Origin of the sequence: Neorhizobium sp. T25_13 (assembly GCF_002968675.1) — a bacterium.
In the GTDB taxonomy this organism is placed as follows: Bacteria; Pseudomonadota; Alphaproteobacteria; order Rhizobiales; family Rhizobiaceae; genus Neorhizobium; species Neorhizobium tomejilense.
Genome location: NZ_PVBI01000001.1, coordinates 1 through 56,730, shown reverse-complemented (window position 1 = coordinate 56,730; position 56,730 = coordinate 1). Strand labels below are relative to the sequence as shown.

The following is a 56,730-nucleotide window of genomic DNA, read 5'->3' as shown; positions in this document are numbered from 1 at the left end:
GGGCGCTGGCGCGGCGCGCATTCTCTTCCATCACATCCTGCCGAATATCGCAGGCCCGGTGCTGATCGTCGCCACGGCCGAATTCGGGCTGATGATCCTGATGGAAGCGGGCCTTTCCTTCCTCGGCCTCGGCATCCAGCCGCCGGCCTCGAGCTGGGGTTCGATCATGAGCGTCGGCCGCCAATATATCGAGCGGGCCTGGTGGATCGTCGCCTTTCCGGGCGCCTGTCTCTTCCTGCTCGTCTTTTCCGTCAACGTGCTTGGCGACTGGTTGCGAGACCAGCTCGACCCGCGTTCCCGTACCCGTTGAACCTTTTGGCGCGTTGAGGTTTTAAGTCATGGAATTCGAAAACAAGACCATCGTCATCACCGGCGCCGCCGGCATTTTCGGCCGCTGGATCGCTGCCTATTTCGCCGCGCAAGGCGCCACGCTCTGCCTCAGCGACGTCCGCATGGATGGTCTGGAAAAGGCGGTCTCCGAGCTCGGCCTCGACCGCTCCAAGGTTCTCCTGCACGCGACCGAATTGACCAGCGACGCCTCGATGCTCGACCTCGTCGGTCTCGTGAAGCGCGAATGGAAGGCGCCTGACATTCTCGTCAACAATGCCGGCATCTATACTCGTTTCAGCCTGCTGGAGATGGAGTTCTCCGACTGGGACCGTGTCTTCGGCGTCAATCTGCGGGCTCCCTTCGTGCTGTCGCGCGAGTTCGCCAAGCTGATGATCGCGGAAGGCAAGGCCGGCTCGATCGTCAACATCTCCTCCGGCGCCGCCCGCAAGATGACCCAGAACGGCGTTCCCTACTGCACGTCGAAGACAGCCATCGAACGCCTGTCCAAGGGGTTTGCCATGGAGCTCGCCGAATACGGTATCCGCGTCAATGTCGTCGAGCCGGGCTTCGCGCCGGGCAGCGAAGTGAGCGAGCTTTCCGACGAATATGTCAGCAACATGCTGAAGAACATTCCGCTCGGCCGCGCCAGTGGCCCCGAGGATGCGCCGGGCGCGATCGCCTATCTCTGCTCCGACAAGGCCGCCTTCATCACCGGCGCCGTGATCAGTATCGATGGCGGTAATTCGATCGGCAATTACAAGCGCCCCGAGCGGGCGAAGACGGCAGGCTGAGGAGAAATGATGGACGCCGCCAACCCGCTGCTTTCCGTCGACAGGCTGACCATCGATATCGGTGGCGCCAACGTCGTCGACGACATCTCCTTCACCGTCGCGCCCGGCAAGGTCATGGCGCTGGTGGGGGAATCCGGTTGCGGCAAGTCGCTGACCTCCTATGCCATGCTCGGACTGCTGCCGCCGGCCGCCAGGCGCACCGCCGGCCGGATCATGCTCGAAAACACCGATCTCGCCGCCCTCTCGGAACGGCAGTTCCGCAAGGCGCGCGGAAAAGACATCTCGATCATCTTCCAGGAACCGAGTGCTTCGCTCGACCCGCTGACGACGGTCGGTTCGCAGATTGCCGAGGCCTACCGGGTCCACCATGGCGTCTCCAAAGCGCAGGCCTATGAAAAGGCGCGGCAGATGCTGGTCGATGTGGGCATTCCCGACCCGACCCGGCGGCTCGACCAATACCCGTTCGAACTCTCCGGCGGCATGTGCCAGCGCATCATGATCTCGATCGCGCTGATCTGCGGCCCGCGCGTGCTGGTCGCCGACGAGCCGACCACCGCGCTCGACGTGACCATCCAGGCGCAGATTCTCGACCTGATGAAGAAACTGGTCGCCGACCGCGGCACCGCGATCGTGCTGATCACCCACGACATGGGCGTGGTTGCCGACATCGCCGACGACGTGGCGGTCATGTATGCCGGCCGGATCGCCGAAATCGCACCCGTGCACGATCTCTTCCGGCAGCCTAAGCATCCTTACACGGCCCTGCTGCTTGCCAGCGTTCCCAAGCTCGATGATGCGCCGAAGGCGGACCTCGCGACCATCGAGGGGACGGTGCCGACGCCGAACGAATTCGGCGTCGGTTGCCGTTTCACCGAACGCTGTCCTCTCGCGACCGACAAGTGTCGCACCGAACAGCCGCCGCTTTTCGATTGCGGCGGAGGCCATCGCTCGGCCTGCTGGCATATCGATCGCATGGCGGAAATCCGCGAGGTGGCGGCATGAGCGAGCAACAGAACGTACTCGAAATCCGCGACGTCGCAGTGCATTTCGGCGGCCGCGGCGGTTTGCTCGGCAAGTCCGGCCCGATGGTCAAGGCCGTCAATGGCGTCGACCTCGATATCGCCCGCGGCGAGACGGTGGCGCTGGTCGGCGAATCCGGCTGCGGCAAGTCGACGCTTTCCAATACCATCGTCGGCCTGCAGGCTCCCATTTCGGGAAGTGTGCGGATCAGCGGCGACGAAGTGGTCGGTGCCAGCCGCCGCGAGCTCAACGACATCCGCCGCAAGGTGCAGATGATTTTTCAGGATCCGGCGCTGTCTCTCGATCCGCGCTCGACCGTCGGCGCCACGATCGGCGAGCCGCTGATCGTGCGCGGCGTCGCCAGGGGGAAGGCGCTAAAGGAACGGGTCGCGACGCTGCTGCAGCAGGTGGGCTTGCGGCCCGAACACGCGGACCGGTATCCGCACCAGTTTTCCGGCGGCCAGCGGCAGCGCGTGGTGATCGCAAGAGCATTGGCGCTGGAGCCGGATCTCCTGATCTGCGACGAGCCGGTCTCGGCGCTCGACGTTTCTGTTCGCGCCCAGATTCTCAACCTGCTGGTTGCGCTGCAGAAGCGCACCGGCGTTTCCTATCTCTTCGTCAGTCATGACCTCGGCGTGGTCCGGCATATCTGCGATCGGGTCGTGGTCATGTATCTCGGCCGTTTCGTCGAGATGGCCGACCGCGACACTTTCTTCGCCAATCCGAAACATCCCTATACCAAGGCGCTGATGTCGGCCGTGCCGGAAGCCGACCCGGAAGTGCAGCGTGCCAAGCAGCGCTTTATCCTCAGCGGCGAACTGCCAAGTCCTTCAAACATCCCGTCCGGCTGTGCATTCCACACGCGCTGCCCGCTTGCCACCGAAATCTGCTCGAAAGAGCGGCCGGAACTGACGCCGCGTGCCGATGGCGCGCGCGTCGCTTGTCACCACGCCTAAGAGCCATGACGCATAAGAGACTGACATGACGGATGCCCCGACGAACGAAACCCTCAGGCTGGCCGGCCTCGAAGCCCAGGCGGAAATCCGCATCGACCGTTGGGGCATCCCGCATATCAAGGCGGATAGCGAGAAGGACCTGTTCTTCGTCCAGGGTTTCAACGCCGCCCGCGACCGGCTGTGGCAACTCGACCTCTGGCGCAAGCGCGGTCTCGGCCTGCTCGCTGCCGATTTCGGACCCGGGTACCTGGCGCAGGACCATGCCGCCCGGCATTTTCTCTATCGCGGTGGCATGGCCCCCGAATGGACCTCCTACGCGCCGGATACTGAAGCTATCTGCACCGCGTTCGCCGCTGGCATCAATGCCTATGTCGCGCTTTGCGAGGCGGAGCCGGCCCGCCTGCCGCCAGAATTCGCCATCTTCGGCACCAGGCCGTCACGCTGGCAGCCGGCGGACGTGGTGCGGATCCGCAGCCATGCGCTGACCCGTAACGGCATTTCCGAAATCCTGCGTGCCAACATCATGGCGCTTGCGGACGCAGAGACCGACCTGCTGCGCTTCGAGCTCGATCCCCCGGTCTCGCCGACGCCGGAGGAGGGGATTTCACTCGCCGATATCCCGCTCGTCGCGACGCGTCTGTTCAAGCTCGCCACAGCCGCCGTCACCTTCGACAAGGCAAGGCTTGCCGCAACGCTCGACGATGTCTGGAAATGGACCGAGGTCACCGATCTCGGCGATATCGTCCAGGCGATCGCGGAGGAGGGGTCCAACAATTGGGCGGTCCACGGCTCCCGCACCGAGACCGGCCGGCCCATCCTTGCAACCGATCCGCACCGAGCCCATGCCGTGCCGTCGTTGCGGTATCTCGTCCATCTCGAGGCTCCCGGCCTCAACGTCATCGGCACCGGCGAACCGACCGCGCCCGGTGTCTCGCTCGGCCATAACGACCGCACCGCCTTCGGCCTCACCATCTTCGGCGCCGACCAGGAAGATGTCTATGTCTACCAGACCAAGGAAGGCGATCCGGAGCACTATCGTTACGCCAACGGCTGGGAGAAGATCACCCGCATCGAGGAGAATTTCCTCGTTCGGGATCATCCCGACCAGACGCTGACACTCTCGTTCACCTGCCACGGCCCGATCCTCCATGAGAACCCGAAGATCCGTCAGGTCATTGCCATGCGCTCCGTCTGGCTGTCGCCCGGTACGGCCGCCTATCTCGGCAGCCTGTCCTATATGCGCAGCGGTTCCGTCCAGGCATTTTCGCAGACGCTCGGATCCTGGGGCACGCCCTCGGTCAACCATGTCAGCGCCGATGTGGACGGCAATATCGGCTGGTTCACCGCCGGCTTCACGCCGGTGCGCAGAAACTGGGAAGGGCTGCTACCCGTGCCGGGCCACGGCAGCCATGAATGGGACGGTTTCCTGCCTGTCTGCGAGCTTCCGCGTATGTATAATCCCTCCGAAGGTTTCGTTGCCTCGGCCAACGAAATGAACCTGCCGGCCGACCGCGACCCAAGCGCTCCATCGATCGGCCACGAATGGGCGGAGGTCAGCCGTGCCCAGCGCATCAAGTCAATCTTGCGCGTCGATCCCAAACATACGTTGAAAGCCTCGATGGCTTTGCAGACCGATGTGTATTCCCGGCCGGCTGCGACCATCTGCGCCGTGCTTCAACAAGCTGCCAGCCGTCAAACGCTGGATGACCGGCAGGAACATGCCACAAAGCTTTTCAGCGGCTGGGATTATCGCCTCGAAGCGGGGAGTGCCGCCGCGGCGCTGTTCGAAGTCTGGTGGATGAAGCACCTGCGACCGGCACTGCTGGCCAAATTCGCACCCAATCCGACCGTCCGCCAGTTGCTGCTGCCGGGCGATGTCGACCGCATGCTGGCGCTTATCAGCGAATCCGGCACGCTCTGGGATATGGTCGAACGAGACGCCATGCTGCTATCGACGCTTTCCGACGGCTTTGCAGATTGCGAAAACCGGCTCGGTGCTGAGCCGGCAGCTTGGCGCTGGGGCGACCTGCACCGTGCGCTCTTCGAACACGCAACCAGCCGCATCAAGACCGAACACGCGACCGGCTGGGATGTCGGCCCGCTGCCCGTCGGCGGCAGCCGTTCGACGCCCATGCATGCCGGCTATCGGATGGGCGATTTCGGCGTCAACGCCGGCGCCTCGGTCCGCCTCGTCATGGATGTCGGTGACTGGGACAACAGCGTTTGCATCAACACACCCGGCCAGTCCGGCGATCCCCGTTCGTCTCATTACGGGAACCTGGCCAGTATTTGGTCGAAAGGCGAATACGTGCCGCTCCTCTACAGCGAAGCCCACATCGCCCGGGAAACAATCCACCGCATCATGCTTCTGCCGGGTTGAGCAGGCGGGGAGGGAGGGTTTGGTGAATACGCTTAGCTTTGTCGGATGTGTCTTTCAACGAGCGCTTTCAGCCTCTTCCCGTCGCGCGCCTGCAGAAGATCAACCATCTCATGATGCTCCCGAGCCGATTGCTCAATTCGCGCCCGCGTCTTCCACTGGGAAACGGGAGCGGAAGACGTGCGCTGTTCGAGTTCGGCGATAATCCCACCCAGTTCGTCGTTACCAGATGGGTGCACGAAAGCCCGATGGAAGTTCAGATCGGCTTCATACAGTTCCAGCACGGTCCCGTGCAGGATCAGGCTTTCGAACCGCTCGGCCACCTAGTGTGCTGGCGCTTGAATGTCGACGGTACTCGACGCCGAGCGGCGGTAGCTCATCCCTTACGATCTCCGTGATCGTGGCCCCCATGACCGTGAAACAGGTGCAGGAGTGGACATGCCAGGAGTAGCAGGTATGGACCCAATCCGAGGGCGTGCGCCCAGTGCTCCCGAAGGATGTAGAATATAAGGACAATGGCTAACGATGCTCCGATCAGGAGCCAAGTGCGAGATGCGGTCATAGGTTGATGCTCCTTAGTCTGAGGGAATTGCCAATCACGCTCACAGAGGACAGAGCCATGGCGGCTGCCGCAATGATGGGGGAAAGAAGGATGCCGAAGCTCGGGTACAAGATACCCGCCGCCACCGGCACGCCTGCCGCGTTGTAGATGAACGCGAAGAACAGGTTCTGCCGGATGTTGGCCATCGTTGCCCGGCTGAGCTGCCTTGCTCTCACGATGCCCTGCAGATCACCCTTCAACAGGGTCACTCCCGCGCTTTCGATGGCAACGTCGGTTCCCGTGCCCATGGCGATGCCGACGTCGGCAGCGGCAAGGGCAGGGGCATCGTTAACGCCGTCACCAGCCATGGCGACGATCTTGCCTTCGCTCCGGAGCCTGGAGACGATCTTGCTTTTGTCCTCGGGAAGTACCTCGGCTTCGACTTCCGAGATTCCGAGCCGCCGGGCCACCGCATGAGCGGTAGTCTTGTTGTCGCCCGTGAGCATAACGACCCTGATCCCTTCGGAGACAAGCGCCTTCACGGCGTCTGGCGTCGTTGCCTTGACAGGGTCGGCGATGGCGAACAGCCCAGCAACCTGACCATCGGACGCCATGAAGATCACCGTGGCTCCTTCATTCCGTAGCTCCTCGGCCTTGGCCGTCATTGCGGAGACGTCGACACGGCTTTCTTCCATGATCCGATGGCTCCCCAGGATCAGCTTCTTGCCGTTTACGATACCGGTCACGCCCTTGCCGACCGGGCTGTCGAAATCCTGGGCGTCGCCGAGTTGGAGGTTGCGTTCAACTGCAGCATTGACGATGGCCAAGGCAAGCGGATGTTCGCTGGAACGTTCCAGCGTTGCGGCCGCCTGCAACAGTTCAGTCTCCGAAAGGTCTTCAGTCGGAACAATGGCAGTGAGCTTGGGTCGCCCCTCGGTGAGGGTGCCGGTCTTGTCGACCACCAGGGTGTCGACCTTCTCGAAGCGCTCCAATGCCTCAGCGTTCTTGATCAAGACACCGAGTCTCGCGCCGCGTCCTACGCCGACCATGATCGACATGGGCGTGGCCAGTCCAAGAGCACAGGGACAGGCGATAATGAGGACAGCGACGGCGGCGACTAGTCCGTGTGCGAAACGCGGTTCCGGGCCGATGGCTAACCAGATGAAGAACGAAACGATGGCCACGGCGATGACGACGGGCACGAACCATCCTGATACTTCATCGGCGAGCCGCTGAATGGGTGCGCGGGAGCGCTGGGCTTCGGCAACCATCTTCACGATCCGCGACAGCATCGTATCCTTGCCGACCTTACTCGCTTCCATAATGAAACCGCCGGTCTGGTTCATCGTGCCGCCGATCAGTTTCGAGCCGATATCCTTGGTCACGGGCATCGATTCCCCGGTGATCATGGATTCATCGACAGAGCTGCGTCCTTCGAGGAGAGTACCGTCCACCGGGACCTTTTCCCCAGGACGCACCCGCAAGCGGTCGCCGACGGCCACGACGTCCAGACCTATGTCCTCGTCGGTACCGTCAGCCTTTACGCGTCGGGCTGTTTTGGGCGCTAGATCGAGGAGGGCTCGTATAGCGCCACCAGTCTGCTCTCTCGCCCGGAGTTCCAGTACCTGGCCCAGCAAAACGAGAACAGTGATTACAGCGGCTGCTTCGAAATAGACTGCCACTGCGCCTTCTCCGGATCGGAAGGTCTCCGGAAAGATGCCTGGGATGATCGTCGCGATCACGCTGTAAATCCAGGCAACGCCAGTGCCCATTGCGATAAGTGTGAACATGTTCAGGCGGCGGGTAACAATGGATCGCCAGCCGCGTTCGAAGAACGGCCACCCGGCCCACAACACCACAGGAGTGGCGAGTAACATCTGAAGCCAGTTCGACGTTTGCGGTCCGAGCAGCATATGGAGGTTCGTCAGGTGCCCGCCCATCTCCAGTGCCAGAACGGGCAGGGAGAGGACGAGGCTGATCCAGAAGCGCCGGGTCATATCGATCAGTTCGGCGCTTGGACCCTCCGCCACTGCGGGCGTTTCGGGCTCCAGAGTCATCCCGCATATCGGGCAGTTGCCCGGCCCCATCTGTCGGACCTGGGGATGCATCGGGCAGGTGTAGACAACACCTGCCCCGTCCAGGACAGGTGAAGCTCCCTTTAGCTTGACGACGTTCGTCGGATGATCGTGATCGCCATGGTCATAATCATGCTGATGATGAGCGTGCCCGGGGTGTTCGTTGGTCATGTCATCCTCCCGTTAGATCGCGTTGTCGTAGGTGATGAAGTCCATCATCCCCGCAGCCATATGGTAAAGGTGGTGGCAGTGCAGCGGCCAACGGCCCGGGTTTGCGGCATCGAACTCGACGGTTACTTCCGCCATGGGCGGCAGCAGGGCGGTGTCTCGAACAGCACCAGAGAATTCTCTCCCATTAATGGCAACCACCTGGAAATGATGTCCATGCAGATGCATCGGGTGGGCCATCATCGACATGTTGCGCATGGTTATCCGTACGCGCTGCCCGCGCGAGACGTTCAATGCCTCGGCCGCGTCTATCCTCCATGTGTACGTAGCCATGTCACCGGTCAGTGTCAGCTTGTACCGCCGGTCGGCCGGACGTGCTGGCGGCGGAGAGAGGCTTCTCAGCTGTTGTTCCAATGAAAGGTCGAGGATAGGCCCGTTTTCCGATCCGACGGGGCTGACTTTTGTTATCGAAGCACCGGCAACCGCCAGGATAACCCCAGTCCGCTCTCTAGCTCCTTCTCGAAGAGCCAAGATCGGAAACATCGTTGCATCGGAGGGAAGTTCCAGGCGGATGTCGAGCCGCTGTCCCATCGTGATAGGAAAGCGTCTGCCTGTGATGGGAACTACGTCGATGCCGTCAACGGCCACGAGGCTGGCAGCTAACGTCCTGGTATCAATCGTAAAGGCAGTCGCAGTGGCCCCGTTGATGATCCGCAGACGGATCCTGCCACCTTTTTCAACCGTGACAACCTCAGGATCGTCGAGCGTACGGTCGTTGGCGAGATAGGCGTCGTACTCGATATCGTTCAGGTCCATGTTCGGCATGCCCATCATCGGCATCGCCATACCGGAATTGCCGCCCATCTGCATCTGATGCTGGGCATGCATGCTCGGCATCATCGGCGGCATGCTTTGGCCGGTCATCGGCATGTTGCCATGCCCGGAGCCGCTTGCCCGGAGACCCGCCAGCAGTTCTTCGGGCGATTTGAAAGAGAAGTCGTGGAGGAGGATAGTGACCTCCTGCTCGTCGCGGGAGCGATCCTCGCTCGTTCGAACGATCAGTGGTGCCGCCAGGAGGCTCTGCTCTTGCAAAGTATGGGCGTGCATCCAGTGCGTGCCGCCTCGACCAATCGGAAAGTCGTATCTCCTGTCCTCCTTGGCCTTCAGCAAAGCAGCCGGATTCCCGGGTACACCATCCATCTGCCACGGAGGGGTTAAGCCGTGCCAGTGGATCAGGGTATCTTCGGCTGTTTCATTGATCAGGCGGACGTCGAACTGCTTTTCCGCGTCCAACACGAGCCCGGGTCTTCCGGCTCTATCGGTCAGGCCGAACACTGTGGCTGCTCTGCCTTTCACGTCAAGCGTTCGCCTGCTGATCAGGAGATCGGAAGGGGATTGGGTTGCCCTTGCAGTGGCAATGTTCAGTAGTGGCGAGACTGCTGCCGTGCCGACGGCAAGCGCCCTAAGGAATTCTCTACGGTACATGATAGGTCTCTCGATCCTGGTCGGCATGCCGACCTTGCTGATGATGGAAGTGGTTCGCCGGGCGGCGAGCCTGTCATCAGGCTGCAGGTCGAGGAGGCTCTAACCCAGGCAATGGCACCTGGCCGAACAGGTGATCATGCAATCCGCCAAAGCGGATTGGAGTAGTTTTTGCACCCGCGGGAGCTTTCGCCGGTGCTGGGACTATTGAAAGGCAGGTTGCGCAGACGGATGTGCAACACGCCTGACGATCCAGAGCCATTTTATAGGTAGAAGGATGATCGCCATCATCGTTTGACGCGGAAGCGCTGTGGCTGGTTGGGCACGAGTGGGTGGCGGCATGGGAGGCAGGTGTGCTGAATAGGAAAACGACGGCAAAAAGAACCGCTGCCACCATCCAGATCACGCTTCTCTGCTTGCGCAAGTACATCATCGGTCTGCCTCTTCATGAGGAGAGATACCGCATGCAGGTCTGCCGACCTTGATCTCCGTCAACCCCACAAGGCTGCCAACGACCTATTCAATTTGTGCACCTACAGAGGCGACCGGAACCGTCGCTTGGCGAGTTCGCGGTAAAGGGCTTCTGCCGAAACGCCGATCTCGGCCGCGACATTCTTCCAGTCACCCTTCGAAGGTTCTCGGTCGTTCCATGCTGTCCAAGCGCTTAGCCTAGCGGTGACCGTCTTCAGCGCCGTGATCTCTGACCGCTTTCGACTGTTCTGCAGTTCTGAAGACAGATGAATAATCCAGGCTCTCGCAAAGTTTGGGTCATTTTCTATGAGGTTGCGGATGCTGCTCACTGGAACACCGGCCACCTTGGCAGGAGTCAGCGCCACCGCGTCGCAATGATGCTGGTCCGCAAAGACGGAGGCTTCCGCAAGAATGCTGCCAGCATTGGCTCGTTGGAGGACGGCGACGTTACCATCGTCCTGGAACCGAACCAGATTTATCGAGCCTTCCAAAATCACGAAGAGAAGTTGGACGACGTCCCCACGATGGAACACGTGTCCGTCTTTCGGGACTTGCTTGTGTGCCGACGACTTCGCAAGCAGCTGTTCGAGTAAAGGCTGTGACATGATAGCGATCATGTCGCCAGAGCATCCTTCATGGCAAGGTTTTTATCGTCAACCACTTGAGGTTCCGATGAGATTTCATATTCTGGCAATTCACCTTATCATCCTGCCACTGACCGCTTACGCACAGCAGGCTCACCATGGCCATGCATCCGCATATGCGGGCGAGGAAATACGGGAGATCAAAAGCCTTTCTGCCGAAGATATCGCGGAGCTGAAACGAGGTGGTGGTTGGGGTTTCGCTAAGGCGGCCGAGTTGAACGGAATGCCGGGGCCCAGTCATGTTCTGGCAATGAGGCAGGAGCTTGCTCTGACACCGTCGCAACTGGAACTCGCGCAGGTGCTGTTCGAAAAAATGCAGCGGACCGCAATTCAAGAGGGGGAGCGGCTGATCGCAGCGGAGCGGGACCTGGAATCTGGCTTTCAATCAGGTTTGATAAACGAGAGCGGGTTACACCAGAAACTTGGGCAGATCGAACGGAGCAGGGCGACCCTCAGGTTCATTCACCTGTCTGCGCATCTGGAAATGAAAAAGCTGCTGGATCGTCATCAGGTCGAAAAGTACAACGAGCTGCGCGGGTACACAGCTCGTTGATCGACGTCACTTTGACAGCGAGGGTGTATATCCCGCATCGGCAATCGAAGCGCTGATCACCTCCGGCGCGAGCGCTGTTTCGACCGAAACGGTTTTGCTGCCGAGGTCGATCTCTGCTGAGGCGCTGGGAGCAGCTGCCTTGATGGCTTTTTCTACCGTGCTCACACAGTGACCACAGGTCATATCGGGGATTTCAAACTTAATCATAGGGGCTCCACTTAGGTTCACTTTCCTTATGTGGGGCTTCCAGCGATGGGAGGGTCAAGAGGCACTAAGAAAAATCTGCGATACTCCGTCGCGGCAGCGGAAGAAATAGTCCTCTTCACAGTTTGCTCGCTCTGTGCGAACATCTACGCATGGTCGCAATCAACGCGTTCCGGCGCTTCCTTCTGCTGTTTTCTGTCCTGGGACTACTCGTCGCCCCGGCCGGCATCGGCACGGCCACGGCGGCAATGACGGCTTCTGTATCGCAAGTTGAGATGGTTATGGACGGCGACATGCCGTGCTGCCCCGAAGAGCAACCAGTACAGAAGGCGGATTGCGGAAAGCCGTGCCCGCTTGCATTGATCTGCTCGACCAATCTGCTGGGTAATTTCGGCGCAACCGCGAGTTGGTCTGTCTCCTTGCGCCTCAGCAGCCTTTCTTTCCCGCCTCCGAGAGAAAACCAGCATCGTTCGGCGACACCCGAACCGCCTGCGCGTCCCCCGAAGGCCTGATCTCACCCCAATCTCTTTGAACCGGCGCTCCTGAACGGAGCTGCTTGTTTTCCGTATTGAGGAGCGGCGCTCAGCGTACGCTCTGGTGAGACATCAATGGTTCATTCCCATCAAACGACGTTTCGAGTCGCCATGGCGCTCGCTCTCAGCTTTCCCGTGGCCGCGTACGCCGGCGCGGCAGACTACGAACTTCAGCTTGTCGAGGCCGCTGTTGGCCAGGGACCTGATGCCGTCATCGCCGTGCGGTTAACCGACAAACGCACAGACAAGCCAGTTTCCAACGCCGTCATCTTCGCAACGCGACTGGATATGGCTCCAGAGGGTATGGAGGCCATGACCACCCGCGTAGAGCCACTGTCTTTAGAAGAGCCCGGCATCTACCGCTTCAAGGCAAACCTTTCCATGGAAGGCGGCTGGCGGTTCAAGCTCGCGATGAAGGTTCAAGGCGAGCCCGAGACTGTTCAGGGCGAACTCGTCGTGCAGGCACAGCCATGAAGCGAGGCACGTTCATTCTCGTCACAACGGTGATTGCTGCCGTTGGGGCAGGAAGCTATGCGGCCGGGGATCGCGGAGTGGGACGGGATTATCTGGCTCAGTTCTTTCCGATACCCACAGCGTCCTTGCCACAACACAAAGCGCCAACCGGCAAAGTGATCTACTATCGGCATCCGGATGGTGTGCCGGAATACTCTCCTGGTCCAAAGCAGACGTCGGACGGCCGACCGTTTCTGGAAGTCCGGGCAAGCGAGGACATCACCTTCGATCCCGTTCGACCCGAACCAGAAAAAGCTGAGGCGGTGGGTGAACGGAAGGTCTTGTACTACCGAAACCCGATGGGGCTGCCCGACACATCGCCGGTCCCCAAGAAGGATTCGATGGGAATGGATTACCTTCCGGTCTACGCAGGCGAGCAACCGGAACCGGGTGAATTGCGCGTGCCGCTCGGGAAGCTCCAACGATCCGGCGTCAGGACCGCCAAGGTTGAACGGCAAGCGATTGAGCGGAAGATCAGGGTCCCAGGCGTTGTTCAGTTCGATGAAAGGCGCATCCAGGTCGTCTCCATGCGGACTGATGCGTTCATCGATGAAGTTGCCAATGTAACGACCGGCGACCAGATCAAAAAAGGCGACCGGCTATTTTCCTTTTACTCAGGCGAAATCGCGCGCGCAGCAGCCGAGTTTGCCGTATCCATCAGGAACGGGACCGAAGGCGATCTCGGTAATGGGGTTGGGCTTCAGCTCCGCAACCTCGGTGTGCCGGACGAGACGATCAAGGGCATCGCGAGGGAGCGGTCTGTTCCAAGGTCGCTACAATATGTCTCGCCCATTGATGGGGTTGTTCTCGAACGTCCTGCGCTCCCAGGCATGATGGCCGAAGCCGGAGACGCGCTGTTCAGGATCGTTGATAACTCGTCAATCTGGGTCATTGCCGACGTGCCTGAGTATGATCTTTCGGCAATCAAGGCCGGTCAGCCTGCTAGAGTCAGCTTTCCAAATTTTCCCGGGCGGGAGGTTCAAGGGAAAGTCGGTCTGGTTTATCCCGGCCTTCAAGCACAGACCAGAACGGCGAAGATTCGAATAGAAGTGCCCAACTCCGACGGTAGTCTGCTTGCCGACATGTTCGCGGAGGTGGAGATCGACGTCGGCGGGGCGGCTCCGGTCGTCGCGGTACCCAGCTCTTCCATTATTGATACCGGCAGCCGCCAGATCGTCTTCCTCGACAAAGGCGAGGGGCGTTTCGAAGCGCGGGACGTGAAACTTGGTGCTCGGGGTGCCGAATTAACAGAAGTCAAGGAAGGGATAGCGCCCGGGGATACGGTCGTCAGCTCCGGGAATTTTCTGCTCGATGCGGAGAGCAACCTCACGTCAGCCCTTAACGCGGTTACTCCACAGGAGATCAAGCCATGATCGCCGGAGTGATTGCATGGTCCTCCAGGAACCTGGTGTTGATCTTCGTTGGTGCCGCCTTGGCAGTGGCAGCGGGTATCTATTCGATCCGAACCCTTCCGCTGGACGCGATACCCGATCTGTCGGATGTTCAGGTCATCGTTTACACCGATTACCCTGGACAAGCTCCGCAGGTCGTTGAGGATCAGGTTACCTATCCTCTTACCACGTCGATGTTGACCGTCCCGCGCTCAAAGGTGGTGCGCGGTTTCTCGTTCTTCGGCGTATCGTTCGTCTACGTCATCTTCGAAGATGGTACTGATCCTTACTGGGCTCGAAGCCGTGTCCTGGAATACCTGAATACCGCCGCCAGTCGTCTGCCGGACGGAGTCGCACCGAGCCTTGGTCCTGACGCAACCGGTGTTGGCTGGGTCTATCAGTATGCGCTGGTAGCAAAGGAGCTTTCGCTTGCGGAACTGCGGTCGCTTCAGGATTGGGTCGTTCGTTTTGGTGTCGCGAGGGCCGATGGCGTTTCCGAGGTTGCCAGCGTCGGCGGGTTCGTGAAGCAATATTCGGTGGTTGTCGATCCCATCCGGCTTCGGGCTCAGAACATCACGCTCAAACAGATTACGGACGCGGTTCGCGCCAGCAACCGAGATGTTGGTGGACGTACCGTCGAACTGTCCGAGTTCGAGTTCATGGTCCGAGGCAAGGGTTATTTGAAGGGCATCGCTGATATCGAGAACATCGTCCTGATATCGGAGGGAGGCGCTCCACTTCGGCTCAGAGACATTGCGAGGGTCGAGGCGGTTCCGGACGAGCGAAGGGGCATCACCGAACTGAACGGCGAAGGCGAAGTCGCGAGTGGGATCGTCCTCCAGCGTTTCGGGTCGAATGCTTTGACGGTCATCGAGGGCGTCAAAGAAAGCCTGGCGAACGTGAGAAAAAGCCTCCCTGAGGGTACACAGATCATACCGGTCTACGACCGATCACAGCTGATCGAGGCGGCTATCGAAACCTTGAAAGGAACGCTTGTCGAGGAGTCCATCGTCGTTGCCCTGGTAACGGTCGCTTTCCTGCTTCACGTCAGGAGCGCGCTTGTTGCGATCATCATGCTGCCGGTCGGAATCCTGATGGCTTTCGTGGCGATGCGGGCACTCGACATCGGAGCCAACATCATGAGCCTGGGCGGGATCGCCATCGCCATCGGCGCGATGATCGATGCAGCCATCGTCATGATCGAGAATGCACAAAAGCATCTCGAACGCGCGCCACCTGACAAGAAGAGATCGCAGGTCATTATCGAGGCGGCAAGCGAGGTTGGCCCGGCCCTGTTCTTTAGCTTGCTGATCATCACGGTGTCGTTTCTGCCGATCTTCACCCTCGAATCTCAGGAAGGACGCTTGTTCGGGCCACTTGCCTTCACAAAGACTTTCGCAATGGCGGCGGCCGCGCTGCTTTCGGTGACGCTTGTACCAGCTCTCATGGTCATATTCGTTCGGGGGAGGATCATCCCTGAACATCGTAACCCGCTCAATCGCTTCCTGATCTGGGCCTACCGCCCGGTCATAAAGGGGGTACTGCGAGCGAAGGTTCTGACCATCCTCTTGGCTATTGCGGCACTTGCAGCAACAGTTTGGCCCGCCCGACAGGTTGGAACCGAGTTTATGCCCACCTTGAACGAGGGCACGCTGATGTACATGCCGACGACATTGCCCGGCCTGTCTGTCACCAAGGCAGCGGAACTGATGCAAACCCAGGACAGGATCATCAAGTCCTTTCCCGAGGTCGAGACGGTTTTCGGCAAAGCCGGGCGGGCGCTGACCGCAACCGATCCCGCGCCCACGGAAATGTTCGAGACAATCATCACGCTGAAGCCGAAATCGGAATGGCGGCCGGGAGTGACGATTGACAGCCTGAAGCTGGAAATGGATGCAGCACTGCAGTTTCCTGGAGTCTCAAATGCCTGGACGATGCCGATCCGTGCCCGGATCGACATGCTCTCGACGGGCATCAGGACGCCCGTGGGAGTTAAAGTTTTCGGGACAGACCTGAAGGAGATGGAGCGGGTCGCCCGCGACATCGAGACGGTCCTGAAGACGGTCCCGGGAACGTCCAGTGCCTACGCGGAAAGGGTCATCGGCGGCTACTACCTGGATATCGTCCCGGACCGGATCGCGCTTGGACGGTACGGGCTGACGGTAGACGACGTGCAGGACGTCGTCGGCATGGCGCTCGGTTCAGAAGTGGTGACGTCCACGGTGGAAGGTCGCGAACGATACGGAGTGGCGGTGCGCTACCCCCGTGCCTTTAGGAGCGATCCGCAGGCGATTGCGCGTGAGGTGCAAGTCGCCATCCCGGGAGGAGGATCGGTCCCCCTCGGGCAGGTCGCCCAGATCGGCCTGAGCCGGGGCGCGACGAGCATCCGCACGGAGAACGGTCAACTGGCCGTCTACATCTTCGTCGATATCGCCGGAAGGGACCTCGGCGGCTACGTCGCGGAGGCACGCGAGGCAGTCGATAAAAGCGTGGAAATGCCCCCCGGCTATTCGGTAGCCTGGAGTGGCCAATTCGAATATCTGGAACGCGCCAAAGCAAGACTATCCGTGGTCGTTCCGCTGACCTTGGCGCTTATCTTCCTGCTTCTCTACTTGAATTTCCGGGCTCTGACCGAGACATTCATCGTCATGCTCTCCCTGCCATTCGCGTTGGTTGGCGGCATATGGCTGATGTGGTGGCTTGGTTTCAATGCATCTGTTGCAGTCGCGGTCGGATTCATTGCCCTCGCGGGCGTCGCCGCCGAAACAGGGGTGATCATGCTCATCTACCTCGATCACGCCCTCAAGGAGAGACGTGAGGTCTGCCTGACTGAGGGGAGGCCTCTGACGAAAGCAGACCTCCGAGACGCAATCATGGTCGGCGCGGTCGAACGGGTGAGGCCAAAGATGATGACGGTTGTCGCCATCATGGCCGGTTTGATCCCGATCCTCTGGAGCACCGGGACCGGCTCGGAAATCATGCAGCGAATTGCTGTCCCAATGATCGGCGGAATGGTTTCGTCGACCATCCTAACGCTCGTCGTCATTCCCGCAATCTATGCCCTGGTCAAGGGTTGGCGTCTTCCGGAAGCCCGGGTTGAACAGCCTCAACATCCCCAAGGACCACAAATAGAAGGAGTTACCGCATGAACAGGAGACAATTCATATGCTCTGCAATCGCGACCATCGCAGTTGCCAGCACGGCCCCAGCGCGGGCGTCGCAAACGAGAATGGCGGTCTATAAAGACCCGACCTGCGGCTGTTGCGGCGCGTGGGCTAACGCCATAGCGCAGGCCGATATCGCCATCGACGTTCAGCAGGTCGCCGATCTTGACTCGGTAAAACGGAGATACCGAGTGCCGAAAAATCTGGAAGGCTGCCATACGGCGATCATCGGCAAATACTTCATCGAGGGGCATGTCCCGCTGGAAGCCGTTGAGAGACTGCTCAACGATGCGCCGGATATCCTTGGCCTGGCGGTGCCGGGTATGCCCGTGGGCTCACTTGGAATGGGGGATAATCCGGCAGTAGCGTCATTCGATGTGTGGAGTGTCGACAAGCAAGGTGGAGCGTCAATCTTCATGAGCGTTCGGCCGACGAAGCTTTGAGCCTGCTTGCGGTTGCCTGTTCACCCATTCCATGCCGGCTTGGCAGCCCGGGAGAGTCGATATCATCGATCGGGGTGTTCTTTTCCGAAGTGCTGGCATGGCAAAGCGTTTGCTTCTTCGATCGTCACCTCCGATCGCGGGCCCTGCGCGGCAAGCTTCTCTGTTTACAATCTCTTGGAATGCGGCTCCACATTTAGGCACGCATGGACATGCCCGGGTTCGATTTCTCGCAACTCGGGCCGGACCCGATGGCAATGGTCGGTCACCATCGGACAACGCGGATGGAAGTGACAACCGGATGGCGGATTGAGCGGAGAGGGTATCTCGCCCTGGATCGGCATGAACCGCCGGCGTTGCGCCGAGATTTTCGGCATCCCGTCCAGCAGCATGCGCGTGTAGGGATGCGTCGGCGATGCGAAAAGTTCCGACGTTTTGGCAAGCTCCACTACGCGACCAAGATACATGACGGCCACGCGGTCGCAGAGATGGCGGATGACGCCGAGGTCATGGCTGATGAAGATCATCGCCAGGCCGCTATCACGCCTAATGTCCAGCAGAAGATTGATGATCTGCGCCTGAACAGACACGTCGAGCGCGGCCACCGCCTCATCACAGATCAGCATGTCGGGCTTCACAGCCAGCGCCCGGGCGATGCCGACGCGCTGACGCTGGCCGCCGGAAAATTGATGAGGGTAGCGGCCGACGCTGTCCGCCGGGAGGCCGACGCGCGCAAGGATGTCGACCACATAATCCTTCACCCCCGAGCGCGGCACCAGTCCGTGCAGGACCGCCGCTTCGCCGACGATCTCCCCGACGCGCAGGCGCGGATTGAGCGAGGACATCGGGTCCTGGAAAACCATCTGGACTTTCAGCGCGTCCCGCTTGCGCCTCAGGAAGCTGTCGTAATCTTCGCCGCGAAAGCGCCGCTCACCCGAAGAGGCTGGAAGAATTCCGGCGATCATCCGGGCGAGCGTCGACTTGCCGCAGCCGGACTCGCCGACGATGCCCAGCGTCTCGCCCTCGTTCAACGTCATCGAAACATTGTCCACCGCGCGCAGGACGGCCGGCTGCCGGTTGCGCAGGAAATGGTCCGTGAAGTCCTGCAACGGTGAGCTTCCGACGGCAAAGCTGCGCGACAGGTCTTTTGCTTCGAAAATCATCTCGTTCACGGCATCAATCCTCGAATGGGTGATAGCACCAGATGCGGTGCGTCTCAGACAATTGCCTCGCCTGCACCGGCTGGCGGCAGATGTCCGTCATGCGCTCGCAGCGGTTCGCGAACGGACAGCCTTCGCCGAGCGTCAGAAGGGATGGCATGTTGCCGGGGATCTGCTTCAGTTTTTCTCCCGGCGCGTTGCGGGAGGGAACTGACTCGAGCAGCTTACGGGTATAGGGATGGCGGGCGGCGCCGATGATCTCCTCGGTCGTGCCGATCTCCATCATGGCGCCGGCATACATGACCATGATCCGATCGGCGAGTTCGGAAAGCGTCGAAAGATCGTGAGTTATCCAGATCATGCCGAGCCCTCGCTCGTCGATCTGGCGGCGGATCTGGTAGATGATCTGCGCCTGGATCGTCACGTCGAGCGCCGTGGTCGGTTCGTCGGCGATGATCAGGTCCGGCCCGAGAAGAAGCGCAATGGCGATCACCACACGCTGGCGCATGCCGCCCGACATCTCGTGCGGATAGGCGTTGAGCCGTTCTTCGGGCGATGGGATGCCGACTGATCGCAGCGCCTCAATGCAGCGATTGTACATTTCCTTGCGGGGTACGCTTTCATGGGCGCTGATCGCCTCGTACATCTGGTCGCGCACCCGCATCAGCGGGTTCAGCGTCATCAGCGGGTTCTGGAAGACCATGGCGATGCGGTTGCCGCGATAATGGCGCATCTCCTCGAAATCGAGGCCGGTCAGTTCCTGGCCGTCGAGGCTGATCGAACCCGATACGATGCGACCGGGCTCGTCGATCTGGCCCATGATCGACATCCCCGTCACCGATTTGCCAGACCCGGATTCGCCAACGATGCCGAGAACCTCGCCGCGGGCGACTCCGAAGGAAATGTCACGTACCGACTTGATTGTGCCCTTGCGGGTGAAGAACCAGGTATTGAGGCCATCGACCTGGAAGAAAAACGTGTCGCTCACTGTCCGGCCTTCCTCTAGCGGTCGAGCCGCGGATTGTTGAGATCGCGCAGACGGTCGCCGAGCAGGTTCATGGCAACGATCATCACCAGGAGCACGACGCCGGGATAGATGCTGATCCAGTATTTCTGCGAAAAGATGAACTCATAGCCGCTGGCGATCAGCATGCCGAGCGAGGGCCGCGTCAGGGGCAGGCCGACGCCGAGGAAGCTCAGCGAGGACTCCATCGATATCGCCGCGGCAATGTTCAAGGTAAACAGCACGATGATCTGCGGCATACAGTTCGGCAGGACATGGCGCAGCATGATGCGCACCGGCGAAAGACGCAGGCAGCGGGCCGCCTCGACATATTCCTTGCCGAGTTCGCTCATGGCGAAGGAGCGCGCCGTGCGGGCATAATAGGACCATTGCACGATGACGATGGCGAGCACGACCTTGCTGACGCCATTGCCGAGAATGGCGAGGATCGCGAGGCCGATGAGCAGCGCCGGCAGGCCGAGCATGAAGTCCACGGCGCGCATGATGATGGCGTCGGTCACCCCGCGCTGCCAGGCGGCGAACAAGCCGAGTGCGGTCCCGAGCACCATGGCCGCACCCGCGGCCACCAGCCCGACTACGACGCTGATGCGGATGCCGTAAAGGATGGCCGAGAGCATGTCGCGGCCGAAATTGTCCGTGCCGAGCCGAAAGACGAAATCGGTTTCCTGATCGAGCGATTTGGCGATCGCGAGCAGCGTGAAGCTTGCAGGCAAGGAGGTCGCGGAGGTGATCCTGACCTCACTGCTCTTGGGATTGTCGATCGTCCACCAAGGCTGGATCGGATGTTTCTTCGCACCCTCGATCGTCGCACCGTTCGGCAGGTTGCGGACCTGCAGGCTCCCGAGCCTGGCGGCCGTGGGTTCGACGCTGACAGTCAGACAGTTCGGACCGCACGAAGAGGCCGCCAGAGAAAGCCGGGTCTTCGTCGGTGAGGCAGGCTGGACGGTGATCGCGCCATTGTTGACGCGGATATTGACGCGGACCTCCTCTCCCGGAAGCATCCGCTTCGAGCCGGTCGGCTTCAATGCGTCGGAAAGCTGCAGATGCGTCAGGTCATACGGGTCGGTCGGCGCAAGTAACGGCGCGAAGATGGCGCAGAACACGAAGACGAGGCTCACCGTCAGACTGATGACAGCGGAACGGCTTTCGGCAAAGCGCCGCGCGAAATCCTGAAAACTCGTGATACTCATGCCGCACGCCGCCTCAGAACGGATTTGACGCGGGGATCGATGATCATGTGCAGGATATCGACGATGAAGTTGATGGCGATAAAGAGCAGCGCCGTATAGGTAAGCTGGGCTACGATCATCGGCCGGTCGAGCACTTTGATGGAATTGATGAGCAGCTTGCCCAAGCCCGGCCAGGAGAACACCGTCTCGGTGATGACGCCATAGGCGAGCAGATTGCCGAGTTCGATGCCGGTCACAGTAACGAGCGGCACCAGCGCGTTGCGGAGAATGTGGCCGACCACCACCGACCGGCTTCGCACGCCCTTGGCATAGGCGAACTTGACGAAGTCGAGCCGACAGATCTCCATGGTCGCGGCCCGCGTCACGCGCATCAGCAGGGACATTTTCAGGAGCGCCAGGCTGAAGGCCGGCATGATGACATGCGACCAGCCGTCGAGCGTCCAGAGGCTGGAGGTGATGCCGAAATGGGTTGCCAGTTCACCGCGATCGCCCACGGGCAGGATCGGCAGGGCGATGCCGAATGCGACAATCAGCAGCATGCCCTGCCAGAAGGTCGGGATGCTGACCCCGATCAAAGAGAAGGCCATGATACCGCGCCCGGGCAGCGATTGCGGCCGCAACCCGGCATAAAGGCCGGCAGGAATGGAAATGCCGACGGCAAGAATGAAGGCGACGAGGCCGAGTTCCAGGCTGGCTGGCAGGCGCTGCAACAGGATGCCGACGACCGGCTCCTTATAGACAAAGGATGCGCCCCAGTCGCCTTGCACGGCATTGCCGAGGAAGATTGCGTATTGTTCCCAGAGCGGTTTGTCGAGGCCAAGCGCTGTGATGGCCGCCACCCGGTCGGCCTCGGAAGCCTCCGACGAGATCAGGATATCCACTGGATTACCGATCAGGCGGACGCCGACGAACAAGACGATCGACATGATCAGGACGACGATGACGCTCTGGAACAGCCGCTGCAGCACGAAGGACAGCATCAGCTTTCGGCCTTCAGATAGACGTTGATATGGCGCTGCTCGGGTGTCGGGAGGGTACCGCTGCCGATATCCCGGACAAGCGCACCGAAATGCAAGGCGTATTCGACGCAGATCCCTCCCGCGCTGCCGGCCGCCAGACGGTCTTCTATGGCGGCGCGCACCGTTTCGCCGCCCGGCAGGCGCGCCAGTTCTTCCATGAACGGCGCAGCGCCGCTCGCAGCTGCCATGGCTGCCTCATGCACGAGTTCATGGCCCCTGTGCTTGCCGATGAGGCCGCCCAGCTGCATCATGGCAAATTCGCCGAAGATGGCGCCACCGGACAGGTCCAGGTTCACCCGCATTCGCTCCTTATCGATGATCAGGTCACGCACCAAAAGCTCCGTACGCACGACTATCTCGGAGACGGCCGCGATCACCTCGACCAGTCCGTCCTCGAACATCTGGTTAGCGCTGCCATCCGACTCGAACGGGCGATGGGCGCTCGCCATGAGCATGCCGGCACTGGAATAGAGCTTGTTGCTGTTGGCGATGATGCCGTAGCAGAGGATCGGGTTGATCTTTTGCGGCATGGTGGACGAGCCGATCGAGCCTTCCACGCGGCCCTCGCTGACCTCGCCATATTCCTCCGACGAGCTCAGATAGACCTCTTCCGCGATCTTGTGGCAGATCGACGCCATCAGCGTCAGGGCATTGACGTATTCGCAGATATGCGTGCGGATCGCCCGCGAGGGAATGGCCATTTCACTCATGCCGAGCAGAGCCGCCACCCGTGACTGGAAAACCGGCCCCTGCCTGCCGAGCGCCGAGAAGCAGCCGACCGCTCCTCCGCCCATGACTGCGAAGGCCCGCGCTTCCGCTTCTTTCAGCCGATCCATGGCCTGCAGGAATTCTTCGATCCACACGGCGACCTTGAAACCGAAGGTGATCGGCACGGCATGCCGATAATGGGTGCGCCCGGCCATGATCGTGTTGGCATGGGCGCGGGCATGGCCGCCGAGATGGCGAACGATATCGGTGAGAAACCCGTCGATGACGACCTGGGCGCGTTTGGCAAGCAAAAGCAGCCCGGTCTGGATGACGTTCTGGGTGGTGATGCCCCAATGAACGTAGCCACCGTGTTCAGGTCCGGAGATCCGGACGAGTTCGTTGATGAGCGGCATCAGCGGATGACGGGTGGTTCGATAACCCGCGTCGAGGCGCTGCAAGTCGAGCAGCTCGCGCCGGCAATTGTCGGCGATCGCCTTGGCCGACGCCGCCGGGATCATCAGTAGTTCCCCCTGTGCCAGCGCGACCGCGCGTTCGACATCGAGAAATGCCTGGTACATCGCCGTGGATGCGAATGCGTCCCGCAGCCCCCGATAGTCGTATTGCGACGTCAGAGCGTCATTGAATTCAGCACCCATCTTACGCCTTGCTTTCATGAAATTGGCGGCAAGGCCGGTTTGGGATCCGGCCTTGCCGATATCGCGCCTCATTCCGGACGGGCGGTATAGAAGATGTTGGTCAGGTTGGTATTGGCCTCGTAGCGGACGCCATTGCGGACACCCCAGACGCCGAACTCGTGATAGAGCGGCACGTAACCGTCATCCTTCTGGACCTGCGCCACGGCCGAACGCAGCAGTTCCTCCCGCTTGGCATCGTCCAGCGTCGATTGGGCGTCTTCGAGCGCCTTGTCGGTGATCTTGCTGGAATAACGCCCGCGGTTCGCGCCGCCCCAGCCCTTTTCCGGATTGCGTGAGCCGGCGAGATTGATCATCTGGCTCAGGCCTTCTCCCGTATCGGCGGCCGCGCCGGCAAGATAGAGGCTGTATTCATAGGCGCTCGCCTTGGTGAAGTAGATGCTGAAGGGGAAGGTCTCCAGCGTCACGTTCAGGCCGATCTGAGAAAGCATGGCGGTTATGGCCTGGGCGACCTGCGCGCCGTTGACATAACGGTCGCTCGGGGCGTTCAGCGTCAGCGAGAAGCCATTCGGATAGCCCGCTTCCGCCAGCAGCCGCTTGGCCTCGGCAGGGTTGTAGGCATAGGGTTGCAGGTTTGGATCGTGACCGAATACGCCGTCGACGACAATCTGGCTTGCAGGCTGAGCCATGCCGCCCATCACGGTTTCGGCAATCTGCTCGCGGTTGATCGCCAGGTTCAGCGCCTTTCGGACCCGTGGATCGAGGAAAGGGTTCTTGCCATCCGTGCCGGAGACCTTCGGCGTCTTTTCCTGGCCCTGGTCGGGCAGAAGGAAAATCAGAAGCGTCGACGGCATTGAGGCGAGATGATACTTGCCGGAGGTCTGGATGCTGTCGACGCTGTTGATCGGGACGGCATTGATGACGTCGACAGAACCGCCGAGCAGCGCCGCAATACGGGCACTGTTGTCCGGCAAGGACTTGACCAGAACCGTTTCATAGCCTGCAGCCGCGCCGTAATATTGCGGGTTGCGCTCAAGCTCGATCTCGACATCCGGGGTGAACTTCTTCACCCGGTAATGACCTATGCCCGCAGAGGTCTTGCCGCCGTTGAAATCACCCGTCGCCAGCCAGTTGTCGTTGCCGCAGTTCTTTTCGTCATAGGTCAGCATTCGGCCGGTCGGATTTTCGACGATACCGATATAGCTCAGGTTGCGCAGAAGGTTCGGATCCGGCTTCTTGGTCTCGATCTCGATCTTTCCGCCGCCGGCATCTCTGATGTTTTTGACGGTTGAGATGAAGCTGCTGAAAAGGCCAGGACTGTTCGGTACGTTGCGCACCCGGCAGAGCGAATAGACGACGTCATCGGCACTCAGCGTCTTGCCGCCGTCGAACTTGGCCTTGGGCTCCAGCGTCACGACCCATTTGATATCCGCCTGAATTTCCCAGGATTTCGCCAGCCGCGGCTCCACCTCGCCGTTAACCCCGTTGGCGTAGACCAAGGCGTCGGAAATGTTTTCGCGCAGATCGAAATTGTAGCCGGCGCGATGGAAATGCGGATCGACGGACGTTGCCAGCGCCGAAAGCCCCACGCGCAATTGCTTCGCAGATGCCGGAAGAGACGAAAGCACGGTTCCGCCGGCGAGTGTCAGGCACATCAATGCCAATGATGAACTTTTCATGGTCCTCCCCCACTTTGTTCAGGTTCTAGACCCTACCGCCGCAGCCGCCGCCGAAAAATCGAATTTTTCTCCGCTCGATTGAGTATTTCTCAATCAATTCGTATAACGATGCAGGAGGAGCATATGACGGGAAAACGCAGACGCGATCTGCCGCCCATGACCTCGCTTCCTGTATTCGAAGCGGTCGGCCGGCATGCGAGCATCGCCAAGGCGGCGCAGGAGCTTTGTCTGACACCCGGTGCAGTCAGCCGGCAGATCCAGAACCTCGAAGCCTTCCTGGGATGTGAACTGTTTGAACGCATGCATCGCAAGATCGCCCTCACTCCGGCCGGAGAAGTCTACTGGGCCAGGATCCATGCCTCTCTCGGCGATATTCGTACGGTCACCAGCGATATTTCCGTCCGTATCGAGCAACGGCCGCTGGTGATCGGAAGCCCGCGCGTTTTCCTGCAGAAATGCATCATGCCGGCACTCGGCAGCCTTTATGCACGGCATCCCGACATCCATGTGCGCTTCGTGACCGGCAATCAGGACACGGAGGTTCTGGACGGCATGATCTATGTGGGCAAGCCGATGAACCGCGCGGGTTTCCTCTGCGAAGTGCTGGCCGACGCCAACCTCATGCCCATCTGCAGTCCAGCCTATCTGCGCCGCGCCCCGCCGCTTGAAACACCGGATGACCTCGAGCGGCACGTGCTGCTGCGCTCCGCAGAATTTACGCGCAACTGGGAACTGTGGCTCGGAATTCGCGCCGCGCGGGTATTCGCGAACGCTCGCTTCATCGATCTGGAGAGTTCAGGCCTCGAGCTGACGGCTGCGATTGAAGGGCTGGGTATTGCCATAGTGCGCGAGAAACTTGTCAAACAGGAACTGGCGGAGGAGCAGCTCATTCCTCTCTTCGCTGACCACACGGTGCGGGAACACTACGCCTTCGTGTTCGCCGAACCGAAACTAAGGTCGGAGAGTTTTCGTGCGCTCCGGAGCTGGCTGAAGAATGCAGTGTGAGTAGGACTCAAGCAATCCGGCTGGACGCCGCACCCCGAACCCCGTCGCTGATCCGGTTGTTCGAAGGTCGTCCGATCGCCTTGTGTCGGATCGACGCCGCGCCGCCAGTCCGGATCCGATCCAGCAGACGACGGACCTGGCGCTCGCTGAGATCAAGCACATGGGCCGCCGTCACCAGCGTCATCCGATCGGCCATAACCTTCGTCAAAACTTCGATCCGCTGCAGATCGCACTCGCTCATCGCAATCAGTCCCATCGGCAATCTCCCAGGTCATCAAAACGCGGGGAGAGTGACATTCCAACTTTGCAGAACCAGGACAGGACACTTCAACTTTGCGGCTACACACATTTATCGCATAACATACATTATGGAACAGAAAGAGAGGAGAGCAAAGGCTAATGAGCTGTGCTTGACGCCGCCTGGCATGATTTCGTCGCCAAGGGCCGCGACCTCGTCGTTACCAGCGGCATGGTCTCAACCGATCAGCAGAAGCATGCCCTCTCCCGCATTCCCGACAGCGTCGAGTTCAGCCTCGACGTTCGCAGCCAGGACCGCAATATGCTGGAGGCAATGCACGCACTCGTCCTCCAGCACGTGACGCGTATCGAGAACGAACGCGCCGTGCGTTCGATCTCGGCCAGACGCTGCGGACCAGTCCGGCGCTCTGCAGCCAGCCGCCGATCGCCAGGCTGACCGAGGCGGCAGAAACCGTCCGCGTGCAGCCGGCGTTGATCCCGTGAGGCCGGCATTCCGTCGGGCATGATCTTCATCCGCAACCGCAACGGATCACATAATCCGCAGGAGGCTATGGAGATCGGCGATTTCGAAATCGCCACAGCCATCCTCGCAGCCTGGCAATTGATCGCCAGCGGTCGACAATTCGCGCTGCCGGCTTCTAGTGCAGCGACGATTTCGGCTGCCTGTTATTGTTGGCAGCGTCCCGGGTGAAAACATTTCGCTCACGACCAGCCGGCAATGCTCTGCAGGAACAGGCCGGCGGCCCGTGACAGCGGATATTTTTCGCCGCTGAGCAGGCAATATGTGACCGGCAGGTCCGGTTCAAGCGCGACGAAGCGCAAGGGCAGCGCCGCGTATTCGCGGGCGATCAGTTCACTGACCAACGCAATGCCAAGACCCTCGGCGGCCAGTGCGCAGGCGCTTGCGACGGAATGCGCCTCCAGCAACGGCCGCTGTCGCAAGCCGTGCTGATAGAACAGCGCCTCAAGCTGATGGCGGACGGGCCGTTCACGATTGAGGACGATGAGATCGTGGCCCTTCAGCTCGGCGATCGTCAGCGACGACCGCTCGGCGAGCGGATGATCCCGATGCATTACGCAGACGATCCGCGACGGCAGCAGCTTTTCCTGCCGCAGTCCGGGAGTTGCCAGCGGCAGGCGCGCGAAACCGATATCGGCTTCGCCATCGGCAACCATGCGTTCGAGTGCCAGATAATTGCCGGAGGCCAGTTCCACGCGCATCGGGCCGTTGGCGGCAAGAAAATCTCGGATCATCTTAGGTATCCGGTTCGACGACAGACTGGCCGGAAAAGCAAGTCTCAGCAGCATGTCGCGGGAACGCCCGCTCTCCAATTCGATGGCCGCCGTCTTAAGCACACGCAGGCGGTCGGCGATGGCGCGGATTTCCGGTCCGAGCTGCAGGCCTTCACGCGTCGGCGCCAGGCGGTTCTTGTCACGCTCGAACAGGCGAACGCCGAGATAATCCTCCAGCTGCTGCAGTAGCCGGCTTGCATTCGATTGCGAAATGCCGAGCTCCAATGCTGCGGCAACCGTCGAGCCGGTGGCGGCGATCGCGTCATAGGCCTCGATATGCTTCAGGCTGATCGCCGCCTTCACCATGGAGAACCCCTTCCTTCGATAGACTTATTCGAAAACCGCATAAGATTGCGGCCTTCGTCGAAGTCGAACACTTTTGCCCGTGTACCAAGCGCAGCGAAAGGCATTCGTCAATGACCACGATCCTACTCGATATCGCACGACAGCTTTCAGCGCGGACGGTGTTTTCGTCTCTTGCCATGGAGCGCGCCCGCGATGCGGTTATCGACACGCTCGGATGCATGATGGCGGGCACCAAGGATCCAAGCGTAGCGGCGGTTACCGCGGCTTTCGGCGGTGAGATATCCGGCGGCGGTTCCGGATGGCTTGTCACAGGCGGATACGCGCCACCCTCGGTGGCGGCACTTGTGAACGGCACAGCGGCCCATGTGCTCGATTTCGATGATAATTTTCATCCCGGCCGGGCTCATGCGTCCGCAGTTCTGGTGCCGGCCCTGCTCGCCACCCTACATCCGCAGCGCCCGATCAGCGGCAAGCAGTTTCTGGAAGCCTATCTCACTGGGCTCGAGGCCCAGGCGGCGGTCGGCTTCGGGGTCAACCCCTCCCATTACAACAGAGGCTGGCATGGCACCTCCACGGTCGGCGCGATCGGAACGACCGCCGGCGTCGCGCGCCTCCTCGGCGCCAACATCGAGGAGACGGCGCAGGCCATGAGCCTGGCCACCTCGATGGCATCCGGCCCCAAGGGCCAGTTCGGCACCCCGGCCAAACCGCTGCATGCCGGAATTGCGGCGCGCAATGCAGTCGAAGCCGCCTTGCTGGCAATGTCAGGCAGCGGCGGCCGGCTCGACATCCTCGAGCGACCGCAGGGTTTTTTGGATCTCTTTGGCGGCGGTGAAGCCCGAGGTTGGGCGGACTGGCGGCTGGATGAAGCCCATGTCATTGAAACCCGCGGTCTCGTCACCAAGCGCCATCCCTGCTGCGCCTCGACGCATCGGGCAATCGACGCACTTTTCGACCTGAAACAAGAATATCGGCTGAGTGCCGGTGAGATCGATCGTATCGACGTCAAAGTCGGGATTTCAGCCGCCCGCAATCTTGCTTATCCGCGGCCCGAGAACGAGATGCAGGCCCGCTTCTCGATGCCGTATTGCCTTGCGAGGGCGATGCTGCAGGACACGCTCAGCCTGTCAGACTTTGCCCCGGCCGCCCTTCGACAGGCCGACGTCCTCGCGCTGATGCCGCGGATCGAGATGCATTCCTACACATCAGGCGAGGAGTACGGTCATGATCGTCTTCCGCATGTGCTGACTGTGACACTGCGGGACGGTACGGGCCTGTCCAGCCAACGGCTTCATGCCAAGGGATCGATCGAGGCCCCCCTCGCTGCCGGCCAGCGACGAAGCAAATTCTTCGAATGCGTTCATTGGGGCTCCGGAAATGCGACCGATGATCTCTACGACAATCTCCTGGATCTCTCTCAGTCGACGTCGGTATCAAATCTCCTGAATTTGCTTGCGGCGTCGTCTTGAACGGGGGCGTACATACGAAGGGCGACATGATGAGTCCGCACCGTTTCAACGAATGCTTGCACCACATCCGGTGGACGCCAATCAACCTTGCGGCTACCTTCCAGTGCGACCGCTCGTGGATCGAAGCGTGGGAGACGGGTAGCGAGGAGGTTCCCGCCGGCCTTTCGGTCGGTCGCATCGACGCCTTGAAACCACCATACCGTGCTATATGCGCCTGCCCGTTTCGATCATCGGAACGAGCCGTCTTTATCTTTGTATAGCCGCCCTCTTCTAGGCTAGCCATCTGTCTCGGCGGATATCTTCAGATCATTGCGAAGGGGATGGGAGCAACTTGGGATTTGGTCGGCCGCCAACAGATCTCCAGCGCAGATCGGGCACGCCAGCATAGCTTGAACATAGGCCTGGGCACCGGCCTCGAACATTGGGATCGATCATGACATTTCATGCAGACCATGCGGTGGGTATCCTGTTCGCCGCAACTGGCGGCATCGCCGTCTATCTCGGCCTGGACTACGGCTTCGGCGAGCTTTCGGAAATGGGGCCGGGCGCCCTGCCCGTGCTGCTTGGCACGACACTCTTCGTCTTCGGCATAACGCTCCTGATGAAAGCCACACTGGCGAATGCGGGCGCGGCAGCCATTGCGCTCATACCGCGCGAGGAAATCCGGCCCTTCCTGGCGATCCTCGCGGCGCTCTTTGCCTTCAGCCTGCTTATCGATCGTGTGGGACTGCTGCCAAGCGTCGCCGCAGTGATCGGCCTCGGCTGGCTTGCGGATAAACGCGGCCGGCTGAAGGAATTGCCCGCCCTGACCCTCGCGATCGTCGCCATCATCCTGGGCATCTTTCATTTCGGTCTCGGCATTCCATTCCACCTGTTCGACTGGAGCATCTAGCGTGCTGGACTTCGTTTCTTCCATTGCGCTGGGGTTGCAAGTCGCCGCCAGCATCGACAACCTCTTCTATTGCTTTCTCGGCGTCACGCTCGGAACCGCAATCGGCGTCCTACCGGGCGTAGGCCCGATCATCACCATCTCGCTGCTCCTGCCGCTGACTTTCGGTCTACCGCCAGAAGGTTCGGTGATCCTGCTTGCCGGCATCTATTATGGCGCCGCCTATGGCGGATCGACGACCTCGATCTTGCTCAATCTCCCCGGCGAAGCGTCGTCGGCGGTCACCTGCCTGGATGGCTACCAGATGGCACGTCAGGGCCGGGCAGGCTCGGCGCTCGCCATTGCCGCGCTTGGTTCCTTCTTTGCCGGCACCGTCGGGACGCTGCTGATCGCGCTTGCGGCACCCGCCATGGCCTCGGTGGCCGCGAAATTCGGTTCGGCGGAATACGCCGCCCTCGTCTTCTGCGCGCTTGTCGCCACGGCCTCGATCGCCAAGGGCGGTTTCGTCAAGGGCATCGGCTCGGCAGTTCTCGGCGTGCTTCTGGGCTTGGCGGGTGCCGATGTCGCCTCCGGCGTCTTCCGCTTCACCTTCGGGGTTGCGGAACTGCGCGACGGTATCGACTTCGCGGTGCTTGCCGTCGGCCTTTTCGCGGTATCGGAAATCATCACCACAATCGGCAGCACGGGGACGCCGGAACTGGTCACCTCAAAGGTCGGCCGCCTCTGGCCGAACCGCGAGGAATTCCGTCAGGCCTGGCCGGCCGTATTGCGCGGCACGGCGCTCGGGTCGTTCCTCGGCATGCTGCCCGGCGCAGGCCTCGCGATGAGCTCGTTCTCCGCCTACATGGTCGAGAAGAGCATTTCGAAACAGCCCGGTCGTTTCGGCAGCGGCGCGGTTCAAGGTGTTGCGGCTCCCGAGGCGGCCAACAATGCGGCATCGCAGACCGCCTTCATCCCCACTCTGATGCTCGGCGTGCCCGGCAGCCCGGTCATGGCGCTCTTCCTCGGCGCGCTGCTGATCCAGGGCGTCAATCCGGGGCCGAGCATGATTACCAACAATCCGCAGCTTTTCTGGGGACTGGTCGGATCGATGTGGATCGGCAACCTGATGCTCGTCATCCTCAATCTGCCGCTGATCGGCCTGTGGGTGAAGCTGCTGACGGTGCCTTATCACTGGCTCTATCTGTTCGTGCTCGCCTTTGCCTGCGTTGGGGTCTTTTCGATCGGCTTCTCATCCTTGCAGATCCTGACGCTCGTCATCTTCGGGGCCATCGGCTACCTCCTGAAGCGTGCCGACTGCAGCCTTGCCATGTTCATCCTCGGCTTCGTGCTCGGGCCAATGTTCGAGGAGAATTTCAGACGTGCCCTGTCACTGTCGCGCGGCGATCCAATGACCTTTATCAACCGCCCGATCAGCCTCACCTTCGTGGTCCTCGGCATCGCGATCCTGCTGGCTGCCACCACATCTTTTGTAAGGAAAGGCGCACAGGAAGCGGCCGATTGAGGCCTACGTCGTCCTCCGGGCGGCCGTAAATCCGAGGAATGTTAACGATGCACTACCCACGCAGCTTTCGGAACAGAGCGCCAATCTCCTCGGCTTCCTCCAAATTGAGCAGAGCTGTCGCCAGTTCCTGGCCCGCCGCGTCGGAAATCACGCCACGAACATTCGCCCGGAATTTCTGCAGATAGCCCTCGCGGGCGACCGGGTTGCGGCGGGTGCCCGGCATATCCTCGATCGTATGAGATAGTTCGCGTCCATCGTTCAGGCGGACGGAGACCGTCGCACGCGAACGGCTGATATCGTGTGCGGCCACCAAATCCGGCCGGTGGATGACCCTGTCGGCCATCGCGTTGATGACCGGGTTGACGAGGTTCTCCGGCGCGTAGGCATCCTTGTCCATCCGGCCAAGCACCAGTGCTTCGGCGACCGTATGTTGCAAGCTGATACGCCCGTGCCAGGAGGTCCGCGGTCGGCGCTTTTCTTCGGCTGGCTCGCAGACGGTCGCAAAGGAACGGGGCATTATGTCGCAATAGATGACGTCCACATCTTCCGGCTTGATGCCATGAGCATCGCGAAGCTCGATCGCCGCGGCGATGAACGGGATCATCGTATATGCGCAAGGATGCGCCTTCGAGGCGATGTTCAACACTTCCCAGCGCTCGCCGAGTTCGTCTGTCAGGGCCGAAAAACGGAACTCGGGCTTGGACTGAAAATAGCTCTTGAACCAGCCGAACTTGCCTTCGAAGACCGGATAGGGACCGGAAATGCCCTGGTTCGCCAGTGCGACAGCGCGGATTGCCGACGATGCCGCCATGCCGATATGCAAGGTTTTGGTCGAGGTAGCGTCTTCAAACGAGGCAATCGAGCCCGCCGAAAGGCTGGCCGCCGTACCGATCGCATGCACCGTCTGCTCCACCGAGAAGCGCCGCAGATGCGCAAGCCCCCAGACCGCGCCGAAGACGCCATAGACGGAACTGGGATGGAACCCCACCTCATGCATCCGCACCGGTGAGACGAGGCCGAGACGGCACAACAACTCGCTGCCGATCAGCGCGGCGTCCAGCAGGTTCTTACCCGAAAGACCGAGACGCTCGCATTCCGGCAGCAGGGCCGACAGCACGACGCCGGTCGGATGGATGTTAGACTGGATATGTGTGTCGTCGAATTCGAGAACGGCGGACATGACCCCGTTGATGAAGGCCGCACTCGCTGGTGTCGACGGCGCAGCGCCCATCACGGAAAAGGCGCTCCCGTGGCCGCCGTCCGATTCCGCCACGGAGCGCCGTGCGGCCGAAACTAAGTCGAGTCGGCTCGATGCGATAATCACGCCGACGACGTCCAAAATCCGCAACTTGGTATTTTCCAGGACGTCGGCCGGAACCGTATCGAGCGGAAACCCCGTCATCCATTCCGCCACCTTGGCGCTCAGGGTCGGGACGGTCGAGCGTCTCTCCTGCATATTTGGATCCTTGTTGGCCTATACTAAAACAATACGCGCCAGCAGGTCGCGCGTGTTGGTGTGGCTGTCTTATCCGGATTGCTCCGACGGGTTATTTCTTGGGGAGCTCCATGCTCTTCAGCAGCTCGCCGAAATATGCATATTCGGCCTCAAGCTCCTGCTGAAGCTGCACGCTGGTGCGGAAGCGCGGCGAGAAGCCAGCGCGGGTGAGAGTTGCGCGGAATTCCGGGCTGGCATCGGCGTCCTTCAACGCCTTCTCGATCATAGCGACAAGTTCCTTCGGCGTACCGGCTGGCACCATGACAGCCTGCCAGCCACCGGAGCGGATGTCCTTCAAGCCCACTTCCCGGAACGTCGGCACATCGGGGAAGTCAGGCAAGCGTGCCTCGCTCGGCACGGCGATGGGCACGAGCTTGCCTTCGCGCGACGGCGGAATGACCATTGCGTCGATGACGAACTGCACATCTCCGGAGAGAAGGGCCTGAACGGCCTGCGAGGCCCCACTATAGGGAATATGCCGCGCGGTGACTCCCACAGTCCGCAGAAAATCCACGCCGATAATATGCCCGGTCGAACCGACACCCACCGAGGCGTAGTTCAGGACCCCTGGATTGGCTTTTCCGTAGGCCACCAGTTCCTGGTAACTTTTCACCCCGAGCGATGCCGGCACACTCAGCATGCGCACGGATTCACTGACATTGGCGATGGCGACGAAATCCTTGAGCGGATCGAAACCGATCTTGGTGATATGCGGTGCGGTCGTGAAAATGGCGCTGCCGGCGAGAAGCAACGTCCCTCCATCCGGCTTGGCGCGAGCCGCCTTTTCGGTACCGATCGTGCCGCTGGCGCCACCGATGTTCTCGATGACCACCGTGGTCTTAAGACGCTTGCTGAGTTCCTCCGCGATCATACGGCCGGTTATGTCACCGCCACCGCCAGGGGCGTAGGGCACGATCATGCGCACCGTGGAGATGGGATACTGATCGGCTGCCCAGGCGCCCACCGTATTGAACAGCACCCCCGCCGCCGCACCCAGGCCATTCCTCATCCAATTTTTCCAGCGAACCATGATCCCCTCCCTTGATGCCCGGCGACTGCAGAGATCGCATACTGGTAGCTGGATCTCGGAATTGCAAAAGATTGCTAGGAACGTTTCGAAGCGCGGAATAGCGAGTTAGAGAGCAAGCGAGGCGACGCAGATGCTCATCGCCGTCAAGAAGCCTTGGCTACAAGACGCCGGCGGAAGTGTCCGACAGAAACTCCGCGCCCAGATCAGGCGCACTGGAAAAGCTTGGAAGGCGCGCAGGTCGTGGTTTGCCATGAATCTACATAGTGCACACCTTTGCCGGCAGGTCCCAGTTGCACGAAGTCTCCGTTTATACCACTGTGTGGCGGTGACAGAGGGTGCTGTGATGGATCAGAAGAAGCCGAACCCGATTGACGTACATGTGGGATCAAGGATCCGATTGAGGCGGGCCATGCTGAAGGTGTCTCAGGAGAAACTGGCCGACGGGCTTGGGATTACTTTCCAGCAAGTGCAGAAATACGAAAAGGGAGCCAATCGGGTTGGCGCCAGTCGTCTTCAAATGATTGCAACTATACTGGACACGCCTGTTGGCTATTTCTTTGCCGATGCGCCAATCCCGTCATCGACGACCGATAGCAAGCCTGTCGTGCAGGAGGAAGACGCGGTGACCTCCTTTCTGGCAACCCGCGAGGGGGTGGAACTCAATCTGGCATTCCAGAGGGTGGCGAATGCGAAGCTGCGCCAAAACATCGTTCAACTGGTCAAATCCTTGGGGGCCCCGTCAGGTCTGGATCGCGATCACGCGGATCCGGGCGCAACGCGTTAGCGGACCGTTCCGATGCTCCGGCTTGTGACATTCGGAGGCCTTTGGCTTGCTGACGGGGAACGAGGGACAGTGCCACTGCCACAGAAGGCACTGTTCGGCCTCGCCTATATGTTGGCCAGCGGTGAATTTGAGCTGCCGCGGGATTATCTGGCGCGGCTGCTTTGGGCAGGCGATCAAGACGCCGCCAAGATCAACTTTCGAAAAATGACCGAGCGCGTGCGCAAATGCAACGTGGACGGCTGGCCCGCTCCACTCGATTTCACGGCTTCGACCGTACAGCTGTCCGCCGAGCCCCTTGAGGCGGATTTCTCCGTCTTCTCCAGTGATCTTGAAGCGCTGCCGCGATTGAACGCGATGTCGAAATTGATGACGCGGCAGTTTTTGGACGAAGCCAATTTACCCGTCGGCCTAAAACCATGGGTCGAGAAACAACGGTCGGTCCAGTGGCAACGTTTTCGCGCGGGGCTCTTCGAGGCACAAGCCGCCGCGGCAAGTCGGTCGGAATGGGCCGATGTCAAGGATAGCGCAAAACAACTCCTCGAACACGATCCGGGCGATTCCGCCGTACGCGAGGTGCTGCTTGGGGCGCATCGTCACGACGACCAAATTGGATCCTCTAGATCATCGGTCAGTCGAGCTGAGTTCACGTTGCCCGTAGGGACAGCAGTCGTCCCCTCAATGCCCACGGAACTGCCCCGGCTGGTATTACTTCCTCCCCAGGAAGCAGAGCAAAACGCCGCTTATCCAGCCCGCGCATTGATGGAAGATATCACGATAAGTCTTTGCTCCTTGAGGACGGTGGCGGTCGTTGCTCCGTATACGGCTGCCCGCATCCGGCAGGATGCGGATAAGATGGCTCAGCTGGAGAGACATTCCATCTCCTACGTCCTCGACACGAACATCAGCAACGAAGGTCTATTCGTGCAGATGATCTTCCTTCCCTCGGACAGCGTTTTGTGGGCGGAACGCTTCCGCCTCAACGCCAGCTCACTTGCTTCACACCGCAGACAAGTGGCGCAGATGATCGTGATGGCAATCAGCGGCCACCTCCAGCGCACCGAAATTGTGCTCGCCGATTACCGTGCTCATCCGGATGTCTATAGGTCCTATCTTGCAAGCGCCCAGCATCTCAACAAGTTCACGCTCCCTGACGTGCGCCGGGCCAGAAATGCATTTCGAGAAACGCTGAGAATGCGCGGGGATTTCGCGCCGGCGTTGGCGGGTTTGTCCCGTACCTACTCCTGGGAATGGGTCTTGACGGCACGGGGAGAGACCGAACTGCTGGTTCAGGCAGAAGAAACGGCAAGAAAAGCGGTGGCCTTGGAGCCGGAACTGGCATCGGCGCACCGCGAGCTTGGGCTATCGAGGCTTTACCGCGGCGATGTCGACGGAAGCCTGGAGGCATTCGATCGCGCGGAGGGATTAAGCCCACACCTTGCCGACGCAATATGCGGCTATGCCGACGCTCTGGTTCATGCATCGAAGCCCGCCGATGGGTTGGCAAAGATCAACAAAGCGATCCGTCTCAACCCGATATGCCCAGACGACTATTTCTGGATTGCGGCCGGCGCCAGCTATTTCCTGGGCGAGTTTCATCAGGCAATCGGCTACATCGACCGAATGGACGACTCTTCGTCGGCCCGGCGATTGCTTGCGGCGAGTTATGCTATGGCTGGCGATACCGCGAAGGCACGCGTCCATCGCCGCAAGGCTCAGGAGCTCAACCCGCAATTCGATCTCGACAAATGGCTCTCCGTGCTGCCGGTCAAAGAGCAATGGCAGAAGGAACTCTACCGGGAAGGCCTGGTAAAAGCCGGTTTTTAGATTTTTAGTACCAAAAACCAAGGGGGTAACATATGGCAAGAGTTGTGATAATCGGGCTGCCCGGAGACAATCAGCTTTATCTGGCGGACATTGATGCGGGAACGGTCCTGCCGATGCAGCCGCCCGTTTCCGGGCCGCTGGCTGCGGCAAACGATCTTAGAAATGCAGGGGGAACAATTGTCAAAGACGTCAATTTGGCGGTTGCAGTCTCCTCCTCCGAACAGGCTTTCTCTGGTGTCTTCGATGGCTAAGCTGCCGACGGCGTAAGCGATGGACCGCATCTGCTCGCCCGAGGAGACCTATGAGCGGGTGCGTCCTTTTCTGAAGACGCTCGGGATAACCCGCATTGGCCGCCAGACCGGACTAGATCATATCGGTATTCCGGTCTGGTGCGCCTATACTCCAAACGCCAAATCGATCGTGGTTGCTCAAGGCAAAGGGCTTACCGATGCCGATGCGAGAACATCCGCGGTCATGGAGGCTATCGAGCGGGCTGTCGCTTGCGATCCGTTCCTGTCAATCAGGAATGTTTCCGCGTCAGCTTTTTCGGATGCAGGCGAGCGTGTCGACTTGCTTGTGCCGCTCCTTGGCCGGAACCAGTCCCCTCCCCGGGCAACTGACACTATGGCATTTGCGGCGGGTGAAGACCTCTTCAGTTTTGATCGCGTCTACGTTCCGGCCGAAGCCGTGTCACTCGACCGGAGCCTGTTGAACTGCCGGTACTGGCAATCTTCGGATGGCCTTGCATCGGGTAACACGCATGACGAGGCAATTTTCCACGGCCTTCTCGAGCGTATCGAACGCGACGCTCATGTCTTGTGGCAGGTTCTTCCCGAATCGCGCCAGCACTCCAGGTGTCTGGAACCCGACGCATTCAGCGATGAGGACGTTAGGTCCCTTATCGCGAAAATCGAGGATGCGGGCCTCCTGCTGCGTATGTTCGACATGACAAGCGATATCGGCATACCGTGTATCGGCGCCTTCCTTGCGGCTAAAACCGCGCTCGCGTCCCATGCGCCACGCTATGTCGACGTGACGTTCGGCTGTGGTGCTCACCCATCCCCCGAGCGCGCTGCAGTGCGCGCGCTGACGGAAGCCGCACAGTCCCGGGTCACCTATATCAGTGGCGCACGTGACGACGTATTCCATGAGACCTATCGGCGACCACTGCCTGAGAGGTTGCTAAAGTTGTTTTCTGCTGATCCTTCACGCGGCGTGCCCTTGCCCGGTCCAAACGACCTCGCAGGAATCTTGGGGAACTTGAAGCGGTCGGGTATCACGCAGGCAATCGCCGTCCGATTGAGCGAACCGACATCACCTTTTGCGGTCGTCAAGATATTGGTGCCGGGACTGGAAAGTCCTGAGGGAGAGCGACGGCACAGATTTGGCGACAGGGCGATGACAGCATCGTTTACCTCATGAAAGTACTCTTTGTCGGTCCAAGCCTGCCGGAGGCAAGACGTTTCGTCGCTGATGATACGGTTGTGAGGCCGCCGGCGATGCAGGGAGACGTGCGGCTGGCGGTCAACGAAGGTGCGCGGGCTATCGGATTGATCGACGGCGCCTTCGAATATGTCGCCCCCGTCTGGCATAAGGAAATTCTCTACGGTCTCTCGAAAGGCGTGGCGGTCTTCGGAGCGGCGAGCATGGGCGCCTTGCGGGCGGCAGAGTGTCACGCCTTCGGCATGACTGGCGTCGGGGAAATCTTCGCGGCCTATGCGAGCGAAACCCGTATCGACGATGCGGATGTCGCACTGCTGCATGGACCGGAAGAGCTTGGATATGTCGCCGTCACCATTCCGATGGTCAATGTCGACGCAACAGTCGTCAGCTGTTGCACGCACGGCCTGATCGACGGTCAGGAGGCGCGACATCTCAAAGAAAGCGCGCGATCTTTGTTCTTCAAGGTCCGCAGCTGGAACGCGATCGTGGCAAACTGCCCGGAAATTGCGAGTGCCCGCGCCAACGAGGTGCTGCGAATTCTTCGCCACAACTATGTGGACCAAAAAAGAGCGGACGCCATAGCCCTAATCGACGCTCTGCGCCGGGCCGACACGTATTCTCCCTCCACCCACTTTGAATTTAACCGAACGTCTCTCTGGCGTGATGGCTAGCGTCATCAGCCATGCGTTGTGTCACGGCGATGTCACGCCCGACGACCCTCAAAGAGTTTTAGATTGCCCACACAAGTTGGGGGTCGGTGCATGGCATACTCGGATTTGCAAACTGATATGGAAGTAGAACTCGTCGCTCTGGCGAGGCTGGTGATCTACGCGAGAGAGATCGCAAAAGGCCTCAAATCGATCGAGGTCGAGGCTGGACTTTCCGTGACGCTTGAAGCGATCACCAAGGAGCTTACTGGTGACCTGGATGTTACGGCGACCAAGCACTCACGCAAAACATCAAGTCAAACCTATCAATAGGCGGGAACCGCGATCGGATGATGGTCGGCGGTTGAGGTCGCTGAACGGTGCAGTGGGGGCGGCACGAAGGGCTCGACGGGCGGTATGGAAAGCACGTCGAGCCCTTGCCGCAGTGGGGTAACCGCTGGGGGCGGCCCTGCGACAGTGGAACTTCCACACAGCTGTCGCTGTCTTCCAGTTCGGTCAGGAAGTGTAGCGAATATCCGGCAAATTTCTACCACAACCGACGAGTACTGGGACAACTTTTGCAGGCGCATGATCTCGTCGGCGTACCGGATCAGCGCGCCGGCAATCAACTCCGGCGGAATACCATCAAAATTGACGAGAAGCTTCCGGAGATCGGCGGTGAGATCTTTGGTCAGCGCCACAACATTGCTTGAGACCGCCAAGCTCTCTCTCGGGTCAGCAATCGTCGCTGGCGTGTTCAGGGGCCATTGCCCTCAAGTCGAGAAATCGAATGGATTTGGTTGGACTCGGTGAAAAATCACGGACAAAATTGGATGAGACTGGCATGAACGCGAGACCATCAAAAGCATCTTCTGCTGAGGAAAGCATATCGGCCTTCGGAGTTCCGACCACGCCCAATGGCACGTCTGCTATGAGCCTGCGCGGCCCAAAGCGGTCGTGGGTTCAGGTTGACCGCAGAACGGTTGCTGTTTCTCTAGGCCTTCTGAGCGGGCTTTGGTTATTGGGAGCCGCAATCCTTGTCTATCTACTCACATAGAGCGTTGATTGATCTCATGCTGCACTGCGTGTCGGTTCCCGCGTTGAAGGTTTTCTGACAGGCGGCACGACGTGTACGCCTCGGGGCTTCCAGCCGTCACAGGTCCAGGCTTTCTTGATCGCATCCTCAAAAGGCCATTGAGCCAAATATGATCCGCGACCTCTTGTGGGGCCGGTTGACTTGCCAACCCGGAGGACTACTCTTTTAGTGATCGCAAACATATCCGCGCGAAGATGACGGCGGATGATGTGGCAATTGGGCAACCTTGAGGAGGATGAGGTTTGCCATGACCTATCGTGTTGTTTTGTTGATCGGCGCGTCCATCGTCGCCGTTTCGTCGTTTGATGCCCTAGCTCAGGAAGGTGACGCGACGGCGGGCGCCACCGTTTTCAAGAAATGCGCGACCTGTCATGTCGTCGATTCCGATACGAACAAGGTCGGTCCGTCGCTGAACAAGCTGTTCGGCCGAAAGGCCGGAACGCATCCCAATTTCGCCTATTCGACCGGGATGAAGGCGGCCGGAGACGGTGGTCTTGTCTGGGACGAGGCGACGTTGCGCGACTATCTGCACAATCCAAAAGCGAAGGTGAAGGGCACCAAGATGGCCTTCGTCGGTGTGAAGGACGAGCAGGAGATCACCAATCTCATCGCCTATCTCAAGCAATATTCCCAGTGACAGTCTGAGAGACGACCGGGTGGACATGCCTAAATTGCAGTAATTGCCCATCTTTTCCATTCGTGCGATAATAACCCGGTATTTCTGCAGAATGTGGTTTCACGGTCGACCTGCTCAGGGAGGGGCGGAAATGGCTGTTGTGCTGATTCTCGTCCTGATTGTCGTCGGCTCCGTGCTGTTCCATGTGCTGAGCCCGTGGTGGTGGACGCCGATCGCGTCCAACTGGACCTATATCGACAGCACGCTCGTCATCACCTTCTGGATCACCGGCATCGTCTTCGTGGCGGTGGTTTCGTTCATGGCCTATTGCGTCTTCCGCTTCCGGCACAAGCCAGGCAGCCAGGCGGCCTATGAGCCTGAAAACCGCAGGCTGGAATGGCTGCTGGCATCGGGAACGGCAGTCGGCGTCGCGGCAATGCTGGCGCCCGGCCTCGTGGTGTGGAACCAGTTCATCACGGTGCCTGACGATGCCGTACCGGTCGAGGTCGTCAGCCAGCAGTGGCTGTGGAGTTTCCGCCTGCCGGGCGCGGACGGAAAGCTCGGCCGTGCGGAGACGCGCGACGTCAGCCCCGAAAATCCGCTCGGCCTGAACAAGAACGACGCAAGCGGCCTCGACGACGTGATTATCGAGGGCGGCGAGCTGCATCTGCCGGTCGGCAAGCCGGTGCGCATATTGCTGCGCTCCGTCGATGTCCTCCACGATTTCTATGTGCCGGAATTCCGCGCCAAGATGGACATGATCCCCGGCATGATCACCTATTTCTGGTTCACGCCGACGCGGACGGGAAGCTTCGAGATTCTCTGTGCCGAGCTCTGCGGCATCGGCCATGCGCAAATGCGCGGGACCGTCGTCGTCGAGGAAGCGGCGGACTATCAGACCTGGCTCGGGCAGCAGCAGACATTCACCCAGCTTATGGCATCGGGAGAGCCGCGACCGGCAAACTGAACCGGTGAAACGGTTTCAGGCAGCATCGGAAGGAAAGGGAAGAGACATCATGGTCGAGATTCCATCCGGCAGCGCAGGCGCCATCCCCTCCGCCGAAGTCGAGGATGTCGAGCTTTATCATCCGAAAAGCTGGTGGACGAAATATGTATTCAGCCAGGATGCCAAGATCATTGCCGTGCAATATTCGCTGACCGCCATCGCGATCGGCCTCGTGGCGCTGGTGCTCTCCTGGCTGATGCGTCTGCAGCTTGCCTTTCCCGGCTATTTCGCCTTCATCGATGCCGATCACTATTATCAGTTCATCACCATGCACGGCATGATCATGGTGATTTATCTCCTGACTGCGCTGTTTCTCGGCGGCTTCGGCAACTACCTCATTCCTCTGATGGTCGGCGCGCGAGACATGGTGTTCCCTTATGCGAACATGCTGAGCTACTGGATCTACCTGCTGGCGGTACTGATCCTGGCCGCGGGCTTTTTCGCCCCCGGCGGCCCGACAGGTGCCGGTTGGACGCTCTATCCCCCGCAGGCCGTCCTGTCAGGTACGCCCGGCGGCAAGGACTGGGGCATCCTCCTCATGCTCTCCTCGCTGATCGTCTTCATCATCGGTTTCACCATGGGTGGCCTGAACTATGTGGTGACAGTGCTGCAGGGACGCGCGCGCGGCATGACGCTGATGCGCATGCCGCTCACCGTCTGGGGCATCTTCACCGCCACCGTGATGGCGCTGCTCGCTTTCCCTGCCCTGTTCGTCGCCTGCGTCATGATGCTGTTCGACCGCCTGCTCGGCACGAGCTTCTTCATGCCTGCCATTGTCGAAATGGGCGAGCAGCTGCAACATGGTGGCGGCAGCCCGATCCTGTTCCAGCACCTGTTCTGGTTCTTCGGGCATCCGGAGGTCTATATCGTCGCACTGCCGGCCTTCGGCATCGTTTCGGACCTGATCAGCACGCATGCGCGCAAGAACATCTTCGGCTATCGCATGATGGTCTGGGCGATCGTCGTCATCGCCGCGCTCAGCTTTATCGTCTGGGCGCACCATATGTATGTCAGCGGCATGAACCCGGCCTTCGGCTTCTTCTTCGCCACCACGACCTTGATCATCGCCGTCCCGACGGCGATCAAGGTCTACAACTGGGTGCTGACGCTATGGCGCGGCGATATCCACCTGACGCTGCCAATGCTCTTTGCGCTCGCCTTCATCGTCACCTTCGTCAATGGTGGCCTGACGGGCCTGTTCCTCGGCAATGTCGTCGTCGACGTGCCACTGTCGGATACCATGTTCGTCGTCGCGCATTTCCACATGGTCATGGGCGTGGCGCCGATCCTCGTCATCTTCGGGGCGATCTGTCACTGGTATCCGAAGGTGACGGGACGCATGCTGAACGAGACGCTCGGCCAGATCCACTTCTGGACCACCTTCCTCGGCACCTATGCGATCTTCTTCCCGATGCATTACCTCGGCCTGCTCGGCGTGCCGCGCCGCTACTTCGAGATGGGAGAGACGGCATTCGTTCCGCCTTCGGCCCATACGCTGAACATCTTCATAACGGTCATGGCACTGATCGTCGGGGCCGCGCAGATGGTTTTCCTGTTCAATCTGGTCTGGAGCCTTTTCCGCGGCAGGGAGGCAGGCGGCAATCCATGGCGGGCAACGACGCTGGAATGGCAGACGCCGCAGACGCCGCCTGCCCACGGCAACTGGGGCAAGGAGCTGCCGGTGGTCTACCGCTGGGCCTATGACTACAGCGTGCCGGGAGCGGCCGAGGACTTCATTCCGCAGACCGTGCCGGCAAGCGGCGGCATCACACGCGAGGTTCCGGCATGAGCGTCACGCTGATCTTCCTTGCCGTTATCGCCGCCATCATTGTCTGGTGGCTTTCCGGACAGCGGCTGGCCTCGAAACCCTGGCTCGAAACCGGGTCCGTGCAGCTGCCGGATCATCACGGCGCCGATCGGCAACAGCCGCCCGTACCGGCGGTGAAAATCGGCCTCTTCGTGTTTCTCGGCGTCGTCGGCGCACTCTTCAGTCTTGCCGTCAGCGCCTATTTCATGCGCATGGCATCGACGGACTGGTGGGGCACACCCGTTCCTCGGCTGCTCTGGGTCAACACCGCAGCACTGGGCTTAAGCAGTGTCGCGCTGCAATGGGCGAGACGAGAAGCGGGGCACGGCCACATGGAAAGCCTGCGGCCGGTGCTTGCTGTCGCATTTGCCCTTGCCCTCTTCTTTCTCGCTGGACAGGTCCAGGCATGGCGGGAACTGACGGCGGCCGGCTACGTGCTGGCCGACAATCCCGCCAACAGCTTCTTCTACATGCTCACCGGCCTGCACGGCCTGCATATCCTCGGCGGGCTCGCCGTGCTCGCTCAGACGACAGTCAGGGCATTCGCGAGCGACGTTCAGCCGGACAGGCTGCGCCTCAGCATCGATCTTTCCGCCATCTATTCGCATTTCATGCTCGCCGTCTGGCTCCTGCTCTTTGCGCTCTTTGCCGGCTGGGCGAATGACTTCTTCGATCTCTGCCGCACATTGCTGACCTAGGGGCCGAACCAAGGGAGCTCAACCAGGAGATTTGCAGATGGCACAGACTATCGGGACACATGGCGAGCCAGACCTCAGGCCGGCGGGCCTGCGCGGTGTCGCCGCCGATTTCGCATCGGATCAGCGCGCCTTCAAGACCGCCTCCTGGGGCAAGGCGATGATGTGGATTTTTCTGCTCAGCGACACCTTCGTCTTCGGCTGTTTCCTGATCGCCTACATGACCGCCCGCATGTCGACGCCGGTCGCATGGCCCAATCCGAGCGAGGTCTTCGCGCTGCATATCGGCGGCCAGGACGTGCCGCTGATCCTGATCGCGATCATGACCTTCGTGCTGATCTCGAGCAGCGGCACCATGGCGATGGCGGTCAATTTCGGCTATCGCCGGGAACGCCACAGGACCGCAATGCTGATGCTATTGACGGCGCTCCTCGGGGCAGGCTTCGTCGGCATGCAGGCCTTCGAATGGACGAAGCTGATCACCGAAGGCGTGCGCCCCTGGGAAAACCCCTGGGGGGCGGCACAGTTCGGATCGACCTTCTTCATGATCACCGGCTTTCACGGCACCCATGTCACGATCGGCGTCATCTTCCTCCTCATCGTCGCCCGCAAGGTCTGGCGGGGCGATTTCGACCAAGAACGGCGCGGCTTCTTCACCAGCCGGAGAGGCCGCTACGAGGCCGTCGAGATCATGGGCCTCTACTGGCACTTCGTCGATCTGGTCTGGGTCTTCATCTTCGCATTCTTCTATCTGTGGTGAGGTCGTCATGAACGAGACAACGGCGCATGCACACATCCAATCTGGACAGCAGCTCCAAACCGGGCAGCAGCATCCGATCCAGCTTTACCTCTTCGTCTGGGGCCTGCTGTTCGTACTCAGCGCCTTTTCCTATATGGTCGATTATCTCGGCCTCCAGGGCTATCTCAGATGGACACTGATCCTGCTGTTCATGATGCTGAAGGCCGGGCTGATCGTTGCGGTCTTCATGCACATGGCCTGGGAGCGGCTGGCGCTCGTCTACGCCATCCTGCTGCCGCCGCTGCTGGTGCTGGTTTTCGTCGCGCTGATGGTATCGGAAGCGGACTATACGATCTTCACCCGCCTCGCCTTCTTCGGCACTGGTCCCTGACGGGCAGTGCCGAAGCCGGTTTTCCGACCTACCGACCGGTACCGCTCCCCAAGACGGATTCCGGTTCAACGACCTTGCGATACAGATGCCAGGTCGCGTGCCCAAGTACGGGGATCACGATAGCCAGACCCGCAAAGAACATCGCAAAGCCGACGACCAGAAGCACCGCCACAACGAGACCCCAGAGCATGAATTCCATGGGATTGACCACGAAGGCTTTCATCGAAGTATAAACCGCTGTCGCCGCACCAGTGTCGCGATCAAGAAGCAGCGGAAATGCAATGACTGTGGTGCAAAGCACGGCCAGAGCGAAGAGGAAGCCGACGGCAATTCCGTAGAGGATCAGCTGCCAACCCCTGCTCGTCGCAAACACCTCATTGACGAAAATCAACAGCGATTCCGGCCGTTCCGGCCCGAACAGGCTGACATAGAGCGACTGCGCCGTCAGAAGCCACAGGATAAAAATCACCGCCAGCATAAGGCCGATGGCAAGGATTGCCGGGACCGCCGGGGAATGCCTGATTTCGAGCGCATGCTGCCAGGAGGTGTCAAGGCCAAGCTCCCGCCGGCGGCTGATCTCATAAAGACCAAGCGCCGCTATTGGACCGATCAGGGCAAAGCCTGACATCAGCGGAAACAGCAGCGGCAGCGCATTGGCACCGGATGTCCAATACGCCAGGACCACACCGGCCATAGGGTAGATCAGGCAGAGAAAGACGTAGTGCGACGGCTTGGTCCAGAAATCATCCAACCCCTGACGCAGCGAGGTGAAGACATCTGCCACATTGATGCGCCGCACGGTGGGATAGGCCGCCTTCCTGGCGCCTCCCGCGATCACGTGAAAATGTGCCATAACAATTCCTCTCCATTCTTGTCACAGACAACAACGACCACAACGGATACCCGCGTTAGGAACGGCGCCATAGGACTGAACCTGCACGCGTGAAGATTATACACCCCCGGTCGAAACTTGACCAGCGGCGCACCCTACGGCGCAGAATTGATGCGCAAGTCAGCCGGCTCCGGCCAAATGACATAAGTTTCAACCGTAACCAAATTTTCTCCCTCTGAAATCGTGGCGTAGCCCTGCGCGCCCAGATTCGCACCTGAGCAGACAGGAGCCACAGTTCGCCGAATGGATGGCCACAAGCCAGCCGGTTGCGGCTGTGACATGCTCCGAAAGAGAGGTGATCATGGCCAGTCAATTTTCGCAGGCAACACGTCCGGCCAAGCACGCGAACGTCCAGCCGATTGCTACGCCGGAGCTTCCTTCCGCCGTCCCGCTGATGGCGCTTTCGACCGGGTTCTGGGCCTTCAAGACCCTGGCCGCTGCGCACGAGCTGGACCTCTTTAGCCGCCTTGCGGGCGGCGTCGGCACTACGGTTGCCGGGCTGGCGGAAGAGCTTGGTCTGAAACCACGCCCGGCCGAGATGCTGTTGACCGGCTGCGCTGCACTCGGGCTTCTGGAGAAAACGGACGGGCGCTATCGCAATACGCCGTTAAGCGAAGCCTATCTAGTGCGCGGGACACCATATTACTTCGGTGGCTTCGTGCAGATGGCCGACAAGCGGCTCTACGCTGGCTGGGGCAAACTTACCGAAGCGCTGCGAACGAACCGGCCAACCACGTGGGACCCGGAGGTACAATCCTCGCTGTTCGACGGCGAGGACGCGACAATGCTGGCGTACTTCTGGGAAGCGATGCATTCGATGTCCGCGATGAGTGCGCGCAAGCTCGGCGAAGCCGTGGATTTCAGTCGTTTCCGCCGGCTGCTGGATATCGGCGGCGGATCTGGCGCCTACGACATCGAGCTCTGCAAGCAATATGACGAGCTTGGTGCGACCGTGTTCGACCTGCCGCATGTCGCCGGGATCGCCGCAGGCAAGATTGCCGAGGCCGGCATGGCTGACCGCGTGGATACCGTCGGCGGCAGCTTCTTCGATGGTCTTCCGGAGGGGCATGACGTACATCTTCTGTCGATGATCCTGCACGACTGGGACGAGGCGACGAACCGCGCCCTGCTGCGCCGGTCCTTCGAGGCTTTGCCGAGCGGCGGTGCCGTCGTCATCAGCGAGCTTCTTGTCGACGACGAAAAGACCGGGCCAGTGTCGGCCGCGCTGATGAGCCTCAACATGCTGATCGAGACGGAAGGAGGACGAAACTACACGCCGGCCGAATATTCGGCATGGCTCGAGGAAGCCGGATTTAGGCACGTCGAGACGGTCTGGTTCGACGCGCCCGCCGCCAGCGGCGGCGTGATCGGCCGCAAGCCGTAAGGTGTAAAACGGAGTGGAATAGGCGTTCTGCCGTCCACCCCCAAGAATATGCCCCTGATCTGGAAAAATGGGAGGCCGAAATGCCTCACAACGAAACCCGCAGCAGCCGTAAGTTGTCGAGAGTGCGCCCGCCTGGATTCGCGCTGAAAACCACAGTGGCTGTAATCCGGGTTCTCATAACCTGGCAACTGACCATCACAAGACGTCGGGCAATCGCGCATTTGTCCCCCGAACAGCTGAGAGATATCGGTTGTTCCGAGGTTCCCGCGCCAGTATTTGAAATCAAGCCATGTCTGATCACGAACCTGATGTCGATGAAGTAGCGAACCGAATTCCGACGGCCGCCGGGCATTCTTATGGACTTTCATCCGGTCCTCCGAGAACCACTGAAGCTTCGACAACCTCAGCTTCCCGGTCGAGACCGGATGGACCAACCCAATGAAAACTCACGCCTAGCTAGGAGATTGTTACCGGGGTCGTGAACAAATAGCCTGCTCCACGCTCTGTGACGATCAGCTTCGGGTCGCTGGGATCCTGCTCCAACTTGCGACGCAAACGCAGAATCTGCACGTCGATGCTGCGGTCGAAAACCTCCTCGTCGTGCACGCGGCTGGCGCTCAGCAATTGGTCACGCGTGAGCATCTGCTGCGGAGAACGCAGGAATGCCGTCAGCAGATTGAGCTCGCCCGCGGTCAGCGGAACCGGCTTTCCTTCTGGAGAAACGAGGCGGCGCATCCGCATGTCCAAATGCCAGCCGGCGAACCAGTAGCGGACCCGGCGCTCGTTGCTGCGCAGGCGCTGCTGAGCGGCGGCGGAACGGCGTAGCACCGCTCTTATGCGCGCCAGCAGTTCACGGGGGCTGAAGGGCTTCGTCAGATAGTCATCGGCTCCGAGTTCGAGACCGACGATCCTGTCCGTTTCCTCGCGGCGGTGTCCGGTGACGACGATGATCGGAGCTTCGGGAGGAGTGCCTAGGCGACGCATCAGATCGAGCCCGTCCTCGCCTCCTAGCTTCATATCGAGGATAATCAGGTCGACCGGCTTTTCCCGCAGGGCCGATTCCATCGCCTGCCCGTCGGCAACTGCGCTGACGGTGAAGTTCTCTCCTTCCAGGTACTCGGCGAGCATACTGCGCATGTCCGGATCGTCATCAACGATCAGCACATGGCTCGCTGCGGAGGAGGTCATGATGATTGCTCCGATCGCTCGCGCCGCTTTTACCATTAAAGCGCCGATTTTTGGCGGTTTCGTGTTGAAATGGTCATGCACCTCGCCTGGTTGCAGCCCGGCTCCCGAATCGACCGGGCGATGAGAACACTGGCCATCGGCGTGGCCGGTGCCGGACTCTTGCTCCTTTGCTTCACCGCTTTGATGCCATGGCCGCCGATGGTGGCGCTCGGCCAGACCGCGCAGGATGCCGGAGAACCCATTACGCCCCTACGGCCCTCGGAGGCAACGGATGCCGCCAGGGTGTCGCTGGGCGAGCTTCTCTTTCACGATGCGCGTCTGTCGGGTGACGGGACGGTCGCCTGCGCGTCTTGCCACGACCTAACCGCCGGAGGAGACGACGGCCTTGAGCGTCCCGCCGGAGCCGAGGGCAAACTGCTGGATTTCAACGCCCCCACGATCTTCAATGTCTCGCGCAATTTTCGCCTGAACTGGCGCGGCGAGTTCCGCAGGATCGAGGAGCAGAACGAGGCTGCCCTGCTCGATCCCGACGTGATGGGCGCGAGCTGGAATGAACTGCTTCGAAGACTGCAGGGCGACGCTGGCTATCTCCGGAGATTTGCGGCTGCTTACAGTTCCGCCCCCACAAGGGACAGCGTCCTCGACGCACTGGCCACCTTCCAGCGTTCCCTCATCACTGTCAACGCGCGTTTCGACCGACATCTCATGGGCCAAAAGGGTGTGCTCACCTCCGAGGAACTGCGCGGCTACGAGCTCTTCAAGGAATATGGCTGTATCGCCTGCCACCAGGGGGCGAATGTGGGCGGAAACCTGTTCCAGCGGTTCGGCATCTTTGCCGATCCTTTGACGGATCGCGCGAGCGAAGACGACAGCGATCTTGGCCGCTTTACCGTCACGGGCCTGGAGCAGGATCGTCATGTGTACCGGGTTCCCAGCCTTCGCAATGTCGCGCTCACGGCGCCCTATTTCCACAACGGCCGCACCGCTTCGCTCGAGGAAGCGATCAGCATCATGGCGCGCGCGCAGCTGGGTCGCGAATTGCCGCAAGACGACATCGCATCGATCACTCGCTTCCTGAACACGCTGACGGGCGAGTACCGTGGGCGGCGTCTTGGCGAAGGGCGAAAGCCATGAGACGACTTCCGTTCCTCGCCGCCACACTGGTGGTGTTCCTCGTTGTCCTGACCTATTTCCTCGCCAAAGGCACTTCCATCAATGCTCCGCGGTACGAACGCGCGGACGCGCTACAATCGGTCATCCTGTATGACGCCGAGCTTCAAAGGGACGTGCTGCTCGGGCGGGCGGGGCTGCTACCGAACTATGACCCACTTGTCGAGTCGATGAACAACTTGCGGGTGGCTGCGGCCGACCTACCCTCCGACGACGGTTGGATTGGAAATGCCAGCTCCGACATACGGCAAAAGACCGCCGAGGTCGCCAGAGCGGTCGCCGAGCAGGAGGCGCTCGTCGAATCCTTCAAGTCGGACAACGCACTGCTGCAGAACTCGTTGTCCTATTTCAATCACCTCAGCCAGCGCCTGACCTCTCGAAACGGACAAACGGGCGTAGCGGGCGAGATCGGCATGCTGACGGCAGCCATGCTTCGATTCATCAACGCGCCCCGGCGGGATCTTGCGGAAGAAGTCACGAGTTCGATCAATGCGTTGGCGCGTCGTGCAGTGGAGCCGCCAGCAACAAGCGACGTCCACTCGCTGATTTCCCACGCCCGCCTCATCATTGGCACACTGCCGCGCGTCGACGGTCTCGTTGCCAACATCCAGTCTGCCCCGCTGGGCGGTGCCGCACGGTTGCTCCAGGACTCCTATCTCCAAGCGCATTCCCGCGCGACCAGACGAGCCAACATTTTCATGAGCCTGCTTTACGGCGTCGCAGTCGTATTGATGGGCTATGTCGCCTACTTGTTCGTCCAGCTGCGCGCCAACAGAGATCGGCTCAAGGCGAGGCTTGAACTGGAGCGGCTAGTCGCCGAGATCTCTACCCGGTTCATCAATCTGCCACGCAGTGAAATCGAGCCTGCAGCGCAGGGGGCGCTTGCGCATCTGGCATCTCACCTGAAAATCACTGGAGCCGAACTCGTTCTGCCTGAACCGAACGATTACGACGGCGTCCAGCACGAACCTGCCGACGGCATCGCCCGGACCGAAAGCTTGGCTCGACTTATCCAGAACTGGCGCGTGGATGGCCGTGAAACGCAAGGCAGCATTCATGTTCCGGACATCGCAAGACTCCCTGACGGCTACGAGAAAGAGGCGCTGGCGCATCTTGGGATCCGGTCCCTGCTCTCGATCCCAATAGACATGGCCGCAAGAGGCCGGGGTGCGGTATTCCTTTTCCACGAGCACCCGCATGCCTGGGGGGAAGACGACGTCGCGCTCTTTCGTACTGTGGCTGAAGTGTTCGCCAATGCGACGATCCGTGAACGCAGCGAGGCCGCGCGCGAAGACCTGCAACTGCGGCTCAATCGCTCGCAGCGGCTGGAGGCGATCGGAACTCTGGCGGGCGGGATCGCCCATGAGTTCAACAACATACTGGGTGCCATCCGCGGCTACGGGGAAATGGCCCTGGCCATCCTGATTAAGGATTCGCGCGCACGCAGATATGTGCTGCAGATCATGAAGGCGGGCGAACGGGCGCAGGATATCGTCGAGCAAGTCCTGGCTTTCGGTCGCCTTCGCGAACGCGAACAAAAACTCCTTGATGCGCGAACCGTCGTGGCAGAGGCCGTCGATCTCGTGCGGGCGTCGCTGCCCGCCACCATATCCCTTCATGTCGATTTGGCCGTGCACGATGCCGCCGTCATGGGCGACGGAACGGAGCTGCAACAGGTGGTCGTGAACCTCGCGACCAATGCTGCTCAGGCCATGAACGGCAGCGGCGCGGTCCGGGTCGTTTTGAAAACCGTCTTCATGCCGCACGAACGCGAGCTGTCGCATGGCTCGATGCAGGCCGGGCGCCATGTCCTGCTACAGATCTCGGATAGCGGTCCCGGCATCGACCCCACGGCGATGGAGAGGATCTTCGAACCATTCTTCACCACCAAGCCCGCCGGTCAGGGCACTGGGCTGGGGCTTTCCACCGTTCACGGAATCGTCTCCGCGCACCACGGCGCCATCGATGTGCAAAGCAAACCCGGACAAGGCGCGACATTCTCCGTTTACCTCCCGCAAATCGAGGCGACGGTGCACCCGGAGCCTGACCACGACCGATCCGTCCCGCACGGTCACGGCGAGACGATCTTGATCGTCGAGAACGACGAGTCGCTCATGCTGCTCGGCGAAGACATGCTCGCGGCGCTCGGCTACGAGCCGGTGGGCTTCGGGCATGGCAAGGCAGCGCTGTCAGCATTCCGCGCCGATCCCGGACGCTTCGATCTCATTCTCACCGATGAGATCATGCCGGAGTTGAGAGGCACCGAGCTCGCAAGTGTCATACACACCATCCGTCCCGACCTCCCGATCGTGCTGATGACGGGATATACCAGGCCCCTCAAGCCCGAACGATTGCAGGCCGCAGGGATACGCGAAGTACTGAAGAAGCCGCTGCTCTCGAGAGATCTCGGCGATTGCCTCGCACGTCAACTGCCCGCCTGAACAACGTTCTCAGTACCGGCGACGAACCCTTTCCGCCGTTACATCCGTAACGCAACAGCCCCTGCGCTGAAATCACCAAGTAGCCGCGTCTCCGTAAGATCGCCACATGTCGGCCTGCAACACGACGTCGGCCAGCCGTAGCCTATTCAACCGAATTGAAAGGAGCCGATGATGATCCGCTACGCCACACTGGGTACAAGCCTCGTTCTGTATGGGCTTCTCGGCCTCGCGATCGTCGGCTCGGTTCAGGGCATGGCCCAATCAACCGACATCGAGCGCGGTCGCTATCTCGTGAAGATCGGCGGATGCAACGATTGCCATACCCCTGGATATCTTGCGACTGCAGGCAAGGTGCCGGAGGAAAACTGGCTTGTTGGAGATGCAATTGGATTTAGCGGTCCCTGGGGTACCACCTACCCTTCCAATCTACGCGGTTTGCTCGCGAAAATGACCGAAGACGAATGGGTGGGGTACGCCCGCTCGCTGCGGACGCGGCCACCGATGCCTTGGTTCAATCTGCAGGCCTTTGCGGAAGACGACCTGCGCGCGATGCACCGCTACGTCCGCTCGCTACCGAAAGACAATCGCAGCGTTCCCGATTTCGTGCCGCCCGGGCAGCGTCCCTCGACGCCCCACATCGTCATGGTGCCGCAGGCGCCGGGTTAATGCGGTTGGCCCGTAGGCATGAGGTTCGACATGCTTCCCGTCTCACGCGGACTTGGGCGCAGAGTGCCTCTGTTGCAGCTGTAACCTTCATTCCTCGCCGCTGAAATCGGGACGTAGCAGACATGTGCGACATTGTCTCACCGAGTTGACGGTGGTTTTCGCCAACCAAAGACGAACACGGGAGAGGACCATGCAGAAGGTTCTTCTTGATCATAGGTGGCCAAACGGCATCGGGCCTGGATCGTATGACGAGGCTTCCTATGCGCTGGGCTATTCGAAACACGAACTCAGGCGGCTTGCCTTGCAGGCCGAGTTCATTCGCGATCTCACCGAAGATTTCCTGCGGCGAGCCGGGCTTGCGCGTGGCATGCAGGTGCTCGATCTGGGCTGCGGGGTCGGCGACGTGTCGCTGATTGCAGGCCAGATTGTCGGGCCTTCTGGGGCGGTGCTGGGCATCGACCGCTCGAGGGAGGCCATCGAGACCGCCGAAAAGCGGGCGGTGGAAGGTGGGCAATGCCATTGGGTTCGGTTCGACGTCGCCAAACTTGAAGATTTCGATCCGGACAGGAAGTTCGACGCGATCATCGGCCGTCTGATCATGATGTATCTGCCGAATCCCGGGGCAACGCTGCGGCGGCTCGCCGATCGCCTTCGGCCCGGCGGAATAGTGGCATTTCAAGAAATGGCGATGCCTTCGGTGCGAAGCGTCCCGGACGGGTCGGAGTTCCGCCGCTGCAGGCGCTGGATTCTGGAAACCTTCGAGCGCGGCGGCTTTGAGGTGGACATGGGGCCAAAGCTGCATACGACCTTTCTCGAAGCAGGACTGCCGGCACCGCAGATGATCGCTGCCGGGCGCGTCGAAGGCGGTCCGCAATCCTTCGTCTACGACTATGTCGCGGAAACCTTGCGCAGTCTGCTTCCGTTCATGGAGCGGCTTGGGATTGCTTCGTCCGAGGAGGTGCAACTCGATACGCTCGCGGATCGATTGCGCGCCGAGGCCACTGAGAATTCAGCCTGCATCATGCCGCCGCCACTCGTGGGCGCGTGGACACGCCTGGACGTCCCACTCAACGAGGAGCGATGAAATGCGTGAGACTACATCGATAGAACCTGTTGCGCACGTTATCAGGCGCGAAGACATTGAGGCTTTCGAGGTCTTCGGCCCGACAGTGGAATACCTGACACAGCCGCGGGATGGAGAACCGTGCATCATGCGGGGCACGATCCCGCTGCATGTTTCGGTGCCGCTTCACTCTCATGCTGACCCGGAGACGTTCATGATGATTTTCGGTGTCGTGGAAGGACTGAGCCATTCCGCAGACGGTTTCGAATGGATTGAGGTCCGGCCGGGCGACATCTTCCACGTGCCCGGCGGAGCCATGCACGCTTTTCGCAACCAGACAGGCGAACCGGCCATCATGCTGATCGTCAGCACCGACAGGATCGGGCGCTTCTTCCAAGAAGTAGGTTCGCCGGTACGTGACGGTCCTCAGGTGCGGCCGTTCGACCCGTTCGAACGCTTTCTTCAGGCTTCGAAGCGTTACGGCTACTGGAATGCCAGCCCGGAAGAAAACGCCCGCGTGGGAATCGTCCTCACGGCGCCATGAACAGCGCGGTTTTCGCGCATGCCTCCAATCGACCAGGAGATTGATACGATGACAAAAATCTCAGTGATCGGCGCAGGCACGGCCGGTCTAATCTTCGCCTACGCATTGTTGCGCAAGGGATATGAAGTGGCGGTGTATTCCGATCGCACACCCGACCAGTGGCTCAATCATTCGAAACCAACGGGAAACGCCTTCCTCTTTGGCGAGACGATCGACGTCGAACGCGAGCTGGGCATGGACTACTGGTCACAGGACATGTTGGGCGCGAGCGGCGCGCTGGTCCACATGAAGCCGGCCATCGAAGGATCCGAACGGATGATGGTTGCCGGCTCCTTTGGATCGTACGGAGGTGCCATCGACATCCGGATGCGCATCCATCGTTGGCTCAGTGACTTGGACTGTCGCGGTGGGCGACTGATTGTCGAGTCCGTTACGGCCGAACGAATTGACGAGATTGCGACCCATTCCGATCTCACCGTACTGGCAGCCGGTCGATCCGAGCTGGCCGACCTTGTTCCGCGCGACCCGGGAAGGAGTGTCTATGACGCGCCGCAACGCCACCTCGCAATGGCGATTGTCAGCGGGGTGCGAGGCTGGGATGATTTCGTCGACTTCGTTCCGGTGAAATTCAATATATACGGTGATGCTGGGGAAGCCTTCTTCGGGCCGTACACCCACAAGACCGCCGGTCCGACCTGGTGCGTTCTGTGGGAAGCAAAGCCTGGATCCTGCCTTGACCGTTTCACCGAGGCCAAGTCCGGCGAGGAGGTGGTCAACATCTCTCGCAGCTTGCTCCAGGCGCATGCATTTTGGGATTGGGATGCAGTCAAGGACATGAGATTCCTTGATGGAGACGAACACGAACACGCTTGGCTCGTTGGGCGTGTCACGCCGACCGTGCGCCAAGCTTTCGGCCTCCTGCCGTCCGGAGGACTGCTCATGCCGCTCGGAGACACCGCAATCACCTTCGATCCTATCGCCGGACAAGGAGCAAACAACGCCAACCGCATGGCGAAGTACGTTGCTGATGCCGTTATTGCCCGGCGCGACCATTTCGACGCCGCGTGGATGACCGGAGTGTCCGAGGCCTGGTGGGAGTTCCACGGTCGGTGGGCATACGCTTTTACCAAGATGTTCCTGGAGCCGCTTACGGAACCGGCAGCCGCGGTGCTGGGAGAATGCGGCCGCAATCGGCTGTTCGCAGACCAGAAGTTCTTCGGGAATTTCTCGAGGCCGCAGAATCTCTTCCCCTGGATAGAAGACACTGAAGCTGCCAGCGGGGTCATCGAAGCCTACCAAGCGCGAAAAGCGGCTTGAAGGTCCTCCAGGCATCGAATGGTTTCCTCAACCCTTTGCCTGGGCGATTCGTTCGAGGAAGGAGCAGACAATGCGCGACATCGAAAGCAAGGAGTTCGTTCTTGCAGGCATCGTCATGAAGTGCCTGTTGTCCGGAGAACAGACCGCCGGCCAGTTTTGCCTCTTCGAGAACAAGAGTGACGGAAACACGAAGACACCGATCCATGTCCACACCAGGGACGACGAGACGGTTTACGTCATAGAAGGAGAACTGACCGCGGTGCTCGATAGCCAGCCTCGACGCCTGACTTCAGGCCAAAGCATCTTCCTGCCCCGCGGCATTCCACACCAGCTTACAAACATGAGCGGCAATCCTTGCAGATACATCTTGATCGGGACCCCCGCTCTATTTGAACGCTTTCTCGAGGAGGGTGGCCACGAACTGCAGCCGAACGAAATCGTAGGAACGCCGACGCCTGAGGAGATCGAGCGTCTCCGCGAGGCCGCGCCAAGATTCGGCATCACCTTGCTCCCGGATTGGCCGCACCCAAGTAACGCTCGGAAGGTCTTTTATGGGGCCGGTGAACGAACCCGCTGCGCGGGAGGGCGCCTGCGGTTGAGGTAGAGAGCGCAGGCCGGACGTCGCGCTCGCATTGAACGTCGTCCGGCAAGGGCAGAGCATGAGGAGCTTCTTCAACAAGGA

General features: G+C 60.4%; 54 protein-coding genes and 2 pseudogenes (1 of these 56 only partly in view). 37 read left to right on the top strand and 19 right to left on the bottom strand.

Annotated elements, in window-relative coordinates; genetic code table 11:
• The 5 genes in view from C5J22_RS00280 to C5J22_RS00260 are tightly spaced (at most 28 nt apart) and all read left to right on the top strand, a layout consistent with a single transcriptional unit that may run on beyond the window.
• A protein-coding gene (locus C5J22_RS00280; RefSeq protein WP_105436655.1) for an ABC transporter permease crosses the window boundary here: on the top strand, positions 1-310 show its final stretch. 554 nt of this gene lie to the left of the window's left edge; only the last 310 of its 864 coding nucleotides appear in the window; the start codon falls outside the window, past its left edge; it ends in the stop codon at positions 308-310.
• Positions 311-338: 28 nt separating this feature from the next.
• The gene (locus tag C5J22_RS00275; protein WP_105436654.1) at positions 339-1,121 is read left to right on the top strand and encodes an SDR family NAD(P)-dependent oxidoreductase; all 783 of its coding nucleotides are present in this window, start codon (positions 339-341) and stop codon (positions 1,119-1,121) included.
• Between the two features lie 9 nt (positions 1,122-1,130).
• Positions 1,131-2,123, top strand: coding sequence for an ABC transporter ATP-binding protein (locus C5J22_RS00270; protein ID WP_105436653.1), 993 nt, complete (start codon positions 1,131-1,133; stop codon positions 2,121-2,123).
• Positions 2,120-3,097, top strand: coding sequence for an ABC transporter ATP-binding protein (locus tag C5J22_RS00265; protein WP_105436652.1), 978 nt, complete (start codon positions 2,120-2,122; stop codon positions 3,095-3,097). The genes C5J22_RS00270 and C5J22_RS00265 overlap by 4 nt, the downstream gene beginning before the upstream one ends.
• Positions 3,098-3,122: 25 nt before the next feature.
• Positions 3,123-5,477: a penicillin acylase family protein gene (locus C5J22_RS00260; RefSeq protein WP_105436651.1), complete on the top strand. Its 2,355-nt coding sequence runs from the start codon at positions 3,123-3,125 to the stop codon at positions 5,475-5,477.
• A 32-nt stretch (positions 5,478-5,509) separates the two neighbouring features.
• Here C5J22_RS00260 and C5J22_RS00255 read toward each other — a convergent pair whose 3' ends face one another.
• The 5 genes from C5J22_RS00255 to C5J22_RS00235 all read right to left on the bottom strand — a co-directional run bounded on the left by C5J22_RS00255 (position 5,510) and on the right by C5J22_RS00235 (position 10,828).
• On the bottom strand, positions 5,510-5,797 hold the full coding sequence (locus tag C5J22_RS00255) for an FCD domain-containing protein (protein WP_105436650.1): 288 nt from the start codon (positions 5,795-5,797) through the stop codon (positions 5,510-5,512).
• Between the two features lie 53 nt (positions 5,798-5,850).
• Positions 5,851-6,036, bottom strand: a complete 186-nt coding sequence (locus C5J22_RS00250; RefSeq protein ID WP_105436649.1) for a DUF2933 domain-containing protein — start codon at positions 6,034-6,036, stop codon at positions 5,851-5,853.
• A complete protein-coding gene (locus C5J22_RS00245) occupies positions 6,033-8,261 on the bottom strand; it encodes a copper-translocating P-type ATPase (protein WP_105436648.1) in 2,229 nt (742 codons plus the stop codon). Before C5J22_RS00245 ends, C5J22_RS00250 begins: the two co-directional genes overlap by 4 nt.
• Positions 8,262-8,273: 12 nt before the next feature.
• Complete coding sequence (locus C5J22_RS00240) at positions 8,274-9,743, bottom strand: multicopper oxidase family protein (RefSeq protein WP_105437152.1); 1,470 nt, start codon at positions 9,741-9,743, stop codon at positions 8,274-8,276.
• 530 nt (positions 9,744-10,273) lie between these two features.
• Complete coding sequence (locus tag C5J22_RS00235; protein WP_105436647.1) at positions 10,274-10,828, bottom strand: Crp/Fnr family transcriptional regulator; 555 nt, start codon at positions 10,826-10,828, stop codon at positions 10,274-10,276.
• A 55-nt stretch (positions 10,829-10,883) separates the two neighbouring features.
• On the opposite strand from C5J22_RS00235, the gene C5J22_RS00230 reads away from it, so the two are divergent.
• Positions 10,884-11,408, top strand: coding sequence for a hypothetical protein (locus C5J22_RS00230; protein WP_105436646.1), 525 nt, complete (start codon positions 10,884-10,886; stop codon positions 11,406-11,408).
• Between the two features lie 6 nt (positions 11,409-11,414).
• On the opposite strand, the gene C5J22_RS00225 is transcribed toward C5J22_RS00230, so the two are convergent.
• On the bottom strand, positions 11,415-11,615 hold the full coding sequence (locus tag C5J22_RS00225) for a heavy-metal-associated domain-containing protein (protein ID WP_105436645.1): 201 nt from the start codon (positions 11,613-11,615) through the stop codon (positions 11,415-11,417).
• Positions 11,616-11,764: 149 nt separating this feature from the next.
• Here C5J22_RS00225 and C5J22_RS00220 point away from each other — a divergent pair, with 149 nt between their 5' ends.
• The 5 genes from C5J22_RS00220 (at position 11,765) to C5J22_RS00200 (ending at position 17,656) form a co-directional block, all read left to right on the top strand.
• Positions 11,765-12,124 (top strand): hypothetical protein, encoded by a 360-nt coding sequence (locus C5J22_RS00220; protein WP_245440238.1) that lies wholly within the window; start codon positions 11,765-11,767, stop codon positions 12,122-12,124.
• Between the two features lie 132 nt (positions 12,125-12,256).
• Positions 12,257-12,619, top strand: coding sequence for a FixH family protein (locus tag C5J22_RS00215; RefSeq protein WP_245440237.1), 363 nt, complete (start codon positions 12,257-12,259; stop codon positions 12,617-12,619).
• Positions 12,616-14,031, top strand: coding sequence for an efflux RND transporter periplasmic adaptor subunit (locus tag C5J22_RS00210; protein WP_105436643.1), 1,416 nt, complete (start codon positions 12,616-12,618; stop codon positions 14,029-14,031). Before C5J22_RS00215 ends, C5J22_RS00210 begins: the two co-directional genes overlap by 4 nt.
• Positions 14,028-17,198 carry an efflux RND transporter permease subunit gene (locus C5J22_RS00205; protein WP_105436642.1) on the top strand — a complete coding sequence of 1,057 codons (3,171 nt, stop codon included), beginning with the start codon at positions 14,028-14,030 and terminating at the stop codon, positions 17,196-17,198. Before C5J22_RS00210 ends, C5J22_RS00205 begins: the two co-directional genes overlap by 4 nt.
• A complete protein-coding gene (locus C5J22_RS00200) occupies positions 17,195-17,656 on the top strand; it encodes a DUF411 domain-containing protein (protein WP_105436641.1) in 462 nt (153 codons plus the stop codon). The genes C5J22_RS00205 and C5J22_RS00200 overlap by 4 nt, the downstream gene beginning before the upstream one ends.
• Before the next feature lie 164 nt (positions 17,657-17,820).
• On the opposite strand, the gene C5J22_RS00195 is transcribed toward C5J22_RS00200, so the two are convergent.
• From C5J22_RS00195 to C5J22_RS00170, 6 genes are all read right to left on the bottom strand, one after another.
• The gene (locus tag C5J22_RS00195; protein ID WP_105437150.1) at positions 17,821-18,816 is read right to left on the bottom strand and encodes an ABC transporter ATP-binding protein; all 996 of its coding nucleotides are present in this window, start codon (positions 18,814-18,816) and stop codon (positions 17,821-17,823) included.
• A 13-nt stretch (positions 18,817-18,829) separates the two neighbouring features.
• Positions 18,830-19,801, bottom strand: coding sequence for an ABC transporter ATP-binding protein (locus C5J22_RS00190; RefSeq protein WP_105436640.1), 972 nt, complete (start codon positions 19,799-19,801; stop codon positions 18,830-18,832).
• Positions 19,802-19,815: 14 nt separating this feature from the next.
• Entirely contained in the window at positions 19,816-21,027 is a 1,212-nt protein-coding gene (locus C5J22_RS00185) for an ABC transporter permease (RefSeq protein WP_105436639.1), read from the bottom strand.
• Positions 21,024-22,007, bottom strand: coding sequence for an ABC transporter permease (locus C5J22_RS00180; RefSeq protein ID WP_105436638.1), 984 nt, complete (start codon positions 22,005-22,007; stop codon positions 21,024-21,026). The genes C5J22_RS00185 and C5J22_RS00180 overlap by 4 nt, the downstream gene beginning before the upstream one ends.
• Positions 22,007-23,410 carry a lyase family protein gene (locus tag C5J22_RS00175; protein ID WP_172746461.1) on the bottom strand — a complete coding sequence of 468 codons (1,404 nt, stop codon included), beginning with the start codon at positions 23,408-23,410 and terminating at the stop codon, positions 22,007-22,009. The genes C5J22_RS00180 and C5J22_RS00175 overlap by 1 nt, the downstream gene beginning before the upstream one ends.
• 68 nt (positions 23,411-23,478) lie before the next feature.
• A complete protein-coding gene (locus C5J22_RS00170) occupies positions 23,479-25,086 on the bottom strand; it encodes an ABC transporter substrate-binding protein (protein WP_245440236.1) in 1,608 nt (535 codons plus the stop codon).
• A 123-nt stretch (positions 25,087-25,209) separates the two neighbouring features.
• On the opposite strand from C5J22_RS00170, the gene C5J22_RS00165 reads away from it, so the two are divergent.
• Entirely contained in the window at positions 25,210-26,091 is an 882-nt protein-coding gene (locus C5J22_RS00165; RefSeq protein WP_172746460.1) for a LysR substrate-binding domain-containing protein, read from the top strand.
• Between the two features lie 13 nt (positions 26,092-26,104).
• On the opposite strand, the pseudogene C5J22_RS00160 reads toward C5J22_RS00165, so the two are convergent.
• Positions 26,105-26,347: pseudogene (locus C5J22_RS00160) on the bottom strand (helix-turn-helix domain-containing protein); the annotation flags it as partial.
• A gap of 150 nt (positions 26,348-26,497) precedes the next feature.
• On the opposite strand from C5J22_RS00160, the gene C5J22_RS31470 reads away from it, so the two are divergent.
• Together C5J22_RS31470 and C5J22_RS31465 are read left to right on the top strand one after the other, a co-directional pair.
• On the top strand, positions 26,498-26,785 hold the full coding sequence (locus C5J22_RS31470) for a hypothetical protein (RefSeq protein WP_205837134.1): 288 nt from the start codon (positions 26,498-26,500) through the stop codon (positions 26,783-26,785).
• 66 nt (positions 26,786-26,851) lie between these two features.
• Positions 26,852-27,040 (top strand): hypothetical protein, encoded by a 189-nt coding sequence (locus C5J22_RS31465; protein ID WP_205837133.1) that lies wholly within the window; start codon positions 26,852-26,854, stop codon positions 27,038-27,040.
• An 11-nt stretch (positions 27,041-27,051) separates the two neighbouring features.
• Here C5J22_RS31465 and C5J22_RS00145 read toward each other — a convergent pair.
• A pseudogene (locus C5J22_RS00145) lies at positions 27,052-27,989 on the bottom strand (LysR family transcriptional regulator).
• 69 nt (positions 27,990-28,058) lie between these two features.
• Here C5J22_RS00145 and C5J22_RS00140 point away from each other — a divergent pair.
• The 3 genes from C5J22_RS00140 (at position 28,059) to C5J22_RS00130 (ending at position 31,810) form a co-directional block, all read left to right on the top strand.
• A complete protein-coding gene (locus tag C5J22_RS00140; RefSeq protein ID WP_105436632.1) occupies positions 28,059-29,417 on the top strand; it encodes an MmgE/PrpD family protein in 1,359 nt (452 codons plus the stop codon).
• A 433-nt stretch (positions 29,418-29,850) separates the two neighbouring features.
• Positions 29,851-30,309, top strand: coding sequence for a tripartite tricarboxylate transporter TctB family protein (locus C5J22_RS00135; RefSeq protein ID WP_172746459.1), 459 nt, complete (start codon positions 29,851-29,853; stop codon positions 30,307-30,309).
• Between the two features lie 4 nt (positions 30,310-30,313).
• The gene (locus C5J22_RS00130) at positions 30,314-31,810 is read left to right on the top strand and encodes a tripartite tricarboxylate transporter permease (RefSeq protein ID WP_105437149.1); all 1,497 of its coding nucleotides are present in this window, start codon (positions 30,314-30,316) and stop codon (positions 31,808-31,810) included.
• A 52-nt stretch (positions 31,811-31,862) separates the two neighbouring features.
• Here the strand turns inward: C5J22_RS00130 and C5J22_RS00125 are convergent, their stop codons facing one another.
• Together C5J22_RS00125 and C5J22_RS00120 are read right to left on the bottom strand one after the other, a co-directional pair.
• Complete coding sequence (locus C5J22_RS00125; protein WP_105436630.1) at positions 31,863-33,266, bottom strand: MmgE/PrpD family protein; 1,404 nt, start codon at positions 33,264-33,266, stop codon at positions 31,863-31,865.
• Positions 33,267-33,357: 91 nt separating this feature from the next.
• Positions 33,358-34,314 (bottom strand): tripartite tricarboxylate transporter substrate binding protein, encoded by a 957-nt coding sequence (locus tag C5J22_RS00120; protein WP_172746458.1) that lies wholly within the window; start codon positions 34,312-34,314, stop codon positions 33,358-33,360.
• Positions 34,315-34,678: 364 nt separating this feature from the next.
• Between C5J22_RS00120 and C5J22_RS00115 the strand changes: the two genes are divergently transcribed.
• From C5J22_RS00115 to C5J22_RS00090, 6 genes are all read left to right on the top strand, one after another.
• The gene (locus tag C5J22_RS00115; RefSeq protein WP_105437148.1) at positions 34,679-35,119 is read left to right on the top strand and encodes a helix-turn-helix domain-containing protein; all 441 of its coding nucleotides are present in this window, start codon (positions 34,679-34,681) and stop codon (positions 35,117-35,119) included.
• Positions 35,120-35,188: 69 nt separating this feature from the next.
• Entirely contained in the window at positions 35,189-36,943 is a 1,755-nt protein-coding gene (locus tag C5J22_RS00110; protein ID WP_172746457.1) for a hypothetical protein, read from the top strand.
• Positions 36,944-36,975: 32 nt separating this feature from the next.
• Positions 36,976-37,194, top strand: a complete 219-nt coding sequence (locus tag C5J22_RS00105; protein ID WP_105403364.1) for a hypothetical protein — start codon at positions 36,976-36,978, stop codon at positions 37,192-37,194.
• A gap of 19 nt (positions 37,195-37,213) precedes the next feature.
• Positions 37,214-38,365: a YcaO-like family protein gene (locus C5J22_RS00100; RefSeq protein ID WP_105436627.1), complete on the top strand. Its 1,152-nt coding sequence runs from the start codon at positions 37,214-37,216 to the stop codon at positions 38,363-38,365.
• An 89-nt stretch (positions 38,366-38,454) separates the two neighbouring features.
• Positions 38,455-39,057, top strand: coding sequence for a TfuA-like protein (locus C5J22_RS00095; protein ID WP_371412518.1), 603 nt, complete (start codon positions 38,455-38,457; stop codon positions 39,055-39,057).
• A gap of 90 nt (positions 39,058-39,147) precedes the next feature.
• Complete coding sequence (locus tag C5J22_RS00090) at positions 39,148-39,366, top strand: hypothetical protein (protein WP_172746456.1); 219 nt, start codon at positions 39,148-39,150, stop codon at positions 39,364-39,366.
• On the opposite strand, the gene C5J22_RS30940 is transcribed toward C5J22_RS00090, so the two are convergent.
• Complete coding sequence (locus tag C5J22_RS30940; RefSeq protein WP_172746455.1) at positions 39,360-39,755, bottom strand: hypothetical protein; 396 nt, start codon at positions 39,753-39,755, stop codon at positions 39,360-39,362. The genes C5J22_RS00090 and C5J22_RS30940 overlap by 7 nt on opposite strands.
• Before the next feature lie 621 nt (positions 39,756-40,376).
• On the opposite strand from C5J22_RS30940, the gene C5J22_RS00085 reads away from it, so the two are divergent.
• The 6 genes from C5J22_RS00085 (at position 40,377) to C5J22_RS00060 (ending at position 45,383) form a co-directional block, all read left to right on the top strand.
• Positions 40,377-40,766, top strand: a complete 390-nt coding sequence (locus C5J22_RS00085) for a cytochrome c family protein (protein ID WP_105436624.1) — start codon at positions 40,377-40,379, stop codon at positions 40,764-40,766.
• 130 nt (positions 40,767-40,896) lie between these two features.
• Positions 40,897-41,712: a cytochrome c oxidase subunit II gene (locus C5J22_RS00080; RefSeq protein WP_105403359.1), complete on the top strand. Its 816-nt coding sequence runs from the start codon at positions 40,897-40,899 to the stop codon at positions 41,710-41,712.
• A 49-nt stretch (positions 41,713-41,761) separates the two neighbouring features.
• The gene (locus C5J22_RS00075) at positions 41,762-43,540 is read left to right on the top strand and encodes a cytochrome c oxidase subunit I (protein ID WP_105436623.1); all 1,779 of its coding nucleotides are present in this window, start codon (positions 41,762-41,764) and stop codon (positions 43,538-43,540) included.
• A complete protein-coding gene (locus tag C5J22_RS00070; protein WP_105436622.1) occupies positions 43,537-44,256 on the top strand; it encodes a cytochrome c oxidase subunit 3 in 720 nt (239 codons plus the stop codon). Before C5J22_RS00075 ends, C5J22_RS00070 begins: the two co-directional genes overlap by 4 nt.
• 37 nt (positions 44,257-44,293) lie before the next feature.
• Complete coding sequence (locus C5J22_RS00065) at positions 44,294-45,013, top strand: heme-copper oxidase subunit III family protein (protein ID WP_105403356.1); 720 nt, start codon at positions 44,294-44,296, stop codon at positions 45,011-45,013.
• 7 nt (positions 45,014-45,020) lie between these two features.
• Positions 45,021-45,383, top strand: coding sequence for a cytochrome C oxidase subunit IV family protein (locus C5J22_RS00060; RefSeq protein WP_105436621.1), 363 nt, complete (start codon positions 45,021-45,023; stop codon positions 45,381-45,383).
• A 28-nt stretch (positions 45,384-45,411) separates the two neighbouring features.
• Here C5J22_RS00060 and C5J22_RS00055 read toward each other — a convergent pair whose 3' ends face one another.
• On the bottom strand, positions 45,412-46,236 hold the full coding sequence (locus C5J22_RS00055) for a DUF2189 domain-containing protein (protein WP_105436620.1): 825 nt from the start codon (positions 46,234-46,236) through the stop codon (positions 45,412-45,414).
• A 340-nt stretch (positions 46,237-46,576) separates the two neighbouring features.
• On the opposite strand from C5J22_RS00055, the gene C5J22_RS00050 reads away from it, so the two are divergent.
• Entirely contained in the window at positions 46,577-47,659 is a 1,083-nt protein-coding gene (locus C5J22_RS00050) for a methyltransferase (RefSeq protein ID WP_205837132.1), read from the top strand.
• A gap of 456 nt (positions 47,660-48,115) precedes the next feature.
• On the opposite strand, the gene C5J22_RS00040 is transcribed toward C5J22_RS00050, so the two are convergent.
• Positions 48,116-48,847, bottom strand: coding sequence for a response regulator (locus tag C5J22_RS00040; RefSeq protein ID WP_105436619.1), 732 nt, complete (start codon positions 48,845-48,847; stop codon positions 48,116-48,118).
• A 75-nt stretch (positions 48,848-48,922) separates the two neighbouring features.
• On the opposite strand from C5J22_RS00040, the gene C5J22_RS00035 reads away from it, so the two are divergent.
• From C5J22_RS00035 to C5J22_RS00005, 7 genes are all read left to right on the top strand, one after another.
• Positions 48,923-49,981, top strand: a complete 1,059-nt coding sequence (locus C5J22_RS00035) for a cytochrome-c peroxidase (protein WP_172746454.1) — start codon at positions 48,923-48,925, stop codon at positions 49,979-49,981.
• On the top strand, positions 49,978-52,458 hold the full coding sequence (locus C5J22_RS00030) for a two-component system VirA-like sensor kinase (protein ID WP_105436617.1): 2,481 nt from the start codon (positions 49,978-49,980) through the stop codon (positions 52,456-52,458). The genes C5J22_RS00035 and C5J22_RS00030 overlap by 4 nt, the downstream gene beginning before the upstream one ends.
• Before the next feature lie 171 nt (positions 52,459-52,629).
• Complete coding sequence (locus tag C5J22_RS00025; protein ID WP_205837131.1) at positions 52,630-53,124, top strand: hypothetical protein; 495 nt, start codon at positions 52,630-52,632, stop codon at positions 53,122-53,124.
• A 301-nt stretch (positions 53,125-53,425) separates the two neighbouring features.
• Complete coding sequence (locus C5J22_RS00020) at positions 53,426-54,208, top strand: class I SAM-dependent methyltransferase (protein WP_172746453.1); 783 nt, start codon at positions 53,426-53,428, stop codon at positions 54,206-54,208.
• A gap of 127 nt (positions 54,209-54,335) precedes the next feature.
• Positions 54,336-54,731: a cupin domain-containing protein gene (locus tag C5J22_RS30935; protein WP_172746452.1), complete on the top strand. Its 396-nt coding sequence runs from the start codon at positions 54,336-54,338 to the stop codon at positions 54,729-54,731.
• Between the two features lie 48 nt (positions 54,732-54,779).
• Positions 54,780-56,048 (top strand): styrene monooxygenase/indole monooxygenase family protein, encoded by a 1,269-nt coding sequence (locus C5J22_RS00010; RefSeq protein WP_172746451.1) that lies wholly within the window; start codon positions 54,780-54,782, stop codon positions 56,046-56,048.
• A gap of 70 nt (positions 56,049-56,118) precedes the next feature.
• Complete coding sequence (locus C5J22_RS00005; protein ID WP_105436613.1) at positions 56,119-56,652, top strand: cupin domain-containing protein; 534 nt, start codon at positions 56,119-56,121, stop codon at positions 56,650-56,652.
• Positions 56,653-56,730 lie beyond the last annotated feature (78 nt).

What these genes read in the sequence shown, in the direction of transcription:
- C5J22_RS00125 (WP_105436630.1), bottom strand. Translation starts at nt 33,266, where the DNA reads ATGCAGGAGAGACGCTCGACCGTCCCGACCCTGAGCGCCAAGGTGGCG.
- C5J22_RS00105 (WP_105403364.1), top strand. Translation starts at nt 36,976, where the DNA reads ATGGCAAGAGTTGTGATAATCGGGCTGCCCGGAGACAATCAGCTTTAT.
- C5J22_RS00275 (WP_105436654.1), top strand. Translation starts at nt 339, where the DNA reads ATGGAATTCGAAAACAAGACCATCGTCATCACCGGCGCCGCCGGCATT.
- C5J22_RS00210 (WP_105436643.1), top strand. Translation starts at nt 12,616, where the DNA reads ATGAAGCGAGGCACGTTCATTCTCGTCACAACGGTGATTGCTGCCGTT.
- C5J22_RS00085 (WP_105436624.1), top strand. Translation starts at nt 40,377, where the DNA reads ATGACCTATCGTGTTGTTTTGTTGATCGGCGCGTCCATCGTCGCCGTT.
- C5J22_RS00040 (WP_105436619.1), bottom strand. Translation starts at nt 48,847, where the DNA reads ATGACCTCCTCCGCAGCGAGCCATGTGCTGATCGTTGATGACGATCCG.
- C5J22_RS00025 (WP_205837131.1), top strand. Translation starts at nt 52,630, where the DNA reads ATGATCCGCTACGCCACACTGGGTACAAGCCTCGTTCTGTATGGGCTT.
- C5J22_RS00220 (WP_245440238.1), top strand. Translation starts at nt 11,765, where the DNA reads ATGGTCGCAATCAACGCGTTCCGGCGCTTCCTTCTGCTGTTTTCTGTC.
- C5J22_RS00170 (WP_245440236.1), bottom strand. Translation starts at nt 25,086, where the DNA reads ATGAAAAGTTCATCATTGGCATTGATGTGCCTGACACTCGCCGGCGGA.
- C5J22_RS00200 (WP_105436641.1), top strand. Translation starts at nt 17,195, where the DNA reads ATGAACAGGAGACAATTCATATGCTCTGCAATCGCGACCATCGCAGTT.
- C5J22_RS00240 (WP_105437152.1), bottom strand. Translation starts at nt 9,743, where the DNA reads ATGTACCGTAGAGAATTCCTTAGGGCGCTTGCCGTCGGCACGGCAGCA.
- C5J22_RS00225 (WP_105436645.1), bottom strand. Translation starts at nt 11,615, where the DNA reads ATGATTAAGTTTGAAATCCCCGATATGACCTGTGGTCACTGTGTGAGC.
- C5J22_RS00195 (WP_105437150.1), bottom strand. Translation starts at nt 18,816, where the DNA reads ATGATTTTCGAAGCAAAAGACCTGTCGCGCAGCTTTGCCGTCGGAAGC.
- C5J22_RS00230 (WP_105436646.1), top strand. Translation starts at nt 10,884, where the DNA reads ATGAGATTTCATATTCTGGCAATTCACCTTATCATCCTGCCACTGACC.
- C5J22_RS00265 (WP_105436652.1), top strand. Translation starts at nt 2,120, where the DNA reads ATGAGCGAGCAACAGAACGTACTCGAAATCCGCGACGTCGCAGTGCAT.
- C5J22_RS00235 (WP_105436647.1), bottom strand. Translation starts at nt 10,828, where the DNA reads ATGATCGCTATCATGTCACAGCCTTTACTCGAACAGCTGCTTGCGAAG.
- C5J22_RS00070 (WP_105436622.1), top strand. Translation starts at nt 43,537, where the DNA reads ATGAGCGTCACGCTGATCTTCCTTGCCGTTATCGCCGCCATCATTGTC.
- C5J22_RS00060 (WP_105436621.1), top strand. Translation starts at nt 45,021, where the DNA reads ATGAACGAGACAACGGCGCATGCACACATCCAATCTGGACAGCAGCTC.
- C5J22_RS00245 (WP_105436648.1), bottom strand. Translation starts at nt 8,261, where the DNA reads ATGACCAACGAACACCCCGGGCACGCTCATCATCAGCATGATTATGAC.
- C5J22_RS00010 (WP_172746451.1), top strand. Translation starts at nt 54,780, where the DNA reads ATGACAAAAATCTCAGTGATCGGCGCAGGCACGGCCGGTCTAATCTTC.
- C5J22_RS00135 (WP_172746459.1), top strand. Translation starts at nt 29,851, where the DNA reads ATGACATTTCATGCAGACCATGCGGTGGGTATCCTGTTCGCCGCAACT.
- C5J22_RS00075 (WP_105436623.1), top strand. Translation starts at nt 41,762, where the DNA reads ATGGTCGAGATTCCATCCGGCAGCGCAGGCGCCATCCCCTCCGCCGAA.
- C5J22_RS00175 (WP_172746461.1), bottom strand. Translation starts at nt 23,410, where the DNA reads ATGGGTGCTGAATTCAATGACGCTCTGACGTCGCAATACGACTATCGG.
- C5J22_RS00090 (WP_172746456.1), top strand. Translation starts at nt 39,148, where the DNA reads ATGGCATACTCGGATTTGCAAACTGATATGGAAGTAGAACTCGTCGCT.
- C5J22_RS00115 (WP_105437148.1), top strand. Translation starts at nt 34,679, where the DNA reads ATGGATCAGAAGAAGCCGAACCCGATTGACGTACATGTGGGATCAAGG.
- C5J22_RS00030 (WP_105436617.1), top strand. Translation starts at nt 49,978, where the DNA reads ATGAGACGACTTCCGTTCCTCGCCGCCACACTGGTGGTGTTCCTCGTT.
- C5J22_RS00185 (WP_105436639.1), bottom strand. Translation starts at nt 21,027, where the DNA reads ATGAGTATCACGAGTTTTCAGGATTTCGCGCGGCGCTTTGCCGAAAGC.
- C5J22_RS00050 (WP_205837132.1), top strand. Translation starts at nt 46,577, where the DNA reads ATGGCCAGTCAATTTTCGCAGGCAACACGTCCGGCCAAGCACGCGAAC.
- C5J22_RS00260 (WP_105436651.1), top strand. Translation starts at nt 3,123, where the DNA reads ATGACGGATGCCCCGACGAACGAAACCCTCAGGCTGGCCGGCCTCGAA.
- C5J22_RS00055 (WP_105436620.1), bottom strand. Translation starts at nt 46,236, where the DNA reads ATGGCACATTTTCACGTGATCGCGGGAGGCGCCAGGAAGGCGGCCTAT.
- C5J22_RS00140 (WP_105436632.1), top strand. Translation starts at nt 28,059, where the DNA reads ATGACCACGATCCTACTCGATATCGCACGACAGCTTTCAGCGCGGACG.
- C5J22_RS00180 (WP_105436638.1), bottom strand. Translation starts at nt 22,007, where the DNA reads ATGCTGTCCTTCGTGCTGCAGCGGCTGTTCCAGAGCGTCATCGTCGTC.
- C5J22_RS00120 (WP_172746458.1), bottom strand. Translation starts at nt 34,314, where the DNA reads ATGAGGAATGGCCTGGGTGCGGCGGCGGGGGTGCTGTTCAATACGGTG.
- C5J22_RS00005 (WP_105436613.1), top strand. Translation starts at nt 56,119, where the DNA reads ATGCGCGACATCGAAAGCAAGGAGTTCGTTCTTGCAGGCATCGTCATG.
- C5J22_RS00100 (WP_105436627.1), top strand. Translation starts at nt 37,214, where the DNA reads ATGGACCGCATCTGCTCGCCCGAGGAGACCTATGAGCGGGTGCGTCCT.
- C5J22_RS00205 (WP_105436642.1), top strand. Translation starts at nt 14,028, where the DNA reads ATGATCGCCGGAGTGATTGCATGGTCCTCCAGGAACCTGGTGTTGATC.
- C5J22_RS00080 (WP_105403359.1), top strand. Translation starts at nt 40,897, where the DNA reads ATGGCTGTTGTGCTGATTCTCGTCCTGATTGTCGTCGGCTCCGTGCTG.
- C5J22_RS00215 (WP_245440237.1), top strand. Translation starts at nt 12,257, where the DNA reads ATGGCGCTCGCTCTCAGCTTTCCCGTGGCCGCGTACGCCGGCGCGGCA.
- C5J22_RS00035 (WP_172746454.1), top strand. Translation starts at nt 48,923, where the DNA reads ATGCACCTCGCCTGGTTGCAGCCCGGCTCCCGAATCGACCGGGCGATG.
- C5J22_RS00065 (WP_105403356.1), top strand. Translation starts at nt 44,294, where the DNA reads ATGGCACAGACTATCGGGACACATGGCGAGCCAGACCTCAGGCCGGCG.
- C5J22_RS31465 (WP_205837133.1), top strand. Translation starts at nt 26,852, where the DNA reads ATGATCTTCATCCGCAACCGCAACGGATCACATAATCCGCAGGAGGCT.
- C5J22_RS00165 (WP_172746460.1), top strand. Translation starts at nt 25,210, where the DNA reads ATGACGGGAAAACGCAGACGCGATCTGCCGCCCATGACCTCGCTTCCT.
- C5J22_RS00250 (WP_105436649.1), bottom strand. Translation starts at nt 6,036, where the DNA reads ATGACCGCATCTCGCACTTGGCTCCTGATCGGAGCATCGTTAGCCATT.
- C5J22_RS30935 (WP_172746452.1), top strand. Translation starts at nt 54,336, where the DNA reads ATGCGGGGCACGATCCCGCTGCATGTTTCGGTGCCGCTTCACTCTCAT.
- C5J22_RS00270 (WP_105436653.1), top strand. Translation starts at nt 1,131, where the DNA reads ATGGACGCCGCCAACCCGCTGCTTTCCGTCGACAGGCTGACCATCGAT.